Consider the following 50,933-nt stretch of genomic DNA (forward strand, 5'->3'; position numbering starts at 1 on the left):
GGAGCAGGGGGGGGGGGGGGGGGGGGGGGGTGGGGGGGGGCGTGGGGTTTTTGGGGGGGGGGGGGGGGGGGGGGGGGGGGGGGGGGGGGCGGGCGCCCCCCCCCCCCCCCGACGCGGTGTCACTGGTCCAGCAGACCGGCTTCCTTGTACAGGTCGATGTACTCCTGCACGTTGTCCTTCGTGATCAGCGGGTTGCCGATGTCGACGTTGACCTCGTCCTCGGCGCCCGTGAGCAGGTCGTGCACGGCCTTGAGGTTCAGCTGCGCCAGCTCGCGGGCGTTCTGCAGCGAGGTCGCCGTCATGGTCCCCGCCTCGATGAGCAGCGTGGCCTCGGGGGTGCCGTCCACGCCGAACGCGAGGATGCCGTCGAAGCCGCTCTTGCCCTTCACGGCCTCGAGCGCACCCGACGCCATGTTGTCGTTCATCGAGATGATCGCGTCGATCTGCGGGTTCGCGAGCGACCAGTCCTCCATGAGGGTCATGGCCTCGTCCTTGTTCCAGTTCGCGATGTCCTCCGCGACGATGTTCACGTCGCTGCGCTTCTCGAAGAACTCCTTCTGCCACGCGTCACGGCGGGCCGTGCTGTGGAAGTTGCCCGCCGGGCCGTTCAGCACCACGACGTTGGCGCCGTCGGGGATCTGCTCGACCGCGAGCTCGGCGACCACGGCGCCCTGCTTGTACGGGTCGGCGTCGACCGAGTTGCCGCCGCTCAGGCCTTCGACGCGCGGGTTCGTGGTGATGGTCACGATGCCCGCGTCGATGGACTGCTGGATGTACGGCAGCTGCGCGTCGGCGTTGTTCGCCTGGATGATGATCGCGTCGAACCGGTTGGCGATCGCGTTCTCGATCATCTTGTTCTCGATCTCGTCGTCGGCCTGGCCGTCGAACACCTCGAGAGTGATGTCGTCGTAGTTGCCGGCTTCCTGCTTCATCTCGTTCGCGAGCCACGCGGCGAACGAGTCGGCCTGGGCGCGGGCGATGTACGCGACGCGGTACTCGTCCTTGTCCTCGGAGGCGCCTCCGCCGCCGTTCCCGGCCGGGTTCCCGGTGGTGACGGCGCAGCCGGCGAGGCTGATCGCCGCGGCGGCAGCGGCGCCGAGCGCGATGATCCTGCGGGTAAGACTCTTCATTGTCTTCTCCTGTTTTCTGTGGGTGGGTGAAGCGATGGACGGAGGGGTCAGGACGAGGTCCTGCCGCCTCCCGGATCGGATGCGGACGAGGAGGCTCCGACGGGGAAGGGGTCGCCCTTCGCGTCGGACTTGAGGATGGTGGTCTTCGCCTTGCCGCGCTTGCTGAAGACGTCGTAGGCGACGGCGACGACGATGATGGCGCCCATCACGATCTGCTGGATGTACGAGCCGATCCCGATGAGGTTCATGATGTTGCCGAGGATGCCGACGATCAGCGCGCCCGCGAGGGTGCCCATGACCGTGCCGACGCCGCCCGAGAAGCTGGTGCCGCCGATGATCGGGGCGGTGATGGCCTGCAGCTCGTAGCCGACGCCCGCGTTGGGGAGCCCGGCGTTGACGCGCGACATGAAGATCACGCCCGCGATGCCGACCAGGGCGCCGTTGACGAGGAACGCCTGGTACTTCACCCGCTCGACCGAGATGCCGGCAGCGCGAGCCGCCTCCTCGTTGCCGCCGACCGCGTAGACGGAGCGGCCGTAGCGGGTCTGGTTCATCAGGTACCAGATCACGATGGTGACGCCGATGAGCACCAGCACCGGGATGGGCAGCCAGCCGAGGTTGCCCTGGCCGATGAGGATGAAGTCGCCCAGCTGCAGCACGTTCTGCCCCTGCGTGAGCTCGAGCACCGCGCCGCGCGCCATCAGCATCATGCCGAGGGTCACGATGAACGCGGGGGTCTTCAGCGTCGCCACGAGGAACGCGTTGACGAGGTTGCAGAGCATGCCGATGAGGATGCCGGCGAGGATCGCGAGCAGCAGGTTGCCCGTCGACTTGTAGACCAGCACCGACACGACGCCCGCGAACGCCATGACGGCACCGGCCGACAGGTCGATCATGCCGCCGATGATGAGCGTCATCGCGCCGAACGCGAGGATCGTGATCACGGCGACCTGGCGGAGCACGTTGAAGATGTTGTCGGAGCTCAGGAAGTTCGGGCTCAGGAAGCTCGCCGCGACGATCACCACCAGCAGGATGATGTAGATCGAGAAGCGGTTCACCTCGAGTCTCTTCAGGTTCTGGAGCATTGTCATGCCACCTCGATTTCATTCATGGCGTAGGTGAGGATGGTTTCCTGCGAGAACTGATCGGGCGTCAGCTCCGCGGTGAGGCGTCCGGCCGACATCACGTAGATGCGGTCGCACATCCCGATGAGCTCGGGCAGCTCGGAGGAGATCATGAGGATGCCGCGGCCCTGGCGGGCGAGCTCGGTCATGATCTTGTAGATCTCGAACTTGGCGCCGACGTCGATGCCGCGGGTGGGCTCGTCGAGCAGCAGCACCTTCGGGTCGGCGATCAGCCAGCGGGCGAGGAGCACCTTCTGCTGGTTGCCGCCGCTGAGGTTCGCGATGCGCGTCTGCAGGCTGGGCGCCTTGACGTTCATCTTCTGGAAGTACTCGGTGACGAGCTTCTCCTCCTCGCGGCGCCGCGCGAAGCCCCCGCGAATGACCTTGCGCAGGCTCGCCAGCGTGGCGTTCTTCATGATGCTCAGCTGCGGGACGATGCCGACCAGGCGGCGGTCCTCCGAGAGCATCGCGACGCCGGCCTTGATCGCGTGGGTGGGGTTCTTGATCTTCACGGTCTTCGTGTCGACCTCGATCTCGCCCGCGTCGAGCTTGTCGAGCCCGAACACCGCACGGATGACCTCGCTGCGTCCGGCGCCGATGAGCCCCGCGAGCCCGACGATCTCGCCCGCGCGGATGTGCAGGTCGATGTCCTCGAACATGTGCGCGGCGGAGAGCCCGGTGGCGCGGAACACGGTGTCGCCGATCTCGACCCGCTCCTTGGGGTAGGACTGGTGGTCGAGGTCGCGGCCCACCATCTGCGCGATCACCTGACTGGAGGTGATGTCCGCGGCGGGCTGCGAGCTGACGACGGTGCCGTCGCGCAGCACGCTGATGTCGTCGGCGAGCTCGAAGACCTCGTCCATCTTGTGCGAGATGTAGATGATCGACTTGCCCTGGGCGCGCAGGTCGCGGATCTTCGCGAACAGCGACTCGACCTCCTTGTGCGCGATGGCCGAGGTCGGCTCGTCCATGATCAGCACGTCGGCGCTGTGGTAGACCGCGCGCAGGATCTCCAGGGTCTGGATCTCCGACACGGTGAGGGTGCCCAGGCGTCGGTTGATCGAGAAGTCCAGGCCCTCCTCGGCGAGGATGCGGCGGGCCTCGCTGCGGATGAACCGCCAGTCGACCTTGCCGTACTTCATCGGCAGCCGGCCGAGGAAGAAGCTCTCCGCGATCGTCATGCCCGGCACGTAGTTGAGCTCCTGCGAGATCATCGCGATGCCGCGGGCGCGGGCGTCGATGGGGTTCTTGATCCGCACCTCCTCGCCGCGCACCCGGATCGTCCCGGCGTCGGGCTGGTAGATGCCGTTGATGATCTTCATGAGCGTCGACTTGCCGGCGCCGTTCTCGCCGCACAGGGCGTGCACGGTGCCGGGGCGCACGTCGAAGGAGACGTCGTCGAGGGCCTTCACCCCGGGGAACGACTTCGACACCCCCTCGACCGACAGCAGCGTCTCGCTCATGACGCCGCCTTGACCGACGGCTCGTCCACGCGCCGGGTGCGGGGCAGGACGATGCGCTTGAGCGAGTCGATCGACCCCTCGCCCGACAGCGCCTCCTCGACCTGCTCGATGCCGTACACGTGGGTGACGAGCGAGTCGAGCTCGACCTGGCCGGACTCGAGCAGGGCGCGGGCGATGGGCCAGGTGCCGGTGTAGCGGAAGATGCCGGTGACGTTGAGCTCGCGCATCGCGACCTCGGGCACCGAGAGCGGGAACTCGTCGGCGCTGCCCACCAGCACCACGGTGCCGCCCGCGCGGGTGGATCGGATGCCGTTGACGATCGCGGGGGTGGCGCCCGAGGCGTCGATGAAGACGTTCGCCGCCAGTTCGACGGTGGACTCCGCGGCGGGGTCGACCACGCGGGCGCCGTAGGAGGCGGCGAGCTCGCGGCGGGCCGGGTTGATGTCGGCGACCACGACGTCGACTGCGCCGAACGCCTTCGCGACCTGCGCGGCGATGATGCCGATGGGGCCGCCGCCGGCGATCAGCACGGTGTCGCCCACCTTGATGCCGCCCTTCTGCGCGGCGGCGATGCCCACCGACAGCGGCTCCATGAGCGCGGCGGCGTTGTCGCTGATGGCGTCGGGCACCTCGTAGGCGAAGTCGTCCTGGATCAGCACGTAGTCGCAGAAGGCGCCGTCGATCGGCGGGGTGGCGTAGAACTCCATCTGCGGGCAGAGGTTGTAGTCGCCGGCGCGGCAGAAGTCGCACCGGCGGCACGGGCGCTGCGGCTCGATGGCGACGCGCTGCCCGACGCGGGCGGGGTCGACGTCGGCGCCGACCGCGACGATCCGGCCGCTCACCTCGTGGCCGAGGATCAGCGGGCTCTCGACGACGTAGGGTCCGATGCGTCCGTGCTCGTAGTAGTGCACGTCGGATCCGCAGACGCCGACGCTCGCGACCTCCACGAGCACCTCGTCCGCGGCGGGCGTGGGGACGGGGCGCTCCTCGAGCACCAGGTCCTTCACCCCCCGCAGCACGCTGGCGGTCATCGTGGACGGGATCTCAGACATGAGTGTCCTCTCTCTCGGGGGAAAGCGGGTGGGCCGCGGCCGGCTCGGCCTGCAGGTCGGCGAGGTGCAGGTAGCGGTCCCACACGTCGCTGCGGTCGGCGGCGGGCTCGGTCACCGAGGTGGTGGCGGGGCGCCAGGCCGCGGTCACGGCGGCGACCGTCTCGCCGCGGTGCACGGCGGCGGCCTGGATCGCGGCGCCGCGCGCGGTGCCCTCCGGCGCGTCCACGGTGTGCACGGGCCGCTGCGTGAGGTCGGCGATCACCTGCCGGTAGGCGAGCGAGCGGGCGCCGCCGCCGATCGCGATGGTGAGGCCCGTGGTGGGGATGCCGAGCGCCGCGAGGGCCCGCTCCCCGCGGACGAGTCCGAGCGCGACGCCCTCGAACGCGGCGAGGGCGAGCTGCTCGCGTCCGGTCGCGGTGGTGAGTCCGGCGAGCATGCCCCGGGCGGACGGGAGCCGGGGCGAGCGCTCCCCGTCGAGGTAGGCGGCCAGCACGGGTCGCTCAGGGTCGAGCGGGGCGGCGAGGGCGAGGTCGGTGAGCTCGCGGTGGTCGACGCCGAGCAGCCGCGCGATCGTGTCGGTCACCTTGGTGGCGTTGAGCGTGCAGACGAGCGGCAGGTAGCCGCCGGTCACGTTGGCGACACCGTCGACGGCCCCGGTCACGTCGGCGACCGGGTCGGGCGTGGTCGCGAACACGACGCCCGAGGTGCCGAGGCTGTACGCCACGTCGCCCTCGCCGAGCCCGATGCCCTGGGCGGCGAGGTGCTGGTCGCCGCCACCCGCGCTGACCTGCGCGTCGCGGTCGATGCCGAGCGCGTCGGCCGCGGCGGGGAGGATGCGCCCGGCGGCCTCGTCGGGTCCGAGCACCTCGGGCAGCAGCGGCGCCCAGTCGCGCTCGCCCACCGCCTCGTCGAGGATGTCGGTGCGCCAGCGTCCCGTCGCGGCGGAGTAGTAGCCGGTGCCCGAGGCGTCGGAGCGGTCGGTCACGCGGCGCCCGGTGAGGCGGTACGTGAGCCAGTCGTGCGGCACGGAGAGGTGACGCGCGCGGGCGAGGGTCTCCGGCTCGGTCTCGGCCAGCAGCGCGAGCTTCGACACGGTGATGGCCGCCGACGGCACGATCCCGATCTGCTGCGCCCACCAGGCGGCGGGGTGACGCGCGAGCAGCGCCGCGGCCTGCGGGGCGGAGGTGGTGTCGTTCCACAGTCGCGCGGGGCGCAGGACGCGTCCGTCGGCATCCGACACGACGAGGCCGTGGCACTGCGCACCGACGCCGACCGCGACGATCCGCACGTCGGCGCCGCGGCGGGCCTCGGCCATCGCGGCGACCAGGGCCGCCCACCACGCCTCGGGGTCCTGCTCGCTGACGGGCGGGTGGGTCACGGGGTGGGGGGCGCGCCCGGTGGCGACGAGCGCCCCGGTGGCGGCGTCGCGCAGCTCGACCGTGCACGACTGGGTGGAGCTGTCGACTCCGGCGACCACGTCGATCATCGCGCGACCTCCTCGAACGGGGGGACGGTGAGGCGGGAGGGGTCGGCGGGGAGGTCTTCGAGGCGTCCGACGGCGCCCGCGGGGTGCGTGGTCATGAACTCCGCCCACGTGTAGCCGCGACCGCGCATGAGCACCTCGGCGAGCGCGTCGCCCCACGCGGACTGCGCGATCGTGATGCCGGTGGCCACGATGCCGCCGATGTCGGCCGAGGGCTGCACGGCCACGGCGACGCTGTGGTCGGCGAGCCGCGCGAGGGGGGTGTCGTGGCTGCGGGTGAGGGCGATCACGCGGGCGCCGCGGCCGCGGGCGATGCGGGCGAGCTGCACGACCTCGTCGGAGGCGCCGCCGTTGGAGATCAGCAGCACGAGGTCGTCGGCGGTGATGGCGCCGGAGGCCCCGTGCAGCCCGTCCATCGGGGAGAACGGCAGCGACGGCGTACCGGTGACGGACAGGATGTGCGCCATGCGCCGGGCGACCGTGCCGGAGGTCCCAGAGCCGCCGATGAACAGCTTGCCCGTGGCGGACAGGATCATCGAGGCCGCGGTGACCAGGGTGCCGTCGATCGTGTCGATCAGTGCGCGCACGGCCTCGGCCTCGGCCTGGAGCCGCCCGCGCGCTACCGCCAGGATGTCGTCATCGACGTTCAACACGTTCTCCCTCGATCGCGCCTCGCACATGCTGCGCTCATCTGTGATGCTTGGATGTACGTTTGAGCATAGGAACCGTCGCAAGCCGGAGGAAAGGCAGCCGTCACATATGTCACAGTTTCGTGATTTCAACGCTCAAATGAGCGATGCGACGAAGAGCGTGGATCAGGATCGCGCCCTCATGGCGGCCGTCGCCCGGGCGCACTACCTGGAGGACCGCTCCCGCGTCGACATCTCCGACGCCCTCGGCATCTCGCGCTTCAAGGTCGCCCGCCTGCTCAGCCGCGCCAAGGAGGAGGGCATCGTCACGATCGAGATCCACGACTGGGGTCTCCCCGACGTGGAGCTGAGCCAGCGCCTGCAGGACAAGCTCGGCCTGGAGCGCTGCCTCGTCGTGCGCTCGCACGGAGACGACGATGACGTGCGCCGCCAGATCGGCGCCGCCGCCGCCCGCGCGCTCAGCGAGACGCTGCAGGAGGACGAGGTGCTCGGCGTCACCTGGGGCCGCACGCTCACCGCCACCGCGAGCCAGTTCGCGCACCTGCCGCGCCTGTCGATCGTGCAGCTCACCGGTGTCGTGGCGGGCGACCTCGCCTCCTCCCCGATCGAGGTGGTGCGACAGACCTCGCGTCGCGCGGGAGGCGCGGTGTACCCGATCTTCTCGCCGCTCATCGTGGACGACCGCGAGACCGCGATGAGCCTGCGCCGGCACCCCGACATCCGCTCGGCGATCGACCTGTTCCCCTCCGTCACCACGGCGCTGCTGTCGGTCGGAGCATGGGACCCGCCCGTGTCGCAGGTGCGCGACGTGCTGCCCATCGACGACCTCGCCAACGCGCTCAGCAAGGGGTGCGTCGCCGACATCGCCGGCATCCTCATCCGCAGCGACGGGACCCCCGTCGACACGGAGTTCCAGGACCGCTGCATCAACATCTCGTACGAGCAGCTCCAGAAGGTGCCGCGCGTGGTCGCCGTCGCGGGAGGAGCCGCGAAGGCCGACGCGATCCGCACCGTGTCGCGGGTGGGACTGATCAGCGAACTGTTCACCGACCACGCCCTCGCCCAGGCCGTGCTGGCGGACGACGAGTGATGCGGATCGCCGGGTCGCTGTGGTCCGTGGCCCCGGACGACCGCCTCGACACCGCACTGCGACTGCGCGACGCGGGCCTGGGCCGGCTGCACTGGGACACCACCGACGGGCGGTTCGCCGCGGCCGGGGGCTTCACTCCGGACGACGCCGCCGCGCTGGCCGCGCAGACGGGCATGACGGCCGAGGCGCACGTGATGGCGCACCGCTCCGCGCGCGAGGTCGACGCGTGGGCCGACTTCTGCGACCTCGTGATCGTGCACGTCGAGAGCGCCGACTGGAAGGATGCGGTCGCGCGGATCGAACGCCGGGGCGTGCGCGCCGGGCTCGCCGTCTCCCCGCAGACGCCCGCGACGGCCGTGCCGCTCGACCTGCCCGTGCTGTGCATGTCGATCGTGCCGGGGCAGGCCGGGAGCACGTTCGACGAGCGGGTGCTGGCGAAGCTCTCGGCCCTCCGCGATGCCGCGCCCGCACGACCCCTCGGCGTGGACGGCGGCGTGCGCCGTGAGCACGCGGAGGCCTTGTCCGCGGCCGGCGCCGACTGGGCCGTGGTCGGCACCGACCTCGTGTTCGACGGCACCGCGGCGTGGTCCGACCTGCTGCGGCCCGCCGCTGAGGCCTGAGCCGCGCGGGTCAGGCCGCGGGCGGCAGCTCGTGCCCGAGCGTGCGGGCGGCCTGACGTGCCATGCCCCAGGCGACGAACTCACCCGCGGGCGGTGCCGTCATCGGGATGTCGAGGATGAGCGGCGCGATCTCCCTGACCGCCGCCGACCGGGCGCCGCCGCCGATCAGGATGCCCCGCGCCGTCGGCACCCCGAGCGCGCGGATCGCGTCGAGGCCGTAGCGCAGGCCGCCCAGCACGCCCTCGAACGCGGAACGCGCGAGGTTCTCGCGCGTGGTGACCGCGAGGGTCATGCCGAACAGGGTGCCCGTGGCGTCGGGCAGGTTCGGCGTGCGCTCCCCCTCGAAGTACGGCTCCAGCACCAGTCCCCCGGCACCCGGGTCGGCGGCGAGCGCGAGCCGCCCGAGCTCCTCGTGGTCCACCGCGAGCAGCGTGGCCAGCGTGTCGAGCACGCGCGCCGCGTTCACGGTCGCGACGAGAGGCAGGTGGCCCCCGGCCGCGTCGGCGAAGCCCGCGACCATGCCCGACGGGTCGATCGTGCGGTGGGCACTCGTGGCGAACACCGTGCCGCTCGTGCCGATCGACACCACCACGTCGCCCACGGCCGCGCCGAGCCCCAGCGCCGCACCGGCGTTGTCGCCCGACCCGGGACCGACCCGGCGCCCGTCCGCATCGGTCACGGCCGCGTCGTGCGCGAGCACGCGAGGCAGGATCGCGTCGTGGCCGAGCGCGGCGGCGAAGAGCTCGCGGTCGTAGCCCGCGTCGGTCCAGTAGCCGGTGCCCGAGGCCTCGGAGCGGTCGGTGACCAGCTCGTCGAGATCGGCTCCGCGCGGCGCGTCCGGTCCGAAGCCGCGCAACCGCCAGGTGAGCCAGTCGTGGGGCAGGGCGACCGCTCGCACGTGCGCGGCGTGCTCCGGCTCGTGCTCGCGCAGCCACCGCACCTTGGTGAGCGTGAACGACGGCACGGGCACCAGGCCCGTGCGCTCGGCGAGGGCGGCGGCGCCGTGCTCCGCGATCAGGGCGGCCGCCGCGTCTGCCGAGCGCAGGTCGTTCCACAGCAGGGCCGGTCGCACGACCCGTCCCCGGCCGTCGAGCGCGACCATGCCGTGCTGCTGTCCGCTGATCGCCCAGGCCCGCACGTCGTCGAACCCGCCCGCCGCGGCGATCGCGGCCTGCAGCGCCCGCCACCACTCCTCCGGGTCGACCTCGGTGCCCGGCGGGTGCGGTGCACGCCCCTCGCGGATCACCCGACCGGAGAGGGCGTCGGCGATGACGACCTTGCAGGACTGGGTCGAGGAGTCGATTCCCGCCACGAGTTCCATCCTGCGATCATCCCACGGCGTCAGAGCCATCCCTTGTTCTTGAACGCCGCGTAGAGTCCGAGGCCCATCGCGACCATGAGCGCGAGCGCCATCGGATAGCCGAGCAGCCAGTGCAGCTCGGGCATGTGGTCGAAGTTCATGCCGTAGATCGTGCCGACCAGGGTCGGGGCGAACAGGATCGCCGCCCAGCCGGAGATCTTCTTCACCTCTTCGTTCTGCCGGATGCTGAGCTCGGTCATGCGCCGCATCTCCTCGTTCTGGCGGCGCGCGACGATGGTCGACTCGACCGTGAGCGCGTTGTCGAGCACGGTGCGGAACGTGGTCGCCCTGTCGCTCACGCGCAAGGTGTGGTCGAGCACGTCGCGCAGGTACCGCTGCAGCTCCTCGCTCACCCGGTACTTGTCGGAACCGCGCAGGAGCGCCTCGAGCATGCCGACGAGCGGCTGGGTGGCGCGCTGGAAGTCGATCACCTCGCGGCCCAGGTCGTAGATGCGCTGCGTGGCGTCCACATCCTCCTCGAACAGCTGGCTCTCGATCTCGTCGATGTCGTTCTCGAGGCCGGCGAGCACGGGGGCGTACTCGTCGACCACCTCGTCGAGGATCGCGTACAGCACGGCCTCCGGCCCGTGGGAGAGCAGCGCGGGGTTGGCCTCGAGGCGGCGGCGCACCCGCGCCAGATCCGGGGCCTCCGCGTGGCGGATGGTCACCACGAAGTCCGGCCCGACGAGCACGTGCACCTCGCCGAACTCGACCTCCTCCAGGTCGTCGAGGTAGCGGGCGGGTCGCAGCACCATGAACAGCACGTCACCGTAGCGCTCGAGCTTGGAGCGCTGGTGGCCGGACAGCGCGTCCTCCACCACGAGCTCGTGGAGGGCGAACTCGTCGGCCACGGCGCGGATCTCCTCCGGACTCGGCCGGTACAGCCCGATCCAGCTCATGCCGCGTCGCTCGCGCATGCGCTCGAACGTCTCGCTGAGGGTCCGCGGGTTCTCCGTGCGGACGCCGTCCACGTAGATCGCGTTGTCGACGATCGCCACGACGACCCCTTCCGATCAGCCGGTGCTCACTCCTCCGCGGGGGCGACGCACGGGAGCGCGGCGTCCGTGGTGGCCTGGTGGTACTGCTCCGCGGTGAACGGCAGCCCGAAGTCGGGGGCGGTCTGCCCGGACGCGGCGGGGGCCTTCGACGCGATGGCCGCGAGCTCCCACGACAGCTGCTGGGCGAACAGCGCCCCGGCGGTGGAGTCGTTCAGCACCACGGCGACCGTGAACCCGGTGGCCGGGTCGGAGTAGGCGGCGGTCGCATAGCCGGGGGTCCAGCCGTGCTGGCCGACCATCGAGCCGACGAGGTAGGCACCGCCGGTGGCCTGGAACCACGACGCGGCCGTGTCGGACACGGGCAGCGGCGAGCCGAAGCGCGCGGGCTCTTCCTTCGTGCGCAGCGCCTGCGCGGCCTCCGCCTGGGCGTAGCGGCCGAGGTCGGTGATGGTCGACACGACGCCGGAGTCGGTGAAGCCGGAGCTCGACGAGAGGGTGGTGATGTCGACCGGGGCCGCGCAGTTGAAGCCGCCCTCGACAGCCGACATGTAGTGGCCGTTCATGGCGGGCTCGGGCACCGGCGGGGCGGCCTGCGGCGTGGGCAGCTCGGTCTGCGTGAGGCCGAGGGGCTCGGTGACGTACTCCGCGATGAGCTCGCGCGCGGTCATGCCGGTGGCGCGCTCGAGCGCGAGGCCGAGCAGCAGGTAGCCCGCGTCGGAGTCGCGGAAGGTCGTGTGCGGGGCCACCCTGGCGCGGCCGAGGCCGTAGCCGGCGAGCTCGAGCGGAGCCCACACGCGCTCGGGGGTGTTGATCCAGGCGGCCTTGGCGGTCTCCTCGGACGACCCGGCGCCGCTCGTGCCGTTGCAGAGGTCGAGCAGGGTCACGTCGGTCATGTCCGCGACGCCGGAGACGTAGGTGGGCACCTTCGCGTCGAGCTCCACGGTGCCCTCGTCGGCGAGCGCGTACAGCACGTCGCACGTCATGAGGCGCGTGACGTCGGCGATGCGGAACGACATGTCCGTCGTCAGCTCGGCTCCGCCCTCCTTGTCCTGCGTGCCGGCCGCTGCGACCCAGCTGCCGCTCCACGGCACCCAGACGCCGACGATGGCTCCGGACGCACCCGACGCGGTGAGCGCGTTGTCGACCGCGGTCTGCATCGCCGCGACGGTGTCGTCGGGCAGGGAGGCGTCGACCTGGTCGGGCGGCGTGTAGCTGAAGGAGTCCTCGGACGAACAACCGGTGAGGACGAGCCCGAGCACGACGGCCGTGGCCGCTGCGGCGCGCCACCGGCGCGACGAGAGAAGCTGCATGTGAAGGAACCCCCGAGGACGTATCTCCCGAGTCTAGAGCGAGGATGCTGGAAGTCCGCCTCGCGGGACCGCGCCGATCGCGGCCCGTAGGGTGTGAGGGTGCCCCACGACTTCGCTCCCGACGTGATCGCCGCCGTGCTCCGCCACATGAACGGCGACCACACCGACGACAACCTGCTGATCGCCCGCGCCTTCGCCGAGCCCGCCGACCAGGAGCCGACGGCGTCCGTCATGACCGGCTTCGACGGCGAGGCCGGCGTGTGGGAGGTCACCCGCGGCGGCTCCACCTCGACGCTGCGCGTGCCGTGGCCCGGCGGTCCGATCACGGAGCGCCCCGAGGTGCGACGCGAGGTCGTGGCGCTGTACGACGCGGCGTGTGCGCGCCTGGGCGTCGAGCCGCGGCCGCACGACTGACTCCGCACCGACTCGGACTTCCGTCCAAGGTTAGGCTGCCCTTACACTGGGGCCATGCCCGAGATCCTCTCCTTCTCCGCCGCCCTCCGCGAGCGCTCCTCCGGGTCGCACTCGCGCAGCGAGACGGCCGGCTTCATGTCCGACCTGCTCAAGGGCGAGGGCTCCCGCGAGGACTACATCGCGCTCGTCGCGCAGCACTACTTCATCTACGAGGCCCTCGAGAGCGCGAGCGACCGCATGCGCACCGACCCCGTCGCCTCCGTGTTCCTCAGCGACAAGCTCACCCGCCTCCCCGCGCTCGAGGCCGACCTCGAGTTCCTGCTCGGCGCGGACTGGCGCGACCGGATCACGCCGCTGCCCACCACGCAGCGCTACGTGGAGCGCATCCGCCAGGTGGGCGCGACCTGGGCCGGGGGCTTCGTCGCCCACCACTACACGCGCTACCTCGGCGACCTCTCCGGCGGCATCTTCATCGGCCGCGTCATGTCCCGCCGCTTCGGCTTCGAGACCAACGGCGTCGGCTTCTACCTGTTCGACGACATCGCCGACCCGTCCGCCTTCAAGGACGTGTACCGCGAACAGCTCGACGCCGCCCCGTGGGACGAGGCGGAGCGCGAGCGCGTGATCGACGAGGTGCTGCTCGCCTACCGGTTCAACACGGAGCTGTTCGAAGACCTCGACCGCGCCCGCGCCGCCGCCTGAGCGCCCTCACCGGGCCCTGAGCGAGCGCCCGCGAGACGAAGGGCGTCCACCGCGGTTCAGCCCGTGGGAAGCTCCGGCGTCGACGCCGCCAGCCACGCGTCGCGCATGAAGCGCCGCACGTCCTCGTCGACCCGGATGTCGCTCGGCCGCAACGGTCGCGACAGGTACAGCCCGTCGAGCGAGGTCAGACGGCTCAGCGCCACATAGGTCTGCCCCGGCGCGAACGCCCCGGAGCCGAGGTCGATGATCGCGCGGTCATAGGTCTTGCCCTGCGACTTGTGGATGGTCACGGCCCACGCGAGCCGCAGCGGGAACTGCGTGAACTCCGCCACCACGTCGCGGGACAGCTTCTTCGTGTTCGGGTCGTAGGCGTAGCGGAACCGTTCCCACACGGCCGGCTCGACCTCCACCTCCTCGCCGTCGATCTCCACCCGCACGGCCCCGCCGAGAATGCGGGTGACGGTGCCGATGGTGCCGTTGACCCAGCGCGGCGGCTCGCCCGACATGGCGGTGTCGTTGCGGAGGAACATCACCTGCGCGCCGACCTTGAGCTTGAGCTCCGACTCGGCAGGCAGGGCGGCCTCGCCGCGTCCGAAGTCGCCGTTGATCTCGGCGCGCGCGGTCTGCTCCTTGCCGGGGAGGGCGGCGAGGTGACGGCCGTTGATGCCGTTCACGATGTCGTTGCGCGTCGCGAGGGTGATCATCGGCACCTCGCCCGGCTCGGGGTCGGGCGGCGTGCGGGCACCCTGCGCGTTCAGCACCCCGGCGATCTCCGCGGTCACCCGGCCGTAGCGCACGGCGTTGAGCATCGCCTTGAACCCGTCGTCGGACTGCCGGTGGATCTGCACCAGCTCCCGCACGTGCAGCTCGGCCCTGGTGTCGACCTGGAACAGGCCCTCCTGGTCGGAGAGCCCGGAGCCGCCCGACCACACCTTCGCGTCGAAGAACCAGAAGGAGCGGTAGTGGTCCTTCACGTAGCGGGCCTCGTCGCCGCGCGGCGGGACGGGCGCGAGCTGGTACGGGTCGCCGAACATCACCACCTGCACACCGCCGAACGGTTCGCCCCTGCGTCCGCGGGCCTGCCGCAGCGAGCGGTCGATCGCGTCCATGAGATCGGCGTTGACCATCGAGATCTCATCGATCACGAGGGTCTCGATCGCATTCAGGATGCGCCGGGTGGCATCGTTCTGGTCGATGTCCGCGTCGCCGATCAGCCCGATCGGGAGCCGGAACAGCGAGTGGATCGTCTGCCCCTCGACGTTCAGCGCGGCGACGCCGGTGGGCGCGCAGATCGCGATCTGCTTCTTCGTGTTCCAGGCGAAGTGCTGCAGGAGCGTCGACTTGCCGGTGCCCGCGCGGCCGGTGATGAACACGTGCTCCCCGGTGTCCTCGATGAGGCGGAACAGCTCCTGCTGCTCCTCGGACAGGGCGGGAAGGGACACGGTTCTCTCAGGGCTGCAGGGGCGGACGGGGGCGCCCACCCATGCTACGTCGCGCCGGGAGTCGCGGGGCGCCGACGCTCGGCGTCCCCCCAGGACTCCCTCCTAGACTGACGCCATGGAGCGGGCCGGGAGGAGCACGCCCCGGCGTGCGCGCCTGGGCGTGGATCTGACCATGCTCGCCGTCGTCGGCGTGATGCTGTTCGCCGCGATCGGGGCGGGCGGCGCGACCCTCTACCAGCAGTTCTACGGCCCCTCGGCGTTCGTGGTCCGCTACCTCGACCTGCTCGCATCCGGCCGCGCGGCCGATGCGCTCCGGGTGCCCGGTGTCGCCATCGACCGCGAGACGCTCGAGAAGGCCGGCATCGACCCCCGCGCCTCGGAGGCGATGCTGCGGCGCTCCGCGCTCGGCCCCCTCACCGACATCGAGGTGAAGTCCGAACGGCCCTCCGGCGACGGCACTGCCGTCACCGTCGGCTACACGGCCGGTGGCCATCACGGCACCACGACCTTCCAGGTGCAGCAGGACGGCTGGGCCGGCGTCACCCCCGACTGGCGGTTCACCACGAGCCCTCTCGCGGTGGTCCAGCTCACCGTGCGCGGCTCCGACCGCTTCGCCGTGAACGGGTTCGAGGTCGATCGTCGGCAGGTGTCCGTCGCGGGGGCCGAGGCCCAGCCGCTCGACCCCCTGCCGCTGCTCGTGTTCACCCCCGGCGTCTACTCCGTCACGGTCGACACCGCGATCTCGACGTCGTCCGGCCACGGAGTGCTCGCCGACAAGCCGCTCGCCGTCACGCCGCTCGACGTGCAGACCGAGCCGACTCCCGAGTTCGTGTCGGTGGTGCAGCAGCGCGTCGAGGAGTTCCTCACGCAGTGCACGACCCAGGAGGTGCTGCAGCCCACCGCGTGCCCGTTCGGCCTGCGCGTGACGAACCGCATCTCCGCACCGCCCACCTGGTCGATCACGAGTCAGCCCCAGATCGCGGTCGTCCCCGCCGAGGACGGTCAGTGGCAGATCCCGCCGGCCGATGCGGTGGCCCACGTCGAGGTCGAGATCCAGTCGCTGTTCGACGGCTCGGTCGAGCCGGTGTCGGAAGACGTGCCGTTCCGCGTGAACGGCACCATCGCGATCCTCCCCGACGGCTCCGCGTCGATCAGGGTCGGCTCTCCCGACGAGCCCGCCGAGGACTGACGCCGGGGATCAGCGCCGGTCGCGCTGGGCCTGGCGCTCCGCCGCGCGCTGGTCCCGCGCAGCGAGCTCGGCGAGGCGCGCGTTGTACTCCTCCAGCTCAGCGTCGCCCGTGCGGTCGGCGTGCCGGTCGCGACGCTTCTGCAGCTTGGTGTCGCTGCGGCTCCACTGGATCGCGACCGTGATGGCGAGGATCAGCGTCGGGATCTCTCCGATCGACCAGGCGATGCCGCCGCCCACGTACTGATCGGTCATGGGATCGGCGCCCCAGTCGCGGCCCATCGCGCCGAACCAGTCGGCGACCATCAGCCCCTCCTGCATCATGATCGCCATGCCGAAGAACGCGTGCATGGCCATCACGGCGATGAGGGTGATGAGCCGGCCGGGGTACGGCAGCCGGTACGGCACGGGGTCGGCACCGATCAGGCTCATCACGAACAGGTAGCCCGAGATCAGGAAGTGGATGACCATCCACTCGTGCCCGAGGTGCTCGTACATCGACCAGCGCACCAGGTCGGTGAAGTAGAACGCCCACAGCGACACGATGAAGATCGCGGCCGCGACGAACGGGTGGGTCACCACGCGCGCGAACGGCGAGTGCACGGCCCACATGATCCACTCGCGGCCGCCGCGGGTGCCGTCGTCGCGCTTGTGGATCGCGCGCAACGCCAGGGTGATGGGTGCACCCGAGACGAGCAGCAGCGGGATCGCCATCGAGAGCATCATGTGCCCGAGCATGTGCACGCTGAACAGGTACTCCTGATACGCGTTGATGGGCCCGCCCGTCACCCACACCAGCATCAGCATGCCGAGCACCCAGAAGACGGTGCGGTGGATCGGCCAGCGGTCGCCGCGCAGGCGCAGCCGCCGCACGCCCGCGAGGTAGAGGAAGAGCCCGAACCCGGCAGCCACCAGCCACAGCACGTCGATGTCCCACGCCGTGAACCACCGCGCCAGCGTGAGCTCGGGGGGAAGCAGGGAGCCGGTGAGGATCTGCGCCGGGGTCTGCGCGAACGCGGCGGTCTCGCCCGTGGGCGGAGGCGTGCGCGCGAGGGCCGCCGCGGCGCCCGAGGCGAGCCCCATCAGCGCGACCTCGCCCAGCACCAGCAGCCAGAACCAGCGGTTGGCGCGGTCACCGTCGAGCTTCGGGATGAGGCGGGCGCGGTACCAGGCGCCGAGCAGGCCCATCCCGACCAGCAGCACGGCCTTCGCGATGACGATCGTGCCGTAGGGCGTCGACCACACCGCCTCCCAGGACCCCACCGCGACGATCGACCGTGTGAAGCCGGAGAGCGCCACGACCGCGAAGGCGGCGATGGCGAGCGAGGAGTAGCGCGACACCAGGCGGGCGCGGTCGATGCCCGGCTCTCCGCGCAGCAGCACCAGCAGCAGCAGGCCGCCCAGCCACACCGCGGCCCCGATGGTGTGCAGCAGGATCGAGTTGACCGCCATGTTGTGGCCGTCGAGGTCGCCCGCATGGCCCTGGGTCGCCAGCGGCAGGAACGACACCGCGGCGAGCAGGGCCGTGATCAGGGTGGGCGTCCAGGACCGCCAGGCGAACGCGAGCACCGTGATCACGGCGCCGAGGATCGTGGTGATGAGCCACGACTGTCCGAGCGGCAGCTCCAGCAGGAACCGTCCGAGCTGTGCACCGAACTCCCGCTCGATGCTGAGCTTCGGGTTGAACGCCGCCATGAACGCGAGGAAGCCGGCGAGACCGGCCGAGACCGTGAACACCGCGGCACCGATCGACGCGATGTTCAGGGCCCTGTCGAACGACCGCTCGCCCGCGCGGAGTGCGAACAGAGCGAGCACGAGCGACCCGAGCATGAGCGCGCCCGAGAGGTTCATCACGAGCTTGGCGATCGGTGTGCCCCACAGCACCACGGGCCCCGGGTCCTGCAGCAGGGGCGGCTTGGCACCGCCGCCGATGAGCAGCGCCCACACGAGGGCGACGAGACCCGCCGCCAGCAGGATGACGACGCCGGCGACGCGATACGCCGACGTCGTGCTCGGCGTCTCGGTGCGGGAACTCACCCCTCCAGCCTAGGCGCGCTGGACGGGGGGAAAGCACGAAGGCCGCTCCCGGATCGGGAGCGGCCTTCGAACGGGTGCGGTCTTACTTGACGGCAGCCTTGAGCTTGGAGCCGGCGGTCACCTTGACGCGCTTGCCAGCGGGGATCTTGATCTCGGCGCCGGTCTGCGGGTTGCGGCCCGTGCGAGCAGCGGTGTCGACCTGCTCGAAGGAGATCCAGCCCGGGATCGAGACCTTGCTGCCCTTGGCGACAGCGTCGGAGACCGTGGCGAACAGCGAGTCGAGGACACCGGAGACGGTGGCCTGGCTCTGGCCGGTGGCGGAAGCGATGCTCGCGACGAGCTCGGTCTTGGTGATGGACTTGTCAGCCATGTCATCCTCCAGCGACGAAGGACCGTCGCATCGTTGTGGGTGCGAGAGGCGGGTGCCTCCCGTTGGTCGAGTGACCGCCTTGAATGTACCAACCACCACCCGGATTTCCGCGTCATTTCGCGGGTTTTGACCAATTACCCGGCGTGTCGCGCCACTTTGGTCACACGTGTCACAGAATTCGGGAGGCTCATGCCCTCGCGCGGGACGGCGCCGACGATCACGGGATCGGCGTCCGCGAGCGCCACCCACCCCTGCCGGTCCGCCCCGATCTCGCGGCACTCTCGCGATCGCCGGAGCGCGTCGGCGCTCACCCGGGCCGCGAAACGACGGAGACGCGGGGGTACGCGAAAGGGGCGAGGATCCGAAGATCCTCGCCCCTGTCGACGGCGGTGACTTACCAGCTCGACTTGGTCACGCCGGGCAGCTCGCCACGGTGTGCCATGTCACGGAAGCGGACACGCGAGATGCCGAACTTCGTGAGGACACCGCGGGGGCGGCCGTCGATGACGTCGCGCGAACGCACGCGAGCCGGCGACGCGTTGCGCGGCAGCTTCTGCAGGCCGACGCGAGCGGCCTCGCGGGCCTCGTCGGTGGCGTTCGGGTCGACCAGGGTCTTCTTCAGCTCGGCACGACGCTCGGCGTAGCGCTCGACGATGACCTTGCGCTGCTCGTTGCGCGCGATCTTGCTCTTCTTAGCCATGGATCAACGCTCCTCTCGGAATTCGACGTGCTGACGGATGACCGGGTCGTACTTCTTCAGCACGAGGCGGTCGGGGGTGTTGCGGCGGTTCTTCTTGGTCACGTACGTGTAGCCCGTACCCGCCGTGGAACGCAGCTTGATGATCGGACGGACGTCCTGAGCCTTCTTGGCCATTAGAGCTTCACACCCTTCGCCTGGAGGTCCTTGACGACGTTCTCGATGCCGCGCGCGTCGATCACCTTGATGCCCTTGGCGGACACGTTGAGCGTGATCTTACGACCGAGCGAGGGCACGAAATAGGTCTTCTTCTGCACGTTCGGGTCGAAGCGGCGCTTCGTCCGGCGGTGCGAGTGCGAGACGTTGTGACCGAAGCCGGGAACAGCTCCGGTCACCTGGCACACTGCTGCCATGATGATGACTCCTTCATTACCGTGAGGCCGGACGGCCCCACCCAAGATCCCTTGTCTGCACGCAACCTCGACCCGCCGATCTCTCGGCCGCGGAAGGGGAAGCATGCGAACTACGCACAGGAGCGTGCGCAGACAAAGAGTCAGTCTAGCACGGGCAGGGTCGCCCCCAGTGCCGCGGCCTCGGCGGCACCGCGCCCCCACCGGAACGCCGACACGGTCGGGTCGTCCGGGATCCAGAACCGCCACGGGAAGGCGTCCGTCCCCGCGACCCCCGCGACCCCGACCCTCGGCCCCTGCGACACATCCGCGACCGGCGCCCCGAGCCACAGCTCCGCGCGGGCGCCGTTGTGCTCCGCGCCCGTGACCGCGTCGATCCCGTCGTGCAGCGCGTGGCGCAGGCCGACCGCCTGGCCCAGTCGCCCCGGCCCCCTGGCGAGGTCGCGTCGGGCCGTTCGCCCCAGCGGGAGCGGGGCACCGCGGCGGACGGCCGCAGCGTCCTCACCGGCCACCACCTCTCCGGCGCGCAGCAGCACCCCGTCGCCCTGCCCCTCCGGACCGCACGCCACGTTCACGCACGAGTGGATCCCGTGGCTCAGGTAGACGTACAGGTGGCCCGGCTCGCCCCACATCGTGGCGTTGCGGGCGGTGCGACCCATGCGCGCGTGCGAGCCGGGGTCGACGCGGTCACCCGTGCCCTGCCCGTGATACGCCTCGACCTCGGTCACGCGCACGCGGACCTCCACCGGCACACCGCCCTCGATCACCACGGTGCGCAGTTCCGCGCCGAGCAGGGTGGGCGCCACCTCGACGGCGGAGCGCATCACGTCGTCGCGGGTCACGCGTCGCAGCGGAACGGCCGACACGTCAGAACCGCGGCGCCGTCTGGCACCAGGAGGCGTCGAAGCCGGTGAGGGCCACGAGCTCCTTCCCGGAGTCCAGGTCGATCAGGTGGGTCTCCAGCCGCCCCGGAAGCGGCAGCAGCATGCCGTCGTAGGGGTTGTTCGCCATATCGGGGGCGACCACGACGGCCGCGTACTGCCCGCTCGGCGACGCGCACGCCTGGAGGATGGCGTCGCTCGACCCCACCTCGACCAGGGGTTCTGCGACCCCGTCGTCGTCCACGCGGACCACCGCCTGCCCGATCGGCAGTCCCGAGTCGTCGCGCGACACCACGTGCCGCAGCGTGCCGCCGGGGAACGGCGTGATCGTCGTGGCCGTGCCGTAGTCGGGCGTCGAGGCCGCGAGCGGCTGCTCCGAGCCGTCGGTGAGGTTCAGCTCGACCACGGTGCCGTCGAGTCGCTCCACGATCGCGGTGTAGGTGCCGCGCGAGATGCCCTGAATGGTGGTGGCGAGCCCGAGCGACTGCACTCCCGCGTCGCTGGAACGGTCGACGAGGGCGAGCGCGCCGTCGAAGTCGATGAAGAGCACGGCGGCGCTGTCCGGCACGAACTGCCACACGAAGACGCTCGCCTCCTCCCCTGCGACCTCGATGATCTGCGGCTCGTCGTCGCCGCTCAGCGACTGGGTCACGAGCACGCTCGCGCGGCCCTCGCTGTCGCCGAGCTCGCGGTCGGAGTAGCTGTAGCCGACGAGGTTGCCGCGCTCGGAGACCTGGATCTCTCGGACATAGCCGTCGCCGGGCAGCGTCAGCTCGCGCTGGTCCTCACCGTCGCGGTCCATCACCAGCAGGTGCGAGCCGTCGTCTTCCTCGACCGAGGCCACGAGGCGCGTGGAGGTGGCGCGGAAGTCGTTGATCCGCGGATGCGAGAACACCGGCACCGCCTTCTCGCCGCTGAGGTCGGTGCGGAAGATCGTGTCGTCGCCGTCGACGTCGCGCCGCAGCAGGAACATCATCGAAGCGGGCGTGGTGAAGCTCGTCGTGAGCTCGGCGGACGGACCACCGCTCGCACCGACGGCATCGGACACCGTCACGGTGTACGTCGTGTCGTCGTCGAGCGGCACCGTGAAGCGCACACCGATCCCGCGGCCGGCCGCGTCGACCGTGAACGGCACAGCCGGCTCGACCGACACCTGGTCCGCCTCGATCGCGGCGAGGGGCTGGTTCGCGGTGAGGATCAGGCGGCTGCCGGACGATTCGATCGCCTGGGCCGCGTCGACCTGCACCTCCGAGATGCGCGGACCCTGCAGCAGGCTCACGACGCCGAAGCCGGTGCCGACCAGCACCAGCACACCCAGCACGGCACCGATCGTCAGCAGGAACCGGCGTGACATCCGCGGCCCGGCCGCCGCACCGGCGCGGTCACTCGCCGTGGGCGGGCCATCGGCGGGACGCCAGCCCGGCGCGGCAGCCTCTGACGTCTCGGCCGCGGGCGGCGTCGGGGTCGCGGGCGGCGCGGCGGCGGCGGATACGGGTTCGGGGGCAAGCGGCACCGCGGGCACAGACGATCCGGCGGACGGGATCGCGGAGGCGGACGCGGAGGATCCCGTCGACGGGACCGCGAAGGCGGGCGCATCCGGCTCGGCGGAAGGAGCGGCGGGCGCCTCAGGCACGGCGGGGAAAGTCGCGGGCACCACCGAAGACGGCTCCGTCGACGCGGGCGACGGGGGCGCATCCGGCTCGGCGGAAGGGGCCTCGGGGGCGGGGGCGGGGCCCTCCCCCTCGACCAGGGAGACCGACTCGGCGGCCGCGCGCTCCGCCGCCTCCCGCGCGGCGCGCAGTTCGGCGCGCGTGCGCGGGACGGCGGGCGTCTCGCGGCGCTCGTCGTCAGTACTCATGGGGTTCCTTTGGCTCTTCGGTCGCGACGACGTCCTTCGGCTTGATGCGCAGCGTGCCGTCGGCGTCGGCGCGCACCGTGCCCGTCACCTCGACCCACTGCCCCGTCTCGTACTCGCCGGGGTCGACGTCGGTCGGCAGGGCCGCGGTCTGCGCGTCGATCACGCAGTGCGTGATGACGAGCCGGGTGAGGTTCACGCCGTCGCCCTTCCCCGCCGGGGTGACGAAGCCGGTGAGCGTGACCGGGGCCCCGTCGTACGCCGCGGTGTTCGTGGCCCCCGCGAAGACACTGGCCCAGTCGCCGATGCCGAACGTCGAGGTGTCCGCGACGCCGAGGGCCACGGTGTCCGCCCCGGCGAACAGCGTGGACTGCTCCCCCGCACGCGACATTGCGAGCTCGACCGACAGCGAGGCGGGCGGCAGCACGAGCGCTGCGGCCACGACCCCGGTGGCGACCACGCCGCCCGCGACCGCGCCGACTCCGGCCAGGGTCCGCCGGGGAGTCACGGTCGTGCGCGACGCCTCGTCGTCCGCGTGCTCGGGCTCCGCGGTGGCGTCGCCGTGGTCGTGGCCGTGGTCGTCCTCGGCCCCGAGCGGCAGGGTGCACGACCACACCGCCCCGGCGAGCGTGACCACGGCGGCCGCACTCGCGAACCAGACCGACTCGGGGCTGATGTAGAGCGTCAGGCGTCCGGTGACCGCGAGCCCGAGCGTCACGACCGCGACCGCGGAGGCCAGTCCGACGCCCAGCCATCGGGTCGCGAGGGCTCGAGCGCGCGGTGTCTGCTGCTCAGACAAAGACGTTCACCCCGATCCCGATCGCGAAGGCCGCGGCGAGCACGACCGCGGTGATCCCGACGAGCGTGCGCGCGGTGAAGGTCGTGCGCATGAGCGCCAGCATCTTGATGTCGACGAGCGGCCCGACCAGCAGGAACGCCACGATCGCCCCGCTGGAGAAGGTGGACGCGAACGACAGCGCGAAGAACGCGTCGACGTTGGAGCAGATGGCAACCACGATCGCGAGCAGCATCATCGCCACGATCGACAGCACCGGGTTCGACCCGATCGCCAGCAGCACGTCGCGCGGGATCAGCACCTGCACGGCTCCCGCGAGCGCTGAGCCGATCACGAGCGCCGGCATCACCGCCCGCAGCTCGACCAGGAACTGCGTGAGGCTGCGGCGGATCGGGGTGCCCGGCTCGTGCGTCACGCGCTCGCACGTGTCGACGAAGCGCTGGGTGAGCAGCGAGTCCGGCGACGGGTGCAGGCTGTAGATCCAGCCGATCAGGTTCGCGATCAGGTAGCCGCCGACCAGGCGCGCGACGAGGATGCCGCCGTCCCAACCGAAGGCCGCGTGCGTGGTGAGGATGACGATCGGGTTGACGATGGGCGCGGCGATCAGGAAGGTGAGGGCCTCCGCCGGGGCGAGGCCGCGCATCATCAGACCGCGCGCGAAGGGGACGTTGCCGCACTCGCACACCGGGATGAGCATCCCGAGGAGGGACAGCACCGCGCGCCGGGCCCACGCGCGGCGTGGCAGCCAGCGGTGGATGACGTCGGCGGGCAGCCACACCTGCACGACGATCGACAGCAGCACGCCGAGGATCACGAACGGCAGTGCTTCGATCAGCACGCTGAGCGCCAGGGTGAGGCCGTCCTGCGCCCTGGTCGGCAGCGATGCCGGGTACAGCGACGGGAGCAGCAGGTCGATCAGGAACAGCGCCGCCACGATCGCGGCGCCGAGACCGAGGCCGATCCAGGGCGACCGCGGCGGTGTCGCGTGTCGGTGCGTGTGGCCCGGACGGGAGGCCGTTCGTGCCGGGGAACTCACGCTGTCGCTGTCCTGCCGGCCTCGCGCTTGTTGGCGCACGGGGTGCACAGCCCGAAGATGTCGACGACGTGCGCGGCGTCGGTGAACCCGTGCAGAGCGGCGGTGCGGTGCGCCCACTGCTCGACGTCCTTCGCCTCGATCTCGACCGTGAGCCCGCACGACCGGCAGATCAGGTGGTGGTGGTGCCCCTGCGTGGAGCAGGCACGGTACAGCGCCTCGCCCTCGGGGCTCTGCAGCGAGTCGGCATCACCCGAGGCGGCGAGCCCTGCCAGTGCGCGGTAGACCGTGGCGAGGCCGATGCCGGTGTTGTCGTCGCGGAGGGAGGCGTGCAGGCTCTGTGCGCTGACGAAACCGCGGGCGTCGGCGAGTGCTTCGCGCACGCGTTCGCGCTGCCAGGTGTTCCGCTGAGCCATGCCTTCGATTCTAGGCCGGAGGGGGTTGGCGAGGGCTGGGAGCGGACGGGGGCGGGACCGGAGTCACTCTCCGGATCGGATCGCGACACATGCCGCGCGCGCATATTGGGATGATTGCCTACGCATGACAGCGGATAGCCGTCATACGCGTACGCTAGAAGGGTAGTCCAAGACGGAGGAGCCGACGATGGAGAAGAGGAGCGCTCACTCGACACCCTCCGCCTCGCGCCCCTCGGGACGCATGATCGCTGGGTGGGCGTTCGTCGCCATCGGCACCTGGATGGCGTTCAGTGGGGCGGTCACCACCGCCGACGAAGGACTGCGCATGATGATGCTGATCGCGGGATCTTTCCTCGCCGGTGGCCTCGTGTTCGACGTCACACGGTGGCTCGTGCGCCGCAACCGGCCCCCGTCCGACGAGTGACTCCAGCCCCGGGCCGTCGTCCGTCAGGGCGGCGGCCCGGCACCATTCGCCGGCAAGGTCAGGCGGAGACGCGACGGACGCGCGACCGGGTCTTCTGCACGATCCAGCACACGACGTAGATCGTGAACGACAGCGTCGTGATGTACGGACTCACCGGGAGGGTGCCGGCGAGGGCGAGCAGGATGCCGCCGACCGCCGAGACGAAGCCGAACAGCGCGGCCAGCAGCGGAACCGCGACCGGACCCGCCGTGACCCGCATGGCCGCGGCGGCCGGTGTCACCAGAAGCGCCATCACCAGCAGAGCTCCGATGATGTGCACGCTCACCGCGACGATCAGGCCCAGCAGCACCATGAACAGCAGGCTCACCGCACGGGTCGGCACCCCGCGGGCCGCCGCCGACTCCGGGTCGAGCGAATCGAACCGCAGCGGGTTCCACATCACCAGCAGCCCGAGCAGCACGACGAGGCTGATGCCGATGAGCCACCCCAGGTCGGGGCTCGACACCGACACGATCTGACCGGTGAGGAGGCTGAAGCGGTTGGCGCTGCGTCCGTCGTACAGCGACAGGAAGAGGATGCCGAGGCCGAGGCCGAACGGCATGAGCACACCGACGATCGAGTTGCGGTCACGCGCCTTCGCACCGAGCACGCCGATGAGGATCGCCGCGACCAGGGCCCCGCCGAGTGAGCCGAACACCACGCTGCCGCCGAAGAGCAACGCGGCCGCGGCACCGGCGAAGGAGAGCTCGCTGACCCCGTGGACCGCGAAGGCGAGGTCGCGCTGCATCACGAACACGCCGATCAGGCCACCGACGATGCCGAGCACCGCCCCGGCGATGATCGAGTTCGCGAGCAGGGCGACGAGCTCGCCGTAGTCCTGGAAGGAGAAGATGTCGTCCCACCCGACGGCAGGGACGAGGAGGGCGGCGGCGGTCATGCGGTCCCTCCGTGGTCGTGGTCGTCGTGCAGGTGGTGGGGCTCGGCGTCGGGGACACCCACGACCACGAGCCGGTCGCCCGCTCGGAGCACGAACACGGGTGTGCCGTACAGGTCGCTGAGCACGCGCGTCTGCAGCACCTCGTCCGGGGTGCCGAGCAGGAAGCGCCCGCCGGCGATGTAGAGGATGCGGTCGACCCGGCCGAGGATCGGGTTGATGTCGTGCGTCACGAACAGCACCGCCGCCCCGCGCTCGCGCCGCTGGCGGTCGATGATGTCGGTCACGCCCACCTGGTTCGCGAGGTCGAGGTTCGACAGCGGCTCGTCGCACAGCAGCAGGGCCGGTTCATCGGCGAGCGCCTGTCCCACGCGGAGCCGCTGCTGCTCTCCGCCCGACAGCAACCCCACCCGACGGTCGGCGTAGTGCGCGGCGCCGACCGCGTCGAGCAGCGCATCGACCTTCGCGCGGTCGCCGCGGTGCGGGAACGGGAGGCCGAAGCGGCTGCCCTGCACGCCGAGCGCCACGAGATCCCTGGCACGCATGCTGGTGTCGGGGGCGATCGCGCGCTGCTGCGGGATGTAGCCGATGCGGGCGTTGCCGCGATGCACCGGCTCACCTGCCACGCGGATCGTGCCGCGCGAGAGGGGCTGGAGGCCGAGGATGCTGCGCAGGAGTGTCGTCTTGCCCGACCCGGAGGGTCCGAGCACGGCGATGAACTCCTCCGGCTGCACCGTGAGATCGAGGCCCGACCAGAGCTCGCGGTCTCCGCGGTGCAGTGCCCCGTCGGCGATCTCGAGCACGGGCGCCGCGCGGTCGACCGCGCCGCTCACGACTGGACGGCGGCGGCGAGGCTCTGGATCGCGTCACGCATCCACTCAGAGTACGACGATCCGTCCTCCAGCAGCTCCGTGAAGGCGACCACCGGCACTCCGGCGTCGTCCGCGGCCTTCTCGACCCGCTCGGTCTCGGCACCGCCCGTCTGGGCGTTGGTCAGCAGGGCGGTCACCTGTCCGGACGCGATCACATCGAGCGACTCGAGCAGTACCGCCGGCGCGACGTCGCTGCCCTCCTCGACCGACTCGGCGAAGCCCTCGGGCGTCACGTCGGTGAGACCGGCGGCCGCGGCGAGGTAGCCGGGCAGCGGCTCGGTCAGGAACACCGTCTTGCCCTCGGCGGAGGCCTTGAGCGTCTCGAGGTCGGACTCGAAGCCCTCGAGCTCGGCGACCAGCTCGTCGGCGTTGGTCGCGAACGTGTCCGCGCCGTCGGGGTCGAGCGCCGTCAGCTCGTCGGCGATGGCCTCGACCACGTGGATCATCGTGTGCGGGTCGAACCACACGTGCTCGTTGAAGCCCTCGATGTGGTCGTGGCCCTCGTGGTCGTGAGCCTCCTCGCCCTCGGCATGCTCGTGGTCGTGCGACTCGTCGGCGGCGGCGTCGTCGGCGTGGTCGTGGGCGTCCTCCTCATGGCCCTCGTTGCCGGGGAAGTCGTGGGAGTACTCGACGGCGGTGACGACGTGCGGGTCCTGGGCGTCCTGCAGCAGGCTGTCGATGAAGGCGTCGTAGCCGCCGCCGTTCTCGACGACGAGGTCGGCTTTCTGGAGCGTGAGCCGGTCGCGGGCGCTGGCCTCGTAGGAGTGCGGGTCCTGGGAGGCGGAGGTGATGATCGACTCGACGTCGACGCGGTCGCCGCCGATCTGCGCGGCGATGTCGCCGTAGACGTTGGTGCTCGCCACGACGGTGATCGTTCCGTCGTCGCCCTGCCCCGACGCGGCGGGGCTGGAGCATCCGGCCAGCGAGAGGGCGGCGACGGAGGCGAGGGCGAGAGCGAGCGCGGGCTTCTTCATGATGCCAGCGTAAACGCTAATGAGAACCATTATCAAATCGAACGCTCCGCGGACGGGAAAGGCGGAGAGCGTGCGACCACGCCCTCCGCCTTTCGTCACCCCCGACTCACCCCACGAGCCCCCGCGGCGCGATCCATGCGGTCGCCTCCGCGGGCAGCGCGGAGCCGTCCAGCGCCACGGTCGACAGCACCGCGTCCTCCGCGGCCGCTCCGAGCTCGAAAGGCTCCGTGCCGAAGTTCGTCACGACCTCCCAGCCGTTCGGACGACGGAACCGCAGCACGTCCGCACGACCCGTCTCCCTCCACTCCAGGCTCTCGCCGGTCTGCAGCAACCGCCGCAGCCGCAGAGCCTCGCGGTAGAGGTTGAGCGTGGAACCGGGGTCGGCATCCTCCACCTCGACCGCAGCCGCGGCGAACCACGCCGGCTGAGGCAGATGCGCGCCGCCCTCGCCGAACCCGTACGAGCTGCCCGACGCCGTCCACGGCAGGGGCACACGGCACCCGTCGCGGCCGAGACCATCGAAGTCGGCCCCGCGGAAGAACCCGGGGTCCTGCCGCTGCTCCGGCGCGATGTCGGCCACCTCGTGCAGCCCGAGCTCCTCGCCCTGATACAGGTACGCGCTGCCGGGGAGGCCGAGCAGCAGCAGGGTCGCGGCGTGCGCCCGGCGCAGTCCGCCCTCGCGGTCGAGCCCGTCCTCCGGGCCGCCGGCACGCACCCACTCCGTGCCCTGCTTCACCGCGCGACCGCGCAGCGGCGGAAGGCCGTACCGCGTGGCGTGGCGGGTCACGTCGTGGTTGGACAGCACCCAGGTGGTCGACGACCCTGCGGCGTGCGCCTGGGCGAGGTTGTCGGCGATGATTCGCTGGAAGTCGCCCGCATCGAAGTCGGCCACGAGCAGATCGAAGTTGAACGCCTGGCCCAGCCCCTCCGCGGAGGCGTACTTCGCCCGGCGCTCCGGCGTCTCCACCCACGCCTCGGCGACGGCGGTGCGCGGCGGGTCGTACTCGTTGAACACTCGACGCCACTCGGCGTAGATCTCGTGCACGTCGTCGCGGTCGATCATCGGGTGGGTGCCCGAGGTGCGGTCCATCGCGTCGAGCTGGGCGCGCGACGGCAGCGGCTCGGTGAGGTCCTTCGTGAGCATGTGGGCGACGTCGATGCGGAACCCGTCGACGCCGCGGTCCGACCAGAAGCGCAGTGTCGTCAGGAAGTCCTCGCGCACCTCGGGGTGGTCCCAGTTGAGGTCGGGCTGCTCGACCGCGAAGTTGTGCAGGTACCACTGACCGTCGGCCACGCGCTCCCAGGCGCTGCCACCGAAGATCGAGATCCAGTCGGTGGGCGGCTCCGCACCGTCGGGCCCCGTGCCCTCCCGGAAGATGTAGCGCTCCCGCGCGGCCGACCCACGCCCCGCGGCGAGCGCCTCCTGGAACCACGCATGCTGGTCGGAGGTGTGGTTGGGGACGATGTCGACCACGACGCGGATGCCGCGCGCGTGCAGCGCCTCCACCATCGCGTCGAAGTCGGCCAGCGTGCCCAGGCGCGGGTCGACGTTGCGGTAGTCGGCCACGTCGTAGCCGCCGTCGGCGAGTTCGGACGGGTAGAAGGGACTCAGCCACACCGCGTCGATGCCGAGCTCGGCGAGGTAGTCGGCACGGGAGACGATGCCGGGGAGGTCGCCCAGTCCGTCGCCGTCGGCGTCGGCGAAGCTGCGGGGGTAGATCTGGTAGACGGCGGCCTGGCGCCACCAGGTCGCGGTCTTGTCGTCTTCGCGGGTCTCGGTGAGCAGCGAATCGGTCATGAGGGGTGGAACTCCTTGCTTTCTTGCGGTGGTCGGTGTCAGCCCTTGACGGCACCCTGCGTGACGCCCTCCATCACCCAGCGCTGAGTGAAGAGGTAGGCGACGATCGCGGGAGCCATCGCCATGAGGTACGAGGCGAAGGCGACGTTGTAGTTGTTGCTGAACTGGTTCTGGAAGAGGTTCTGCCGCACCGGCAGCGTCTGCAGTGCCGGGTCGGAGATGATGAGCGACGGCATCATGAAGTCGTTCCAGGCGTAGAGGAACGCGAAGATGCCGACGGTCGCGCTCATGGGGGCGAGCAGCGGGAAGATCAGCCGCCAGAAGGTCTGCCACGTGGTCGCCCCGTCGATGCGGGCGCTCTCCTCCAGCTCGATCGGGATCGACCGCAGGAACGCCGTGAACAGCAGCACGCTGAAGCTCAGCTGGAACATCGTGGCGAGGATGATCACGCCGAACGGGTTGTCGAGTCCGACGCGTCCGGTGAGCTGGATCTGCGGCAGCGCCACGACCGGGAAGGGGATGAACATCGCCGCGAGCAGGTAGAAGAAGGAGTACCGGAACAGCCGGCGGTCCCAGTTGCGCACGATCGCGTACGAGGCGAAGGCCGCGAGCACGATCGTGGCGACGACCGTTCCCGCCGTGACGAGCAGGGAGATGCCGGCGCCGACGGGGAACTTCGTGAGGTTCCAGGCCTGCACGAATCCGTCGAAGCTGAACGGCGCGGGGAACGAGAACGCGTTGCCGTCGACGGCCTGACCGGTGGTCTTGAATGCCATCGAGATCGTGACGTACAGCGGGATGAGGACTGTCGCGGTGCAGAGGATCAGGATGATGGTGCCCGACCAGTTGACGCGCTCCATCTTCTCGCGCTTCTTCCGGCCGCCGGCCGGGGCCGTGGTGAGGGTCTGCGTGGTCATCAGAACGTGTTCCTTCCGCGGGTCAGCGAGAGCTGGAAGACCGAGATGAGCACGGCCACGATGAAGAAGATCGTGGCGTTGGCCATCTGGTAGGCGTAGTCGCCGCCGTTGAAGCCCGCGATGATCGTCATGGCCACGCTGCGGGTGGCGGTGCCCGGTCCGCCGTTCGTGAGGCCGACGATGATGTCGTAGGCGTTGAGGAAGCCCTTGAACCCGAGGATCACGTTGATCACGACATACCCGGCGACGAGCGGGATGGTGATGCGAGTGAGCTGCTGCGTGCGGCTGGCCCCGTCGATGCTGGCCGCCTCGTACACCTCGCCCGGCACCGACAGCAGACCGGCGATGTAGATGAGCAGCGTGCCGGGCACGGCCTGCCACGCGGTGACGATGACGATCGCGACCCACGCGAGGTCGGGGTTGGCGAGCAGGCTGGTCTGCAGCCACTCGATCCCCGTCGCGGCCCCCGCCGCGGGCAGCGAGTTGGAGAACAGGAAGTTGAAGACGTAGGCGATGATGATGCCCGAGATCACCATCGGGATCACGAAGATCGTCCGCAGTCCGGTCTTGAAGCGGATGCGGGAGGTGAGCCCGACCGCGAGGAGGAACGCGATCACGTTCACCACGATCACGGTCGCGATGGAGAAGCCGAACGTGAACAGGTAGCTCTGCAGGATCGCGGGATCGCTGAACAGGGCGATGTAGTTGGTGAGGCCGTTGAAGCTCCATTCACCGATGCCGATCGAGTCGGTGAAGCTGAAGAAGATGCCGATCACGCCGGGGACGGTGATCGCAAGCGTGAAGATCACCAGGGTCGGCAGCAGGAAGAGGTAGTAGATCGGCTCGACGCGGCGGGTGTGCCGGCGGAGCTTCCGCTCGCCGCCCGTCACGATCGCGGTGGTGCTGGCACCGGTGTCGGTGGCGGTGGTGGTGGTCATGGCGCGGACTCCTCTGTCTCGGCCGATGCGGAATCCTGCGAGGTCGGGATGGGAGCGCGGAAGGCGATACGGGCCCAGTCGGCGTCCATCGTGCGGAGGATCGACGACGGCGCGGCGCCGAGCACCATCGCCTGCGCATAGTTGAAGATCGGCAGGGTCTTCGGAACGAGCACGGACGGGCCCTGGTAGATCTTGCCGTCGTCGTAGTACGGGATCATGCCCTCGATGCGCGGGTCGTCCGGCGCTGCCGCGTCGGTCGTCGGGGTGAACCCGAGCTGCGAGGCGTTGTACTCCTCGATGTTCTCGGGGAGGTAGAGGTACTCGAGGAAGTCGCGGGCGGCCTCCTGGTGCCGGGACTCCACGGGGATCATCGCCGCGAGGTCCATGTTCACCCGCACCGCGAGGTCGTCGGGATCGTCGGTCATGGGCAGCGGGAAGGTGCCCAGGGGCAGATCGGGAGCGGTCTTCGCGATCTCGCTGAACGCCCACGGCCCCTGCAGGTACATCGCCGCCTCGCCCTTCGCGAAGGCGAGGTTGCCGTCGCCGTAGCCGCGACTCGGGGCGTCTTCATTGGTGTAGTCGTTCGCGAGCTGCATCATCTTGTCCATCGGCTCGGCGAAGTCCTTCTGGAACGAGACCTCGGAGTCGGGACCCACGTCGGTACCCTCGGCGGCGAGGGCGTCGAAGAACTCGAGCACGTCGAGGGAACCGCCGACCGCGTAGTCGTACCAGCCCTGCGCCACGGTCCAGTCGTCCTTGAAGGTGCCGTAGAAGGGGTCGATGCCCGCCTCGCGCAGCTGGTCGCACACGGCGATCAGCTCGTCCCAGGTCTGCGGCACCTCGAGCCCCTGCTCCTCGAAGATCTGCGTGTTGTAGATGACGGAGGCGGCCATGACCGAGTACGGCAGGGCACTCGTTCGGCCCTCGCACGAGCCGTACTGGTCCATCAGCGGCTGCAGGTCGTCGCGGATGCCCGCCGCGGCCTCGGTGTCGGAGAGGTCGGTGAGCGCGCAGCGCTGCACGAACCGGGCGACCTCGTAGTTGTAGTTCGCGAGCATGATGTCCGGCGGGTTGCCGCGGACGAAGCTGGCAGAGACGACGTCGACGCCCGAGGTGTCGATCTCGACGCGGACGTCGTTCTGGGAGGCGTTGTAGTCCGCGACCAGGTCGGTCATGAACGGGATGGCCTCGCGCTTGCTGAAGGTGAACCGGATGGTCTCCGGCCCGTCCCCTGCCGCGCAGCTCGTGAGCGCGACGCCGGCGAGAACCAGGCCGAGCGCTCCGGCGATCCCGCGCAGCGGGCGTGTTCGTCGTGCAGACACCGTTGTCCTTCCGTCGGTAGATCTGGGGACTAAATCTAGTGAGCGAATCTAGTCCGTCAGGAGGTACTGTCTCATCTGGGCGACAGAAAGGTCAAGGGGAGTGGCGGAGGTCTCGGCGGGATTGGGCACCGGGCGCGCGAGCGTCGGCGCCGTCCTCGACTTCGCCTGGACCGCCAGCGAGTTCACCGCCACCGAGGCCATGGCCGGCACCTCCCTCACCCGCTCGACCGCGATCGACGCGATCGACACCCTCGTGGGCGCCGAGGTGCTGCGCGAGCTGCCCAACGCCAGGGCCACGGGCGACTACCGCGCCGGACGCCCCGCCCGACGGTTCGCCCTCTCCCCCGACCTCGGCGTGGTGATCGGCGTCGACGCGGGCGACACCCACCTCGCGGTCACGGTCGCCGACCCGCTCGACCGCACGCTCGTGCATCACCGCACCGAGCTCGACCCGACCCAGAGCGCCGAGGCCCGCCGGGCCACGATCGTCGAGCGGATGAAGGCCGCCCGCAGCGAGGCCGGGGTCGACGCGGACCACGTGCTCGCGGTGTGCGTCGGCGTCGCCGCCCCGGTCGACCGCGACGGCATCTCCCCGCCGCACCCCCAGGGTTTCTGGGAGCGCACCAACCCCGGCCTCGCCGCGGCCCTGCACGACTGGGCACCCGTGGTCGAGGTGAAGAACGACGCCCAGCTCGCCGCGATCGCCGAGGGCACGCTCGGCGCCGCGCAGGACTGCCGCGACTACGTGGCCCTTCTCGCCAGCGAACGCTTCGGCGGCGGAGTCGTCGTCGACGGGCACGTGCTGCACGGGGCCCACGGCGGCGTGGGCGAGGGCGTGGTGTTCGACCACATCGTCGGCGTCGGCTCGGCGTTCGGGCTCCGCTATGCCCTGCAGGACCAGGCACGCGCCGCCGTCGAGTCGGGAGAGGCCGCGACCGACGGCTCCCTCGGACGGCTCGTGGCGGACGGCCCCGTGGAGCCACGGCTCGTGCTCACCCTCGCCGCCTCCGGCGACCCCGACGCGCTGCGGGTCGCCGAGCGGGTGGGCGCCACGGTCGCCCGTGTGGTCGGCGTGCTCGGCAGCATGTACGACCCCGCCCGCGTGATCGTGTGCGGCGCGGTGGCCGAGAGCGTGGAGCCGGTGCTCGCCGCCGCCCGCCGCATCCTCCCCGCGGAACTGCACCTGCCGGCGCCCGAGATCCTCGCGTCGTCGCTCGGTGCAGAGGTCGTGTCGGTGGGCGCCGTCGCGACCGCCCGCCGCGCCGCCCGGGAGCACGCCGTGCCGCTGCTCGCGGCCCGGCGCCTGCGCACGACCGCCTAGAGCGAGGACGGCCGGCCCCGGTGTCGGATCGCTGAGCGCGGCAGTCGGCCAGGACCCGGCGCGCGGGCCGACGATCAGGACACGACGACGGGCTCGTCGAGGAGCGGCGCGCGGAAGTTGGAGCCGACGTGCGGCCCCTGGGCGAAGTAGTGGCGGAAGGCGTAGGAGAGCGGGTTCCACTTCTCCGTGTCGATTCGATCCGGCCCGTGCGTCTTCAGGATCTCTTCGTGCACGTGGACCCGCAGAACCTCCGCCTCGACCGCCAGAGCGTTGCCATCGTCGATCGGAACGACCTGCGCGACGCGCGCTTCGATCTGCACCGGGCACTCTGCGATCCGTGGCGGGACCACGGGGTCCGACGGGACCGGGCTGAAGTTCCCGAGGCCCCATTTGTCGCGCTCGTGACGATAGGCGGGAACCTTCTCGGCGGGAACGGGCGAACGCCCCGGCGCCTCGCGTCAGCAGCCGAGGTTGTCGATGACGACGTACATCTTCTTGCCGTCCTGCGCCCACCCCTCGGCCCGCGCGAGCGCAGCCTCCTGTGACTCGTACTGCCCCACCGGTCCCGGCTCGGAGATGACCCAGGTCGGCTCGAAGGCGTTGGAGACGGTCGAGAAGCTCAGGGCGCACTGGACCGCGGCGATACTGATCCCGCCGAGCTTCTCGGATTCCTGCTTCATGGTGTCGCTCAGACGCACCCAGTCCTCGGTGATCCGGTCCGACATCGTCCCGTAGGACTCCCCGGCCCCTGCCTTCACCTGCGCGTCGACCTCGGCCAGAACGGCCTCCGGGATCGGCTCGCCCCACTTCACGGCGTAGAACTCCGACGCGACCGGATACGCGCGGATGAGGTCGTCCGCCGCGTTGATCTCGGCCGCCTGCGCGGTGGTGAGCAGATCCCCGGCCCGGATCTCGGGCGTCGGGGTCGCGGTCTCGACGGCGGCGGCGTCGTCCGCGGGAGCCGGTTCCGGTGCGCAACCGGACAGAGACAGGAGCGCCAGCGCTCCGATGAGGAGAACGGCGAGGCGCGCTTCGTGCGGGGTGGGGTCACGGTCCCATCATGGCGTGAGCACCGCGACCCACCCGACCACACCTCAGTCCACGAGGAGCGCGGGCTCCTCCAGGACCGAGGCGACGTCGGCGACGAAGCGGCTCATGCCGTCGCCGTCGATCACGCGGTGGTCGAACGAGCCGGCGACCGTGGTCACCCAGCGCGGACGCACCTCACCGTCGACGACCCACGGCTTCTGACTGATCGTGCCCATCGCCACGATGCCCGCCTCGCCCGGGTTGATGATCGGCGTTCCCGCATCCATCCCGAACACACCGATGTTCGTGATGGTGATGGTCCCGCCCTGCTGGTCGGCCGGAGGCGTCTTGCCCTCCCGCGCGGTCAGCGTCAGCCGGTTCAGGGCTCGGGCGAGCTCCTTCATGCTGAGGTCCTGGGCGTCCTTGATGTTCGGCACGAGCAGGCCGCGCGGCGTGGCGGCCGCGATGCCCAGATTCACGTAGTGACGGACGGCGATCTCGGCCCCGGCCTCCGTATCGATCCACGCGGCGTTGACCATCGGGGTGCGTCGCACCGCCCAGATCACCGCGCGTGCCATGAGCAGCAGCGGCGAGACCTTGATGTCGGCATAGTCCGGCGACGCCTTGAGGCGCTTCACGAGCTCCATCGTGCGGGTCGCGTCGACCTCCTTCCACACCGTCACGTGCGGGGCCGAGTACGCACTCTGCACCATCGCCGACGACGTGGCCTTGCGCACGCCCTTCACCGGGATCGATTCGGTGCGGTCGTCGCCCGCCGCCGAGGGCCGGGTGGCCGTGAGGCCCCGCGCCAGCCCGGACGGCGCCGCCGACGGAGCGGGCACCGTCTCCTCGCGCACACTCCCCCACTCGGGCGTCTCGATGTTGCGGAACACGCTGGCCTGCGAGGCGTGCTTCACCACGTCGTCCCGGGTGACCTCGCCGTCCGCACCCGTCGGGGTGACCGTGGTGAGGTCGACGCCGAGGTCGCGGGCGAGCTTGCGGATGGGCGGCTTCGCGATCACGCCCACCGACGACCGCACGGGGCGCTCGGCCGGACGCTTGCGGCGCGACGTCGCCCCGCCGCCCGAACCGTAGCCGACCAGCACCGAGCCGCCACCCTCCTCGGGAGCGGGTGCTTCGGCCGTGACGACGGCGCCGGGACCGGCGTCGTCGCGGGCATCCGTCACGAACGTGATGATGGGGGTCCCGACCTCGACCGTCGCTCCCTCATCGACGAGCAGCTCACCCACGACGCCCGCGTGCGGAGAGGGCAGCTCGACCAGCGACTTCGCGGTCTCGATCTCGCAGATCACATCGTTGATGGCGACCCGGTCGCCCGGTGCCACCTTCCACGCGACGATCTCCGCCTCGGTCAGACCCTCACCGACATCGGGAAGGGGGAAGTTCTGCGTGCTCATGCGTGATCCTCTCGTGGACCGGATTCAGTAGGCGAGGGAGCGGTCGACGGCCTCGAGGATGCGGTCGGCATCCGGCAGGTACGCGCCCTCCAGCTTGGCGGCAGGGAACGGCGTGTCGTAACCCGACACCCGCAGCACGGGCGCCTCGAGCGCATAGAACGCGCGCTCCATCACGGTCGCCGCGATCTCGCTGCCGAGGCTCGTGTGACCGGGAGCCTCCTGCGCGTAGACCATGCGGCCGGTCTTGCGCACCGAGCCCAGGATGGGGTCGTAGTCGACCGGCGACAGCGACCGCACGTCGACGACCTCGCAGCTCGTGCCCTCGGCCTCCGCGAGCGCCGCGGCCTGCAGCAGCGTGGTGACCATCGCGCCGTGGCCCACGAGGGTCACGTCGCTGCCGGTGCGCACCACCCGGGACGAGTGCAGCGGCACGGCCGACGCGTCGAGCTCGACCTCCCCCTTGGGCCAGTACCGGCTCTTGGGTTCGAGGAAGATCACCGGGTCGTTCGACGCGATGGCCTCCTGGATCATCCAGTACGCGTCGTTCGCGGTCGACGGCGACACCACGCGCAGACCGGGGGTATGCGTGAAGTACGCCTCCGGGCTCTCCTGGTGGTGCTCGACCGCGCCGATGTGGCCGCCGTAGGGGATGCGGATCACGATCGGCAGGCTGAGCGAACCCGCGTGGCGGTTGGTGAGCTTCGCGAGCTGCGTCGTGATCTGGTCGAACGCCGGGAACACGAACCCGTCGAACTGGATCTCGACCACCGGACGGAACCCGGCCATCGCCAGGCCGATCGCGGTGCCGACGATGCCCGACTCCGCCAGCGGCGTGTCCAGCACCCGCCGGTCGCCGAAGTCGCGCTGCAGGTGCTCGGTGATGCGGAACACACCCCCGAGCTTCCCGATGTCCTCACCCATCAGGAGGACCTTCGGGTCGTCCTCCATCGCCTTGCGCAGCCCCGCGTTCAGCGCCTTGCCGAGCGGCATCGTCTCCAGGGTCACCGGGCGTCTCCTTCGAACGAGGCCTCGTACTGCGCACGCCACGCCTTCTGCTGATCGATCAGCGGGTGCGGGTCGCTGTACACGTGGTCGAACATCTCGTCGGGGTCGGGCATGCCGAGGGTCACCGTGCGCGCGCGCAGATCCTCCGCGGCGTCGGCCGCCTCCGCGTCGACCTCGTCGAAGAACCGCGCTGAGGCGCCGCGGTTCTCCAGGAACGCGCGCATGCGCACGATCGGGTCGCGCCCCTCCCACACCAGCTCTTCGTCGTTGCCGCGGTACTTGGTGGGGTCGTCGCTCGTGGTGTGCGCACCCAGCCGGTAGGTCACGGCCTCGATCGCGCGCGGACCGCCGCCCGCGCGGGCCTCGTCGAGCGCCACGCGGGACACCGCGTAGCTGGCGAGCACGTCGTTGCCGTCGACGCGCACGCTGGGAATGCCGTACCCGGCGCTGCGCTGCACGAGCGGCACGCGCGACTGGGTGGTCACGGGCACCGAGATCGCCCAGTGGTTGTTCTGCAGGAAGAACACGGTCGGAGCCTGGTAGCTCGCAGCGAAGACCATGGCCTCGTGCACGTCGCCCTGGCTGGAGGCTCCGTCGCCGTAGTAGACGATGACGGCCTCGTCCCGCTCGGGGTCGCCGGTGCCCGAGCGTCCGTCGAACGCGACCCCCATCGCGTAGCCCGCTGCGTGCAGCACCTGCGAGCCCAGCACCAGGGTGTACAGCCGCGTGTTGCCGTTCTTCGGGTCGGTGGGGTCCCACCCGCCGTGCGAGACACCGCGCATCAGCTTGATGATGTCGAGCGGGTCGACGCCGCGGATGCGCGTGACCGCGTGCTCACGGTACGACGGGAAGATCGTGTCCTGCGCGCGGGCGGCGCGACCGGAGCCGACCTGCGCCGCCTCCTGGCCGCGGCTCGGGGGCCAGAGGGCGAGCTGCCCCTGGCGCTGCAGGTTCGTCGCCTGGGTGTCGATGGCCCGGATGCTCACCATGTCGCGGTAGAACTGCTCGAGCTCGGCGTCGGGGATCGCCTCGACGAGCGGCAGATACTGTTCGGCCTCCGCCGTGGGCGCGACCTTTCCGGTCTCGTCCAGCACGCGTACGAGGGGGGTCTCTGGGGTGCTCACGGGCCCCACGCTACCCGTGCCGGCATTCCGGGTCACGCATACCTAGGGCCCCCTCGTATCTTCGCGGAAGCCCGAGATTCCGCGGATCCCGGGGGGTCAGCGCTGGGCTGCGGCGACCTCCAGCACGCGGTCGAGCGACTCCTCCTCGCCGACCGAGATGCGGATCCCGTCGCCCGAGAAAGGCCGCACGATGAGGTCGGCGGCCACGAAAGCGGCGGCCACCTCGTCGGTGCGCTCCCCGGTGGGCAGCCACACGAAGTTGGCCTGCGAGTCGGGCACGTCCCAGCCGAGCGCGCGGAGCCCGGCCACCAGGCGCTCACGGCGCTCCACGATGACCGCGACGCGCTCGAGCAGTTCGTCCTCGGCGTCGAGGCTGGCGATCGCGGCGCTCTCGGCGGCGGACGTGACCGACAGCGGGATACCCGTGGTGCGTGCCGCGTCGAGCACCTTCTCGTGCCCGATCGCGTAGCCCACGCGGAGACCGGCCAGACCGTACGCCTTGGAGAAGGTGCGCAGCACGACCACGTTCGGGTGCCGCTCGAACACGCGGGCGGCGAGACCGTCGACGGCGTCGGGTGCGGTCACGAACTCGGCGTACGCCTCGTCGAGGATCACGAGCACGTCGGCCGGAACGCGGTCGATGAAGCGGTCGAACTCCGACGCCGTGATGATCGGGCCGGTCGGGTTGTTGGGCGTGCACAGGATGATGGCGCGCGTGCGGTCGGTCACCGCGGCGGCCATCGCGTCGAGGTCGTGCCGCGCATCGGCCGTGAGCGGCACCTGCACGCCGGTCGCCCCGGCCACGAGCGGCAGGCTCGGGTACGCCTCGAACGACCGCCACGCGTAGACCACCTCGTCGCCGGCCGACGCGGTCGCGAGGATCAGCTGGTGCAGGATCGACACGCTCCCCGAGGCGACGTGCACCTCGTCGGGCCGCACGCCGTAGCGCGCACCGAGACGCTCCCGCAGCCGCCCGGCCGTGGCGTCCGGGTAGCGGTTGATCGGGGTGGTGCGCTGCAGCGCGTCGACGACCGAGGGCAGCGGCTCGAACGGGTTCTCGTTGCTGGACAGCTTGAAGGCCTCGGGCCCCGCCTGCTTCCCCTGCCGATACGGCGCGAGGGCGGCGATGGCGGGACGGATGCGGGGCAGGATGGGCTCGGTCACGCGTCGAGTCTAGGCTGACAGCTCACGGTCGCCGTGGGACACTGAACGGACTATGCGCTTCATCATCCGCGTCGTCGTCAACGCCTTCGCCATCTGGGTCGTCACCCTCATCCCGGTCCTTCAGGTGACCGTGACCGCCTTCCCCCCGGGAGAGACCCTGCAGCTCGTGCTCACGCTGCTCGCGGTCGGCGCGATCTTCGCCCTGGTGAACACCATCATCGGCACGGTCGTGAAGGTCGTGGCCTTCCCGCTGTACATCCTCACGCTCGGGCTCATCGGCTTCGTGATCAACGGCTTCCTGCTGTGGCTGACGGCCTGGATCACGAGCAGCTTCGGCTGGGGGCTGTCGGTCGGCTCGTTCTGGTGGGGCGTGCTGGCCGCCCTGATCATCTCGATCATCAACGGGATCTTCGGCGCCATCCTGCGTCCGCAGAGCAAGCGCTCGCGCCGCGACTGACGTGGGGCCGTTCGAGCCGCAGCCCCTCGGCGAGCGGCAGGGACGAGGTGCGGCGGCGGGCGTGACGCGGCGCGCCGTGGTCGCCGCGGCCTGGAGTCTTCCCGTGGTCGCGGCCGTCGCCGCGGCCCCGGTCGCCGCGGCGAGCGCGACCCCGGAGCTGACGGCCTGGACCGTGACCGCGTGCGAGTCCGCCGACCGCATCACCCTCATGCTGCGCAACGACACCGCGGATCCCCTCCAGACGTACCTCGGGCTCACCGCCGACGGCGCTCAGCCGGACGCGGGCCCCGGCCCCCTGCTCTCCCCGGGGGAGACCCGCCCGTTCGGCTTCGGGCTCGTGCCCAACGGCGGATACACGATCCGCGCGAGCACCGACGAGGGGCTCCGGTTCCAGCAGCGCGTGGAGCTCGACTGCGCTCCGCTCGGACTGACCGCGCGGATCGACCCGGACGACGGCTCCGGCGTGCTGACCGTGCACGTGCGCAACGACTCGACGGCGCCCATGACCGTGACCGTCGCGTTCGACCTGGGCAGCGACGGCAGCCCCGAGTCCACGGACACCGTGGTGCTGGCGCCCGGCGAGGAGCGCGCCCTGCCCTACCCCGCCCCGCAGACGGACTTCACCGTGCGGGTGTCGAACGACCAGGGGTACGCGCTCGTGGAGTCGTTCGCGTTCGCCTAGCCGCACCGTGGCGGACCGCAGCAGTTCATCCGACGCGTTCGGCACGGTACTCCGTACGCTCCACCTCGGTGGCCTCGCCCAGTTCGGTCCAGTACCGGCCGAGGGCCTCGGCGCGCGGGTCAGACGACGCGTCCACCAGGCGGGCGGTCTCCTCGTACTCCTCGATCCCGTGCGACCCCAGTCCCAGATCGTCCGGGCCGGGCAGCGGTTCGACGAGCCTGCTGGCCGTGAAGCTGTCGGCCGAACCCGTGCCCTCAGCGGAGCCGCCCGTCGCGAGCCGGGAGACCACATCGTCGGCATGGCGCAGCTGCACGAGCGTCTGATCGTCGTCCAGCGTCGGCTCCGACGGACTGCCCGCCGTGATCTGCAGCTCCACGTCGAAGTCGCTCTCCATCGCGACGTGCGCGGCGATCATGCCCGACTGCGAGTACGCCACGACGTCCACACGATCCCCGGGCTGCGCCCCCGACGCTGCGAGCGCATCGAGGGTCGCCTGGTACGACGCCGACCGCGTACCGGCGTACAGCTGCACGTTCGAGCGCATGTCCCACGGCTCCGTCCCGGTCGGCGCGAGCGACACCGACCGCGTGCCGGAGAGATACGCCACGTAGCGGGTCGCACCGTCCTTCATCGTGTAGCGCTCGACGGCCACCTGGGCGCCGCCGCTCTCCGGAAGACGGCGCAGCGCCGCGGTGAGGTCGGCAGGAGCCCGCGGCGCGGACCGGGCGACCGCCGTCACGCGCACCGGATCGGCGTGACCCCGGAGGCGCTCCCCCGGCTGCACCTTCGCGAAACCGGTGGTCGAGCCGAGCAACTGGGTCACCGCCGCCGCCGGAGCCACCGACGGCCCGAGCCCGCCGAGGAGCAGCCCGGGGCCGAGGAGCGGACGGGTCGTCCACTGCAGCACGAGCGCGGTCGCGACGAGGCCGAGAGCCGGGTCGGCGGCGAGCAGACGGTCGAGCCGAGCCTGCGCCGCCGTGGCCGCGCCCGCATCCGTGTGAGCGAGCGCCTCGACCTTCGCCCGCAGCTCCACGATCTCGAACACGTCGGCCGTGCGTCGCGCTCCGTCCGCCGCGTGTGCGAGCTCGGCGGCGACCTCGTGCAGCACCTGGGCCGCGGCGCGCAGCGCGGGGAGCGGCACCCCCTCGAAGGCCTCGGGATCGGACGACACCGCGACTCGGGCCTGCTCGACCGCCGTCGCCGCTCGTCCGCACGCCCCCGCGGCCGCGGCGATCCGCGCAGCCACGGCCCGCAGCTCCTCGGTGTCGACCGCGATCACTCCGCCGTGGTCGATGCTCAGCCCGCCCACCGGTCGCCTCCCAGGCAGTGGTCGCGCACACCGCGGAGCCGTTCGACCTCGGCAGACGCGGCGTGGTGCTGCCGCTCGATCCCCTCGTGCAGCGCCCGGAGCGCTGCGGACTCCCACGCCGTGTCGTCGACCACCGCGCGCAGCGTGCCGACGGCATCGTTCAGCGCGTGCAGCGCATCGCCCAGATGGCTCGAGGCGCGGATGCGGGCCCAGACGTGCGGTGGAGTGTCGAAGGTGGTGGCGGTGAACGCGGTCATGGCTCCACCCTGCGCCGGTGCCGACATGGCTCCCGACCCGGTTCGCAGCGCCCGTGAAGAGATCGCGCGGATGCACAGACGTGCAGGAAGGGCGGGTCCCGGGAGGCCGCCGCTGTGCAGGAGGCGCCCCGACCGGCAGAATGGTCACCGTGACAGCCCAGGATCCCTTCCGCGTGATCTTCGTCTGCACGGGCAACATCTGCCGCTCCCCCATGGCCGAGGTCGTGTTCCGCGACCTCGCGGAACGCCAGGGCCTCGGCGCGCGGATCGTCTCGCGCAGCGCGGGCACGGGCGACTGGCACCTGGGCGAGCGCGCCGACCACCGCACGATCGACTCGCTCGCGCGCCGCGGCTACGACGGCTCGCAGCACCGCGCCAAGCAGTTCACGTTCGCGTCGTTCGCGGAGAACGACCTCGTGGTCGCGCTCGACCGCACGCACGAGCGCATCCTGCGGGAGTGGGCGCGCGACGAAGACGAGGAGGGCAAGGTCACGCTCCTGCTCTCGTTCGACCCGAACGCGCCGAGCCCCGACGTGCCGGACCCCTACTACGCGGGCGCCGAGATGTTCGATTCGGTGCTCGGTATGATTGAGACCGCCACGCGGGGGCTGTTCCGCCAGCTCGAACCCGCTCTGCGCCCGCCCCGCACGCCCCGACTCTGAGGGGCCCGATCAGGAGGACTCCCCTGACTTTCCAGCCCTCGCTCCCGCCGCAGCCCCTGAGCCCCCTCGACGGTCGCTACCGCGGTGCCGTCACCGGACTCGCCGACTTCCTCTCCGAAGCCGGGCTCAACCGCGCGCGCGTCGAGGTCGAGGTGGAATGGCTGATCGCGCTCACCGACCGCTCGCTCTTCGAGACGAGCCCGCTGTCGGACGCCGACAAGGAGCGCCTGCGCGCGCTGTACCGCGACTTCGGCCAGGCCGAGATCGACTGGCTCGCCGAGAAGGAGGCCGTCACGCAGCACGACGTGAAGGCCGTGGAGTACCTGGTGCGCGACCGTCTCTCGACGCTCGGACTCGACGCGATCGCCGAGCTCACGCACTTCGCCTGCACGAGCGAGGACATCAACTCCGCCTCCTACGCCCTCACCGTCAAGCGCGCGGTCGAGGAGGTCTGGCTCCCGGCCCTCGACACCGTGATCGCGAAGCTGCGCGAGCTGGCGGTCGAGCACGCCGACGCCGCGATGCTGTCCCGCACGCACGGCCAGCCCGCCACGCCCTCGACCATGGGCAAGGAGCTCGCGGTGTTCGCGTGGCGGCTGGAGCGCGTCCGTGCGCAGATCGCCGGCACCGACTACCTCGCGAAGTTCTCCGGCGCGACCGGCACCTGGTCGGCACACCTGTCCGCCGACCCCGACGCCGACTGGCCCACCATCGCCCGCGAGTACATCGAGGGCCTGGGGCTCGGCTTCAACCTCCTGACGACGCAGATCGAGTCGCACGACTGGCAGGTCGAGCTCTACGACCGCGTGCGGCACGCCGGTGGCATCCTGCACAACCTCGCCACCGACATCTGGACGTACATCTCGCTCGGCTACTTCGCGCAGATCCCGGTCGCCGGTGCCACGGGCTCGTCGACCATGCCACACAAGATCAACCCGATCCGCTTCGAGAACGCCGAGGCGAACCTGGAGATCTCCGGCGCCCTGTTCGCGTCGCTCGGGCAGACCCTCGTCACGAGCCGCCTGCAGCGCGACCTCACCGACTCCACCACGCAGCGCAACATCGGTGTCGCGTTCGGGCACTCGCTGCTCGCGCTCGACAACCTGCGCCGGGGACTCAACGCGATCTCGCTCTCGCGCGACGTGCTGCTCGCCGACCTCGACGGCAACTGGGAGGTGCTGGCCGAGGCGATCCAGACGGTCATCCGGGCCGAGGTGGTCGCCGGGCGCTCCACCATCACCGACCCGTACGCGCTGCTCAAGGAGCTCACGCGCGGGCACCGCGTCGGCGCGGCCGAGCTCGCGGCATTCGTCGAGGGTCTGGAGATCGGCGACGCCGCCAAGCAGCGCCTGCTCGCCCTGACCCCCGCGACCTACACGGGTATCGCCGAGCGCCTCGCCCGCTGAGCCCGCGCGCGGTCAGCCGGAGTACGACTCCACGCGGTCGCGCGGCATGAACGACGCCGCGAGCAGGGTGAGCAGCGCGGTCAGGGCGACCGCGATGAACACCCCGACCGACGCGTGCACGATCGTGCCGGGGTCGTCCGGCCCTGCCCCCTGGGAGATGATCGCGTTCGAGATCGCCCCGAACACGGCCACCCCGACCGCGCTGCCTGCCGAGCGGGCGAACGCGTTCATGCCGGTCACGGCGCCGCGCTCACCCCACTCCACCGACGACTGCGCGGCGATCAGGGTCGGCGCCGCGCTCCACCCCAGGCCGAAGCCCAGCACGAACGCGATCACGGCGAGCACGTACGGGTTCGGCCACGACGCGACCGAGGCCAGGACGATCGCCGCGACCGAGGCGATGCTCATGCCGATCAGCGTGGTGCGGCGGAAGCCGATGCGCAGGTACAACCGCCCCACGTTGGCCGCGGCGATGGGCCACCCGAGCGTGAGCGCGGCCACGGCGAGGCCCGACAGCAGCGGCACGATGCCGAGCGAGCCCTCCAGGTAGGTGGGCGCGAAGCTGGTCACGCCGATCATGAGCGCCCCCACGCCGAGCGAGACCAGGGTCGTGGTGAGGATGAGCCGGCGCGAGACGAGCCGCAGGTCGACGATCGGCTCCGGTGCCCGCCGCTCCACCAGCGCGAACAGCACCAGGGCCGCGATCCCCGCCCCGAAGCACAGCGCGCTCGGCGCCGACAGCCACTCCCAGGCGTTGCCGCCCTCGAGGAGTCCGAGGATCACCCCGGTCAGGCCGACCGTCAGCAGCACGGCCCCGAGGTAGTCGATGCGGTGCCGTTGCGTCTGCTTCTGCTCCGTGTACCGCCGCAGCAGCACCCACGCGGCGAGCAGGCACAGGGGGATGTTGATCAGGAAGATCCAGCGCCACGCGTCGAGCTGGGCGAACACGCCGCCGAGGGCCGGTCCGACCACCGACGACACCGCCCACACGCTGGCGATGTAGCCCTGCACCTTCGCGCGCTCGGCGACCGTGTAGATGTCGCCGACGATCGTCATCGACATGGGGGCGACGGCTCCGGCGCCGAGCCCCTGGACCACCCGGAACGCGATGAGCGCCGGCATGCTCCACGCGAGACCGCAGAGGATCGAGCCGAGCAGGAACAGGGCGATGCCGAGCAGGATGATGGGCTTGCGTCCGACCGTGTCCGCGAAGCGCGAGTAGATGGGCACGCTCACGGCCTGGGCGAGCAGGTACACCGAGAAGAGCCACGGGAACTGCTGGTAACTGCCGAGGTCGCGCACGATGCTGGGCACGGCGGTGGCCAGGATCGTGGCGTCGATCGCGATGAGACCCGTCGAGAGCATCAGCGCCGCGAGCACCGGTCCGCGTTCCGAGCGGAGCCCGACGGAGGCGCGATCGATGGGGGTGCTCACGTCAGGCACAAGCCGCCCGCCCGCCGGAGTATTCCGACGGACGGGCGGCTGAGGGTCGTCACTTCGCGGTGCCGGAGCGCCCGGGGGCCTGGTCGTCGCTGTCGGGCTTCTCGCCCGGCTCCGCGTCGTACAGCACCGGGCGGTCGATGGTCTTGGTCACATCGGCCGGGTCGACCGCGAGGATCAGCATCGCGAGGATCAGCAGGGTCACGATGAACGCGGAGCCACCCACGACCAGGCTCAGGGCCAGCGGCGTGAGCCCTTCGTACGTGCCGTTCGCGATGGCCGTGTTCACGCGCAGGGTGAAGGCACCGGTCGACACCAGCGTGACCACCATCGCGAACACGCCGCAGCCCAGCGCGATGCCGAGCAGGTGGAGCGGACGCAGGATGTCCCGCCGGGTGGGCTTCTCGTCGCTCATCGCTCTCCTCCGTGCTGGACCGGCTCGCTCTGGTCGTCGTGGGGGACCTCCGGCGCGTCGGCGCGCTTCGGGGTCAGTCCCGCAATGCCGAGGAAGACGGCGACGATCGCCGCATAACCGCCGAACATGCCCACGCCCAGGATGATGCCGGAGAGCACGAACGTGCCCGCCGCGTCGATCGTGTACTCCTGCACGAACCCGGCCGGGATCAGCAGCATCACCACCGCCAGCAGGAGCGTCAGCGCGCCGACCGTGATCGCGTCGCGGGCGAGCATCCCGCCGACGCGACGCGCCCGGATGCCCGCGAGCAGCTCGATCCCGCCGCTGAGCACCGCCCACGAGATCACCACCACGAAGAACACGTCGTCCGTGCGCCAGGCGGGGACGCCGCTCGCCATGCCGGCGAGGGCGCTCACCACGGCGAGCAGGATGGAGGACCAGCGCGAACCCGCGGGCAGCACCAGCCAGGCGGCCAGCACGTGCACGAGCGCCGTCACCAGCACGAACCCGCTGAACACCGACAGCCCCACCGGGGCGGAGTGATCCGACGAGAAGGTGATCATGAGGGCGGCGACGGCCGCGAACAGTGCGCGCAGCAGTTGCACGTGGCGCATGGTGAACGCGCGAGCAGGGGCAGACATGCAGAGTCCTCCGGGGTTTCCCCCCAGTCTACGCGGGGGCGGGAGACGCCAGCGCCGGGCGGATGCGCGTGAAGCCCGGCGGATCTCCCCAGATCGATTGCCGGGCTTCACGACATACGCAGCACGGGGGGCGTCACTGCGTCGGGCCGGACGGTCGCGGGGTCGGGCACCTCCCCCACACGTCAGAGCCCAGTGACCCACGTGCTCGCTCGGTCCCCTGAAGCGTGCTCGCGCGGTCTTATGCTCACTCTAGGGAAGTGTTCTTCACATACCGGACGGGGGGTTGTGATGGAGTACACGAACGGTGGCGTGCCGCGCCCACCCGGGCGCAGCGCCTTCGCCAGGGCACTGCGCGACGCGATCAACGCGAGACCCGTGACGCTCTCCTGGCTGCAACGCCAGCTCAAGGCACGCGGCAACCGGGTGTCGATGGCCACGCTGAGCTACTGGCGCTCCGGGTCTCGCCGGCCGGAGGGCGCGCAGTCGCTCGCGGCCCTGGCCGACATCGAGGACCTGCTCGGCCTGGAGGACGCCGCACTCAGCCGTCTGCTCCGCCCCAACCGCACCGGACCGCTCGGGGTGAGCGGCTTCCCCATCGACCACCGCGAGATCGAGCAGGCCGTGATCGACGCCTACACGGCGATGGGCAGCCCGTACCCCGACACGTCACGCGAGCTGACCACGCACTCGGTCACCGACGTCGACGAGCGAGGCAACGTGTCCTTCTGCTCCACCAGGAGCATCGTGCAGTCCACGACCGGCACCATCCACGCGATCCCGTTCCTGGAGATCATGCCGGGGCTGCCCTCCCCCGCCCCCATCCTTCGGGCGGTGTCGGGCGGGCGTTTCACCCGCCACTACTCGCACCCGGGCGGCGAGGTGCACGGCGCGCTGTTCGAGCTGGACGTGCCGCTCGAGGCGCCCGACACGGCGATGGTCGAGTGGTCGGTGGAGTACCCGCCGGGGTCGCCGCCGTCGCGCGACACCGGGCACGCGGTGGGCCGCCAGTGCCGGGAGCTGCTGGTGTGGACGCGATTCCACCCCGACGCGGTGCCCGACTGGTGCGAAGAGGTCGTGGAGACCCCGGACGGTCGCTCGGTCTCGCCCGTCCCGCTCACCCGCGGCACCTCCGTGCACCAGGTGCGGCGCGCGTTCGGCCCGGGCGCCCTCCAGCTGCGCTGGGGGTACGAGCCCGCGAACGCGGAGGTTCAGCCGGGCTGATCGCCCGTCGCGACCGGACGACCGGGGGTGTTCGACCACTGGCTCCACGAGCCGGGGAACACCCGGGCGTCGATGCCGACCTCGTGCAGCACGAGCGCCGTGTGCGCCGCGGTGACGCCGGAGCCGCAGTACGCCGCAACAGGGGTGCCGCGGGTGACGCCGACCCCTTCGAGCGTGGCGAGCACGGTGTCGCGGTCGAGCACCCGGCCGTCCGCATCGAGATGCAAACCGGTCGGGAGGTTGATGGCACCGGGGATGTGTCCGGCCACCGGGTCGAGCGGCTCGGTCTCGCCACGGTAGCGCTCGGGCGCGCGCACGTCGAGGAGCACGCCCGACTCCGGGAACGCAGCGGCCTCGTCGATCGTGAGGGCGTCGTCGCCGATCTCGTCGAGCACCACATCGCCCGGCTCCGGGATCACGTCGTCGGTCGCGGTGTCGTACCCGGCGGCCGTCCAGGCGCGGAGCCCGCCGTCGAGCACGCGCACACGAACACCGGCCTGCCGGAGCAGCCACCACGCGCGAGCCGCCGCGAGCCCCTTCGTGTCGTCGTACGCCACGACCGTGTCGCCCTCGCGCACGCCCCACCGGCGCGCGGCCGCCTGGAGCGTGGCGGTCGACGGCAGCGGGTGGCGCCCCGCGTCCGGCTCGCCGTGCGTGGACAGCTCCGTGTCCAGAGCCGCGAACACCGCGCCGGGGATGTGACCGGTGAGGTAGTCGGCGTGCCCGGCCTCCGGTCGATCGAGACGCCAGCGCACATCGATCACGCGGACGGGCGCCTCACCGGCGAGGAGGTCGTGCAGTTCGGTCGCGGAGACGAGGTCGCTCATGCTGCGAGGCTACCGACTCCCCGTGCGTCTTCGGTTCGTCGCGTCATCCGACGACACGACCTCCTCCCGTCGGGAATAGAAGCGGGCGGCGGGCGTTGCACCCCGCATGATTGAAAGTTCAACCGTCGCGCCGGCTGCCACCGAACGGACCCGCGTGCGGGTGCCGCTGCGCTTCGGCGACGGGTACACCACCACGGCCGACGTCGTGACCTTCGACGGACTGGTCGACGGACGGGAGCACCTGCTGCTCGGCCTCGGCGACTGGCGCGCGGCGCTCGACCGCGCGGCCGAGGGCGGCGATGCCCCGCTCGTCCGCCCGCACAGCGAGTGCCTCACCGGCGACGTGTTCGGCTCCGAGCGATGCGACTGCGGCCCCCAGCTGCGCGAAGCGGTCGAACGGATCGCCGAGCAGGGCGGGTTCCTGCTGTATCTGCGCCAGGAGGGTCGCGGCATCGGCCTCTACGCCAAGCTCGACGCCTACGCGCTGCAGGACGCCGGTCTCGACACGTACGAGGCGAACGTCGCCCTGGGTCACGGCGAGGACGAGCGCGACTACACGGTCGCCGCCCAGATGCTCCGCGCCGTCGGGGTCGACGGCATCCGTCTGCTGAGCAACAACCCCGACAAGGCCGTGCAGCTCGAGGCGCTGGGCATCCGCGTGACCGAGCGCGTGCCCACCGGCGTGCACCTGTCGGAGTCGAACTCGCGCTACCTGCAGGCCAAGCGCGACCACACCGCGCACACGATCGACCTGTCGGCGGCGTGACCGGCGGGGAGGACACCATGACGGCCCAGCGCTCGGAGCGGCGGCTCGACGACACGGAGATGGCGACGTGGCTGCCCGTCATCCGCTTCGTGCAGCTGCTGCCCCAGGTGCTCGACCGCACGCTCAAGGACGAGGTGGGCCTGAATCACGCGCGCTACGCGATCATGGTCACGCTCGCGGGGCGCGACGACGGCGCGGTGACCATGACGGAACTCGCACGCATCGCCGGTCTGAGCCGTTCGCGGCTGAGTCACGCGCTCGACTCGCTCGAGGAGCGGGGCTGGGTCGAGCGCACGTCGTGCAGTACTGACAAGCGCACGCTGTCGGCCGCGCTCACCTCCGCGGGCAGGGAGATGCTGCGCACCGCCGCCCCCGTGCACGTGGAGCAGGTGCGCGAGCTGGTACTCGACCCGCTCACCCCCGCGGAACGCGAACAGCTCCAGTCGATCCTCACGAAGCTGCTCCCGGGTGTGACCGCGGCGCTCTGAGGCGTTCTGCTCTGAGCAGAACGCCTCGAACCCCGCCGAGCGCCCGGATTATCGTGAGGCATGGCCGACATCGTCCCGTTCCCCCGCGCTCCCCGTCCCGCCCGTCCCCAGCCGAGCGACCCCGAGCCGCTGTGGCGGCAGCTGCTGGGCGACCAGCTCCGCCGTCGGCGGCACGACCGCGAGGAGACCCTCACCGCCACCGCCGAGAAGGCCGGGGTGTCGCCGCAATACCTCTCCGAGGTCGAGCGCGGGCTCAAGGAGCCGTCGAGCGAGATGATCGCCGCGATCGCCGGAGCCCTCGACACGAGCCTGGTCGAGCTGACCAGCGCCGTGGCCGACGACCTGCGCGCGACTGCGGCCCCGGCATCGGCGGCGGTCTCGGCCTCGCGCGGCGCGTTCGCCCTCGCGGCCTGACCGCGCACGCGGCGCCCGGCTTCGTCGCCGCGTGCCCTCCCCGGTGGAGCCCCGGGTTCGCCGTCGCGCCGCCGCACGCCCCGCCCGCACGCGCCGCCCGGTGGAGCCCCGGGGCCGACGCGGCACCGCAGCGCCGGCCCCGGGTCCGGGCGTCACCCCGCGTCGCGCGGCCCGAGCACGGTGTCGATC

The 50,933-nt window shown here is 71.1% G+C and carries 53 protein-coding genes and 1 pseudogene; 15 read left to right on the forward strand and 39 right to left on the reverse strand.

The features are described 5' to 3' along the window. Nucleotides 1-119 precede the first annotated feature (119 nt). The 6 genes from ACWGQ1_RS16875 to ACWGQ1_RS16900 are packed head-to-tail and all read right to left on the reverse strand — an operon-like array spanning nt 120 to nt 6,902. Entirely contained in the window at nt 120-1,130 is a 1,011-nt protein-coding gene (locus tag ACWGQ1_RS16875) for a sugar ABC transporter substrate-binding protein (protein ID WP_136044352.1), read from the reverse strand. Nucleotides 1,131-1,177: 47 nt separating this feature from the next. After that, nucleotides 1,178-2,221: an ABC transporter permease gene (locus tag ACWGQ1_RS16880; RefSeq protein WP_240744513.1), complete on the reverse strand. Its 1,044-nt coding sequence runs from the start codon at nt 2,219-2,221 to the stop codon at nt 1,178-1,180. Beyond that, the gene (locus tag ACWGQ1_RS16885; protein ID WP_136029713.1) at nt 2,218-3,717 is read right to left on the reverse strand and encodes a sugar ABC transporter ATP-binding protein; all 1,500 of its coding nucleotides are present in this window, start codon (nt 3,715-3,717) and stop codon (nt 2,218-2,220) included. Before ACWGQ1_RS16885 ends, ACWGQ1_RS16880 begins: the two co-directional genes overlap by 4 nt. Continuing rightward, nucleotides 3,714-4,769 carry an NAD(P)-dependent alcohol dehydrogenase gene (locus ACWGQ1_RS16890; RefSeq protein ID WP_136029711.1) on the reverse strand — a complete coding sequence of 352 codons (1,056 nt, stop codon included), beginning with the start codon at nt 4,767-4,769 and terminating at the stop codon, nt 3,714-3,716. Before ACWGQ1_RS16890 ends, ACWGQ1_RS16885 begins: the two co-directional genes overlap by 4 nt. Then, complete coding sequence (xylB, locus tag ACWGQ1_RS16895) at nt 4,762-6,255, reverse strand: xylulokinase (protein WP_366628149.1); 1,494 nt, start codon at nt 6,253-6,255, stop codon at nt 4,762-4,764. Before xylB ends, ACWGQ1_RS16890 begins: the two co-directional genes overlap by 8 nt. Next, the gene (locus tag ACWGQ1_RS16900) at nt 6,252-6,902 is read right to left on the reverse strand and encodes an SIS domain-containing protein (RefSeq protein ID WP_452313411.1); all 651 of its coding nucleotides are present in this window, start codon (nt 6,900-6,902) and stop codon (nt 6,252-6,254) included. The genes xylB and ACWGQ1_RS16900 overlap by 4 nt, the downstream gene beginning before the upstream one ends. A 139-nt stretch (nt 6,903-7,041) precedes the next feature. On the opposite strand from ACWGQ1_RS16900, the gene ACWGQ1_RS16905 reads away from it, so the two are divergent. Both ACWGQ1_RS16905 and ACWGQ1_RS16910 read left to right on the forward strand, forming a co-directional pair. Continuing rightward, nucleotides 7,042-7,992 (forward strand): sugar-binding transcriptional regulator, encoded by a 951-nt coding sequence (locus ACWGQ1_RS16905; protein WP_168387142.1) that lies wholly within the window; start codon nt 7,042-7,044, stop codon nt 7,990-7,992. Beyond that, the gene (locus ACWGQ1_RS16910) at nt 7,992-8,612 is read left to right on the forward strand and encodes a beta/alpha barrel domain-containing protein (protein WP_136029704.1); all 621 of its coding nucleotides are present in this window, start codon (nt 7,992-7,994) and stop codon (nt 8,610-8,612) included. Before ACWGQ1_RS16905 ends, ACWGQ1_RS16910 begins: the two co-directional genes overlap by 1 nt. 10 nt (nt 8,613-8,622) lie before the next feature. Here the strand turns inward: ACWGQ1_RS16910 and ACWGQ1_RS16915 are convergent, their stop codons facing one another. From ACWGQ1_RS16915 to ACWGQ1_RS16925, 3 genes are read right to left on the reverse strand one after another with little or no spacing between them, the layout of a single operon-like run. Continuing rightward, entirely contained in the window at nt 8,623-9,933 is a 1,311-nt protein-coding gene (locus ACWGQ1_RS16915) for an FGGY family carbohydrate kinase (protein WP_136029702.1), read from the reverse strand. A 20-nt stretch (nt 9,934-9,953) separates the two neighbouring features. Then, entirely contained in the window at nt 9,954-10,970 is a 1,017-nt protein-coding gene (gene corA / locus ACWGQ1_RS16920; protein WP_136029700.1) for a magnesium/cobalt transporter CorA, read from the reverse strand. A gap of 26 nt (nt 10,971-10,996) precedes the next feature. Beyond that, the gene (locus ACWGQ1_RS16925) at nt 10,997-12,280 is read right to left on the reverse strand and encodes a serine hydrolase domain-containing protein (protein WP_136029698.1); all 1,284 of its coding nucleotides are present in this window, start codon (nt 12,278-12,280) and stop codon (nt 10,997-10,999) included. A gap of 99 nt (nt 12,281-12,379) precedes the next feature. Between ACWGQ1_RS16925 and ACWGQ1_RS16930 the strand changes: the two genes are divergently transcribed. Continuing rightward, on the forward strand, nt 12,380-12,694 hold the full coding sequence (locus ACWGQ1_RS16930) for a DUF2470 domain-containing protein (RefSeq protein WP_136044268.1): 315 nt from the start codon (nt 12,380-12,382) through the stop codon (nt 12,692-12,694). 54 nt (nt 12,695-12,748) lie between these two features. After that, nucleotides 12,749-13,396, forward strand: coding sequence for a biliverdin-producing heme oxygenase (locus ACWGQ1_RS16935; protein WP_452313412.1), 648 nt, complete (start codon nt 12,749-12,751; stop codon nt 13,394-13,396). 56 nt (nt 13,397-13,452) lie between these two features. Here the strand turns inward: ACWGQ1_RS16935 and ACWGQ1_RS16940 are convergent, their stop codons facing one another. After that, entirely contained in the window at nt 13,453-14,838 is a 1,386-nt protein-coding gene (locus tag ACWGQ1_RS16940; protein ID WP_136029696.1) for an ATP-dependent DNA helicase, read from the reverse strand. A 115-nt stretch (nt 14,839-14,953) separates the two neighbouring features. Between ACWGQ1_RS16940 and ACWGQ1_RS16945 the strand changes: the two genes are divergently transcribed. Further along, nucleotides 14,954-16,027 (forward strand): hypothetical protein, encoded by a 1,074-nt coding sequence (locus ACWGQ1_RS16945; RefSeq protein ID WP_136044270.1) that lies wholly within the window; start codon nt 14,954-14,956, stop codon nt 16,025-16,027. A 9-nt stretch (nt 16,028-16,036) separates the two neighbouring features. On the opposite strand, the gene ACWGQ1_RS16950 is transcribed toward ACWGQ1_RS16945, so the two are convergent. The 10 genes from ACWGQ1_RS16950 to ACWGQ1_RS16995 form a co-directional block, all read right to left on the reverse strand. Continuing rightward, nucleotides 16,037-18,061 carry a cytochrome c oxidase assembly protein gene (locus tag ACWGQ1_RS16950; RefSeq protein ID WP_206252308.1) on the reverse strand — a complete coding sequence of 675 codons (2,025 nt, stop codon included), beginning with the start codon at nt 18,059-18,061 and terminating at the stop codon, nt 16,037-16,039. 82 nt (nt 18,062-18,143) lie between these two features. After that, nucleotides 18,144-18,431, reverse strand: coding sequence for an HU family DNA-binding protein (locus ACWGQ1_RS16955; RefSeq protein WP_017203554.1), 288 nt, complete (start codon nt 18,429-18,431; stop codon nt 18,144-18,146). Between the two features lie 394 nt (nt 18,432-18,825). After that, nucleotides 18,826-19,131, reverse strand: a complete 306-nt coding sequence (rpsN, locus tag ACWGQ1_RS16960; protein ID WP_017829734.1) for a 30S ribosomal protein S14 — start codon at nt 19,129-19,131, stop codon at nt 18,826-18,828. A 3-nt stretch (nt 19,132-19,134) separates the two neighbouring features. Further along, nucleotides 19,135-19,305, reverse strand: coding sequence for a 50S ribosomal protein L33 (gene rpmG, locus ACWGQ1_RS16965; RefSeq protein ID WP_017203558.1), 171 nt, complete (start codon nt 19,303-19,305; stop codon nt 19,135-19,137). Then, nucleotides 19,305-19,541, reverse strand: a complete 237-nt coding sequence (rpmB, locus tag ACWGQ1_RS16970) for a 50S ribosomal protein L28 (protein WP_025102729.1) — start codon at nt 19,539-19,541, stop codon at nt 19,305-19,307. Before rpmB ends, rpmG begins: the two co-directional genes overlap by 1 nt. 140 nt (nt 19,542-19,681) lie before the next feature. After that, nucleotides 19,682-20,389, reverse strand: coding sequence for a DNA-3-methyladenine glycosylase (locus ACWGQ1_RS16975; protein WP_136044272.1), 708 nt, complete (start codon nt 20,387-20,389; stop codon nt 19,682-19,684). A 16-nt stretch (nt 20,390-20,405) separates the two neighbouring features. Beyond that, a complete protein-coding gene (locus ACWGQ1_RS16980; protein ID WP_452313413.1) occupies nt 20,406-22,277 on the reverse strand; it encodes a hypothetical protein in 1,872 nt (623 codons plus the stop codon). Then, nucleotides 22,267-23,073, reverse strand: coding sequence for a TIGR03943 family putative permease subunit (locus ACWGQ1_RS16985; RefSeq protein ID WP_452313414.1), 807 nt, complete (start codon nt 23,071-23,073; stop codon nt 22,267-22,269). Before ACWGQ1_RS16985 ends, ACWGQ1_RS16980 begins: the two co-directional genes overlap by 11 nt. Next, on the reverse strand, nt 23,066-24,106 hold the full coding sequence (locus ACWGQ1_RS16990; RefSeq protein WP_136032084.1) for a permease: 1,041 nt from the start codon (nt 24,104-24,106) through the stop codon (nt 23,066-23,068). The genes ACWGQ1_RS16985 and ACWGQ1_RS16990 overlap by 8 nt, the downstream gene beginning before the upstream one ends. Continuing rightward, nucleotides 24,103-24,519, reverse strand: coding sequence for a Fur family transcriptional regulator (locus ACWGQ1_RS16995; RefSeq protein WP_136032082.1), 417 nt, complete (start codon nt 24,517-24,519; stop codon nt 24,103-24,105). Before ACWGQ1_RS16995 ends, ACWGQ1_RS16990 begins: the two co-directional genes overlap by 4 nt. 187 nt (nt 24,520-24,706) lie before the next feature. On the opposite strand from ACWGQ1_RS16995, the gene ACWGQ1_RS17000 reads away from it, so the two are divergent. After that, complete coding sequence (locus tag ACWGQ1_RS17000; protein WP_452313415.1) at nt 24,707-24,943, forward strand: hypothetical protein; 237 nt, start codon at nt 24,707-24,709, stop codon at nt 24,941-24,943. 58 nt (nt 24,944-25,001) lie between these two features. On the opposite strand, the gene ACWGQ1_RS17005 is transcribed toward ACWGQ1_RS17000, so the two are convergent. The 7 genes from ACWGQ1_RS17005 to ACWGQ1_RS17035 form a co-directional block, all read right to left on the reverse strand. Beyond that, entirely contained in the window at nt 25,002-25,880 is an 879-nt protein-coding gene (locus tag ACWGQ1_RS17005; protein WP_205828273.1) for a metal ABC transporter permease, read from the reverse strand. Beyond that, on the reverse strand, nt 25,877-26,710 hold the full coding sequence (locus ACWGQ1_RS17010; RefSeq protein WP_452313416.1) for an ATP-binding cassette domain-containing protein: 834 nt from the start codon (nt 26,708-26,710) through the stop codon (nt 25,877-25,879). The genes ACWGQ1_RS17005 and ACWGQ1_RS17010 overlap by 4 nt, the downstream gene beginning before the upstream one ends. After that, on the reverse strand, nt 26,707-27,723 hold the full coding sequence (locus tag ACWGQ1_RS17015; protein WP_452313417.1) for a metal ABC transporter solute-binding protein, Zn/Mn family: 1,017 nt from the start codon (nt 27,721-27,723) through the stop codon (nt 26,707-26,709). Before ACWGQ1_RS17015 ends, ACWGQ1_RS17010 begins: the two co-directional genes overlap by 4 nt. A 106-nt stretch (nt 27,724-27,829) precedes the next feature. Beyond that, nucleotides 27,830-29,521, reverse strand: coding sequence for a glycoside hydrolase family 13 protein (locus ACWGQ1_RS17020; protein ID WP_136036819.1), 1,692 nt, complete (start codon nt 29,519-29,521; stop codon nt 27,830-27,832). Nucleotides 29,522-29,559: 38 nt separating this feature from the next. Beyond that, a complete protein-coding gene (locus tag ACWGQ1_RS17025) occupies nt 29,560-30,438 on the reverse strand; it encodes a carbohydrate ABC transporter permease (RefSeq protein WP_136036820.1) in 879 nt (292 codons plus the stop codon). Continuing rightward, nucleotides 30,438-31,376: a carbohydrate ABC transporter permease gene (locus ACWGQ1_RS17030; RefSeq protein ID WP_205814395.1), complete on the reverse strand. Its 939-nt coding sequence runs from the start codon at nt 31,374-31,376 to the stop codon at nt 30,438-30,440. The genes ACWGQ1_RS17025 and ACWGQ1_RS17030 overlap by 1 nt, the downstream gene beginning before the upstream one ends. Then, on the reverse strand, nt 31,373-32,698 hold the full coding sequence (locus ACWGQ1_RS17035) for an ABC transporter substrate-binding protein (RefSeq protein ID WP_205814396.1): 1,326 nt from the start codon (nt 32,696-32,698) through the stop codon (nt 31,373-31,375). The genes ACWGQ1_RS17030 and ACWGQ1_RS17035 overlap by 4 nt, the downstream gene beginning before the upstream one ends. Before the next feature lie 100 nt (nt 32,699-32,798). Here ACWGQ1_RS17035 and ACWGQ1_RS17040 point away from each other — a divergent pair, with 100 nt between their 5' ends. Then, nucleotides 32,799-34,019 (forward strand): ROK family protein, encoded by a 1,221-nt coding sequence (locus tag ACWGQ1_RS17040; RefSeq protein ID WP_247982392.1) that lies wholly within the window; start codon nt 32,799-32,801, stop codon nt 34,017-34,019. A gap of 74 nt (nt 34,020-34,093) precedes the next feature. Here ACWGQ1_RS17040 and ACWGQ1_RS17045 read toward each other — a convergent pair. The 6 genes and pseudogenes from ACWGQ1_RS17045 to ACWGQ1_RS17070 all read right to left on the reverse strand — a co-directional run. Beyond that, nucleotides 34,094-34,411 (reverse strand): annotated as a pseudogene (locus ACWGQ1_RS17045) (hypothetical protein); the annotation flags it as partial. Nucleotides 34,412-34,477: 66 nt separating this feature from the next. Continuing rightward, on the reverse strand, nt 34,478-34,831 hold the full coding sequence (locus tag ACWGQ1_RS17050) for a hypothetical protein (protein WP_452313418.1): 354 nt from the start codon (nt 34,829-34,831) through the stop codon (nt 34,478-34,480). A 282-nt stretch (nt 34,832-35,113) separates the two neighbouring features. After that, nucleotides 35,114-36,466, reverse strand: coding sequence for a dihydrolipoamide acetyltransferase family protein (locus tag ACWGQ1_RS17055; RefSeq protein WP_136032052.1), 1,353 nt, complete (start codon nt 36,464-36,466; stop codon nt 35,114-35,116). A gap of 24 nt (nt 36,467-36,490) precedes the next feature. Then, the gene (locus ACWGQ1_RS17060) at nt 36,491-37,456 is read right to left on the reverse strand and encodes an alpha-ketoacid dehydrogenase subunit beta (protein WP_168387233.1); all 966 of its coding nucleotides are present in this window, start codon (nt 37,454-37,456) and stop codon (nt 36,491-36,493) included. An 11-nt stretch (nt 37,457-37,467) separates the two neighbouring features. Further along, on the reverse strand, nt 37,468-38,595 hold the full coding sequence (locus ACWGQ1_RS17065; protein WP_452313419.1) for a thiamine pyrophosphate-dependent enzyme: 1,128 nt from the start codon (nt 38,593-38,595) through the stop codon (nt 37,468-37,470). 96 nt (nt 38,596-38,691) lie between these two features. Next, the gene (locus tag ACWGQ1_RS17070) at nt 38,692-39,759 is read right to left on the reverse strand and encodes a histidinol-phosphate transaminase (RefSeq protein ID WP_136032044.1); all 1,068 of its coding nucleotides are present in this window, start codon (nt 39,757-39,759) and stop codon (nt 38,692-38,694) included. Nucleotides 39,760-39,811: 52 nt separating this feature from the next. Here ACWGQ1_RS17070 and ACWGQ1_RS17075 point away from each other — a divergent pair, with 52 nt between their 5' ends. Continuing rightward, nucleotides 39,812-40,216, forward strand: coding sequence for a phage holin family protein (locus ACWGQ1_RS17075; RefSeq protein WP_136032042.1), 405 nt, complete (start codon nt 39,812-39,814; stop codon nt 40,214-40,216). 1 nt (nt 40,217) lies between these two features. Continuing rightward, nucleotides 40,218-40,898, forward strand: coding sequence for a hypothetical protein (locus ACWGQ1_RS17080; RefSeq protein WP_452313420.1), 681 nt, complete (start codon nt 40,218-40,220; stop codon nt 40,896-40,898). A gap of 25 nt (nt 40,899-40,923) precedes the next feature. Here the strand turns inward: ACWGQ1_RS17080 and ACWGQ1_RS17085 are convergent, their stop codons facing one another. Both ACWGQ1_RS17085 and ACWGQ1_RS17090 read right to left on the reverse strand, forming a co-directional pair. Next, entirely contained in the window at nt 40,924-42,207 is a 1,284-nt protein-coding gene (locus ACWGQ1_RS17085; protein WP_378803002.1) for a hypothetical protein, read from the reverse strand. Further along, nucleotides 42,195-42,464 carry a hypothetical protein gene (locus tag ACWGQ1_RS17090; protein ID WP_136032036.1) on the reverse strand — a complete coding sequence of 90 codons (270 nt, stop codon included), beginning with the start codon at nt 42,462-42,464 and terminating at the stop codon, nt 42,195-42,197. The genes ACWGQ1_RS17085 and ACWGQ1_RS17090 overlap by 13 nt, the downstream gene beginning before the upstream one ends. Nucleotides 42,465-42,604: 140 nt before the next feature. Here ACWGQ1_RS17090 and ACWGQ1_RS17095 point away from each other — a divergent pair, with 140 nt between their 5' ends. Continuing rightward, a complete protein-coding gene (locus ACWGQ1_RS17095; protein WP_205812681.1) occupies nt 42,605-43,126 on the forward strand; it encodes a low molecular weight protein-tyrosine-phosphatase in 522 nt (173 codons plus the stop codon). A 23-nt stretch (nt 43,127-43,149) separates the two neighbouring features. Beyond that, complete coding sequence (gene purB / locus ACWGQ1_RS17100) at nt 43,150-44,532, forward strand: adenylosuccinate lyase (RefSeq protein ID WP_136032033.1); 1,383 nt, start codon at nt 43,150-43,152, stop codon at nt 44,530-44,532. Between the two features lie 12 nt (nt 44,533-44,544). Here purB and ACWGQ1_RS17105 read toward each other — a convergent pair whose 3' ends face one another. The 3 genes from ACWGQ1_RS17105 to ACWGQ1_RS17115 form a co-directional block, all read right to left on the reverse strand. Continuing rightward, a complete protein-coding gene (locus ACWGQ1_RS17105; protein ID WP_446724367.1) occupies nt 44,545-45,897 on the reverse strand; it encodes an MFS transporter in 1,353 nt (450 codons plus the stop codon). 127 nt (nt 45,898-46,024) lie between these two features. Beyond that, nucleotides 46,025-46,387, reverse strand: a complete 363-nt coding sequence (locus ACWGQ1_RS17110; protein ID WP_136032030.1) for a hypothetical protein — start codon at nt 46,385-46,387, stop codon at nt 46,025-46,027. Then, entirely contained in the window at nt 46,384-47,028 is a 645-nt protein-coding gene (locus tag ACWGQ1_RS17115) for an acyl-CoA synthetase (protein ID WP_136036388.1), read from the reverse strand. The genes ACWGQ1_RS17110 and ACWGQ1_RS17115 overlap by 4 nt, the downstream gene beginning before the upstream one ends. A 288-nt stretch (nt 47,029-47,316) precedes the next feature. Between ACWGQ1_RS17115 and ACWGQ1_RS17120 the strand changes: the two genes are divergently transcribed. Next, complete coding sequence (locus ACWGQ1_RS17120) at nt 47,317-48,249, forward strand: hypothetical protein (RefSeq protein ID WP_136032026.1); 933 nt, start codon at nt 47,317-47,319, stop codon at nt 48,247-48,249. On the opposite strand, the gene ACWGQ1_RS17125 is transcribed toward ACWGQ1_RS17120, so the two are convergent. After that, nucleotides 48,237-49,076 (reverse strand): sulfurtransferase, encoded by an 840-nt coding sequence (locus tag ACWGQ1_RS17125; protein ID WP_136032024.1) that lies wholly within the window; start codon nt 49,074-49,076, stop codon nt 48,237-48,239. The genes ACWGQ1_RS17120 and ACWGQ1_RS17125 overlap by 13 nt on opposite strands. A gap of 106 nt (nt 49,077-49,182) precedes the next feature. Here ACWGQ1_RS17125 and ACWGQ1_RS17130 point away from each other — a divergent pair, with 106 nt between their 5' ends. The 3 genes from ACWGQ1_RS17130 to ACWGQ1_RS17140 are packed head-to-tail and all read left to right on the forward strand — an operon-like array spanning nt 49,183 to nt 50,744. After that, on the forward strand, nt 49,183-49,842 hold the full coding sequence (locus ACWGQ1_RS17130; protein WP_136032021.1) for a GTP cyclohydrolase II: 660 nt from the start codon (nt 49,183-49,185) through the stop codon (nt 49,840-49,842). 17 nt (nt 49,843-49,859) lie between these two features. Beyond that, nucleotides 49,860-50,330, forward strand: a complete 471-nt coding sequence (locus ACWGQ1_RS17135; protein ID WP_378822166.1) for a MarR family winged helix-turn-helix transcriptional regulator — start codon at nt 49,860-49,862, stop codon at nt 50,328-50,330. Between the two features lie 60 nt (nt 50,331-50,390). Continuing rightward, entirely contained in the window at nt 50,391-50,744 is a 354-nt protein-coding gene (locus ACWGQ1_RS17140; protein WP_206252270.1) for a helix-turn-helix domain-containing protein, read from the forward strand. The last annotated feature ends 189 nt before the right edge of the window (nt 50,745-50,933 follow it).

This window comes from Microbacterium sp. NPDC055599 (genome assembly GCF_053618975.1).

Bases quoted from the DNA above. Each gene is read 5' to 3' on its own strand.
- ACWGQ1_RS16875 (WP_136044352.1), bottom strand. From the start codon at position 1,130: ATGAAGAGTCTTACCCGCAGGATCATCGCGCTCGGCGCCGCTGCCGCC.
- ACWGQ1_RS16880 (WP_240744513.1), bottom strand. From the start codon at position 2,221: ATGACAATGCTCCAGAACCTGAAGAGACTCGAGGTGAACCGCTTCTCG.
- ACWGQ1_RS16885 (WP_136029713.1), bottom strand. From the start codon at position 3,717: ATGAGCGAGACGCTGCTGTCGGTCGAGGGGGTGTCGAAGTCGTTCCCC.
- ACWGQ1_RS16890 (WP_136029711.1), bottom strand. From the start codon at position 4,769: ATGTCTGAGATCCCGTCCACGATGACCGCCAGCGTGCTGCGGGGGGTG.
- xylB (WP_366628149.1), bottom strand. From the start codon at position 6,255: ATGATCGACGTGGTCGCCGGAGTCGACAGCTCCACCCAGTCGTGCACG.
- ACWGQ1_RS16905 (WP_168387142.1), top strand. From the start codon at position 7,042: ATGAGCGATGCGACGAAGAGCGTGGATCAGGATCGCGCCCTCATGGCG.
- ACWGQ1_RS16910 (WP_136029704.1), top strand. From the start codon at position 7,992: ATGCGGATCGCCGGGTCGCTGTGGTCCGTGGCCCCGGACGACCGCCTC.
- ACWGQ1_RS16915 (WP_136029702.1), bottom strand. From the start codon at position 9,933: ATGGAACTCGTGGCGGGAATCGACTCCTCGACCCAGTCCTGCAAGGTC.
- ACWGQ1_RS16925 (WP_136029698.1), bottom strand. From the start codon at position 12,280: ATGCAGCTTCTCTCGTCGCGCCGGTGGCGCGCCGCAGCGGCCACGGCC.
- ACWGQ1_RS16935 (WP_452313412.1), top strand. From the start codon at position 12,749: ATGCCCGAGATCCTCTCCTTCTCCGCCGCCCTCCGCGAGCGCTCCTCC.
- ACWGQ1_RS16945 (WP_136044270.1), top strand. From the start codon at position 14,954: ATGGAGCGGGCCGGGAGGAGCACGCCCCGGCGTGCGCGCCTGGGCGTG.
- ACWGQ1_RS16955 (WP_017203554.1), bottom strand. From the start codon at position 18,431: ATGGCTGACAAGTCCATCACCAAGACCGAGCTCGTCGCGAGCATCGCT.
- rpsN (WP_017829734.1), bottom strand. From the start codon at position 19,131: ATGGCTAAGAAGAGCAAGATCGCGCGCAACGAGCAGCGCAAGGTCATC.
- rpmG (WP_017203558.1), bottom strand. From the start codon at position 19,305: ATGGCCAAGAAGGCTCAGGACGTCCGTCCGATCATCAAGCTGCGTTCC.
- rpmB (WP_025102729.1), bottom strand. From the start codon at position 19,541: ATGGCAGCAGTGTGCCAGGTGACCGGAGCTGTTCCCGGCTTCGGTCAC.
- ACWGQ1_RS16980 (WP_452313413.1), bottom strand. From the start codon at position 22,277: ATGAGTACTGACGACGAGCGCCGCGAGACGCCCGCCGTCCCGCGCACG.
- ACWGQ1_RS16995 (WP_136032082.1), bottom strand. From the start codon at position 24,519: ATGGCTCAGCGGAACACCTGGCAGCGCGAACGCGTGCGCGAAGCACTC.
- ACWGQ1_RS17000 (WP_452313415.1), top strand. From the start codon at position 24,707: ATGGAGAAGAGGAGCGCTCACTCGACACCCTCCGCCTCGCGCCCCTCG.
- ACWGQ1_RS17005 (WP_205828273.1), bottom strand. From the start codon at position 25,880: ATGACCGCCGCCGCCCTCCTCGTCCCTGCCGTCGGGTGGGACGACATC.
- ACWGQ1_RS17015 (WP_452313417.1), bottom strand. From the start codon at position 27,723: ATGAAGAAGCCCGCGCTCGCTCTCGCCCTCGCCTCCGTCGCCGCCCTC.
- ACWGQ1_RS17020 (WP_136036819.1), bottom strand. From the start codon at position 29,521: ATGACCGATTCGCTGCTCACCGAGACCCGCGAAGACGACAAGACCGCG.
- ACWGQ1_RS17025 (WP_136036820.1), bottom strand. From the start codon at position 30,438: ATGACCACGCAGACCCTCACCACGGCCCCGGCCGGCGGCCGGAAGAAG.
- ACWGQ1_RS17030 (WP_205814395.1), bottom strand. From the start codon at position 31,376: ATGACCACCACCACCGCCACCGACACCGGTGCCAGCACCACCGCGATC.
- ACWGQ1_RS17055 (WP_136032052.1), bottom strand. From the start codon at position 36,466: ATGAGCACGCAGAACTTCCCCCTTCCCGATGTCGGTGAGGGTCTGACC.
- ACWGQ1_RS17060 (WP_168387233.1), bottom strand. From the start codon at position 37,456: ATGCCGCTCGGCAAGGCGCTGAACGCGGGGCTGCGCAAGGCGATGGAG.
- ACWGQ1_RS17075 (WP_136032042.1), top strand. From the start codon at position 39,812: ATGCGCTTCATCATCCGCGTCGTCGTCAACGCCTTCGCCATCTGGGTC.
- ACWGQ1_RS17090 (WP_136032036.1), bottom strand. From the start codon at position 42,464: ATGACCGCGTTCACCGCCACCACCTTCGACACTCCACCGCACGTCTGG.
- ACWGQ1_RS17095 (WP_205812681.1), top strand. From the start codon at position 42,605: ATGGTCACCGTGACAGCCCAGGATCCCTTCCGCGTGATCTTCGTCTGC.
- ACWGQ1_RS17105 (WP_446724367.1), bottom strand. From the start codon at position 45,897: ATGCTCTCGACGGGTCTCATCGCGATCGACGCCACGATCCTGGCCACC.
- ACWGQ1_RS17110 (WP_136032030.1), bottom strand. From the start codon at position 46,387: ATGAGCGACGAGAAGCCCACCCGGCGGGACATCCTGCGTCCGCTCCAC.
- ACWGQ1_RS17115 (WP_136036388.1), bottom strand. From the start codon at position 47,028: ATGTCTGCCCCTGCTCGCGCGTTCACCATGCGCCACGTGCAACTGCTG.
- ACWGQ1_RS17120 (WP_136032026.1), top strand. From the start codon at position 47,317: ATGGAGTACACGAACGGTGGCGTGCCGCGCCCACCCGGGCGCAGCGCC.
- ACWGQ1_RS17125 (WP_136032024.1), bottom strand. From the start codon at position 49,076: ATGAGCGACCTCGTCTCCGCGACCGAACTGCACGACCTCCTCGCCGGT.
- ACWGQ1_RS17130 (WP_136032021.1), top strand. From the start codon at position 49,183: ATGATTGAAAGTTCAACCGTCGCGCCGGCTGCCACCGAACGGACCCGC.
- ACWGQ1_RS17135 (WP_378822166.1), top strand. From the start codon at position 49,860: ATGACGGCCCAGCGCTCGGAGCGGCGGCTCGACGACACGGAGATGGCG.
- ACWGQ1_RS17140 (WP_206252270.1), top strand. From the start codon at position 50,391: ATGGCCGACATCGTCCCGTTCCCCCGCGCTCCCCGTCCCGCCCGTCCC.